Source organism: Paraliobacillus sp. PM-2 (assembly GCF_001368815.1).
In the GTDB taxonomy this organism is placed as follows: Bacteria; Bacillota; Bacilli; order Bacillales; family Amphibacillaceae; genus Paraliobacillus.
In genome coordinates, this window is sequence record NZ_CTEI01000001.1 from 1,268,646 (window position 1) to 1,326,316 (window position 57,671).

Below are 57,671 nucleotides of genomic sequence, written 5' to 3' on the forward strand. Positions count from 1 at the left end.
TTAATCGGATAAAGGACGTGAGTATTTGCGACAATTAAATAGACAACTATTTCTTATTTTCATTCAGCTTGTCTTGGTATTTGCGCTCTCAGCAATAATTAACAACAGTATTGTATTATTACATATAATAAACACGCTTTTCTATCTTGTCATATTGTATATCTCTCTCTGGTTAATATTGATAACTGTTAAAGGTGGTTTTTTTGATGGCCTTACATACGGTTTCCAGAAAGTAGGAGGGAGTATCTTTAGAAGAATCAACAAGATTGAATGGGAAGACAAACCATTGCCTTCTGAGCGTATCAATATTACTCTAGTGCCATTCTTTCGGTTTCAAGCAGTTACACTTGCTTGTGTCATGCTGCTTCTATTGATTTTTTATTACGTATAGAGGTTGCATGTCAATAATGATTTTATTATAATTTAAATAAATATTTTGACGTTGATTAGGCTTAGGATTTATTCCCTCTGGTTTATAAGAGAATCTGTATTGCTGAGAGCAGATACCAAGGAATAATGAAATTGGGGCTTAGGAGTCGTAGTTAAAAAAACTACCGTATAACAGGCGTTAACTGTAATTGAGTGATCTCATATTCCTGAGATAAGAAGGGTGGCACCACGATATTATCGTCCCTTTCTTTTGGAATATGTTTTTTTATTTTTAGCTCATATCTAGTTAGTTGGAACAAATTATACAATAAAGAGGATGATGATGACACATGAAAACAATTTTTTCAGGTATTCAGCCAAGTGGCTCTTTAACACTTGGGAACTATTTAGGAGCATTAAAGCATTTTGTTGACCTTCAAAACGATCATGATTGTTATTTTTGTATCGTAGATGAGCATGCAATTACAGTGCCACAAGAACGATTGAAATTGCGTAACCATATTCGTTCACTTGCTGCGCTTTATCTGGCTGTTGGTATCGATCCAGACAAATCTACCTTATTTATTCAATCGGAAGTACCTGCACACACGCAATTAGGGTGGATGATGCAAACGATAAGTTATATTGGTGAACTCGAACGAATGACACAGTTTAAAGATAAATCAACAGGTAAAGAAGCTGTATCTTCTGCACTTTTAACTTATCCACCTCTTATGGCATCAGATATCTTGCTTTATAATACTGATATTGTTCCGGTAGGTGAAGATCAAAAACAGCATTTAGAGTTAACAAAAACATTAGCACAACGTTTTAATAATAAATATAATGACATTTTTACTATCCCTGAAATTAGTGTGCCAAAAGTTGGTGCACGAATAATGTCATTACAAGAACCTACAAAAAAAATGAGTAAGTCTGATGAAAACCAAAAGGCTTCTATTTTTATATTAGACGAACCAAAGCAAATTGAGAAGAAAATAAAGAGTGCTGTGACTGATTCCGAAGGTATTGTTACATATGATAAAGAAAATAAACCGGGAATTAGTAACTTATTAACGATTCATGCAAGTTGTACTGGAGAAAGTATTGAAACGTTAGAACAAAAATACAAAAATGCCGGTTATGGTACATTTAAGAAAGAAACGGCCCAAGTCTTACTTGAATTATTAGAACCTGTTCAAAAACGCTACCACGAACTCATTCAATCACCTGAATTGGATGATATTTTAGATCACGGTGCGGACAAAGCAGCTTTTAAAGCGAATAAAACATTAGCTAAAGCAAAAAAAGCAATGGGATTAGGTCGAGTAAAAAAGAAAAAATAACCATGTGAAAAGTCATTCCCTAACTATTTGGGAATGACTTTTTTATAATATTCGTTTATACGTGTGCTTATAGCCATTGTCTCTTTCTAATTCCCACATTTGTTCAAAAAACGGTTGACCTTTAACCATTTTTTTACATATATTTTCGTGTTGTGCAGACCAACCTTTCAGAAGTGAGTAATATAGTTGATTCCATGCCTCTGAGAAGGTTAATTTTCTAATGGACCGATATTGATTCGGCGCCCATTCTGTTAACCAATACTTTACCTCTTGTGGATTTTCTGTTTGTTTTAGTTGGTCGAGCATCATCATTAATAATTGTTTCAAGTGTCTTTCTCTTCTTGTTAATCCCACCATCACCTCTGGAGGTAATGATAGAATATGATAGGCTTTCTCTATTGATTCGTTTTCTAAAACAAATTGATAGTCTTTATATTCTTTAACTAAATCGAACACTAGTCTTTCTTGTCTAGGTATTAAACGACTCTTTCTAATTGGTATCTGATATCCCATCGTATCAAAAGCTAATGCAGCTTTGCCATCTGTTACAATAGTTGCATATTCGACTGGGATTCTATCTTGATTTTTCCGAAGGTACGTCCGGTTTTTTATTTGTTCGAGTAATTTTTTCGGTAGATCTGTTAAATCATTTTCAATTTGATTAAAAAGTTCTGGATTAACATAATTAACTGGAACTTGATCTAAAATTTCAATACCATCATATTTACGCCATTCATGAAACGCACAAACATTGTAGCCATTTTCTTCCCCTTCAAACCAATTTACCCATACATCATGTAAATACTGCATATATGTACTACCTCACTTCCATTCATCAAACTAAATTGCACCTATATTATTTGACTAAGAGGGTTACGTTTTATTTAGCATTCAGTATGGCCAACTCACGATTTTTTATTCATTTTACTATATGCGACAACTTTGGTATTGTGACAGAAATAATTAAAATTCCTATTAATAAAAGGTAACATTCATTTCTTGATAAGATAAAATAAAAATACTCCATCCAAGTCAAACCTGCTGGAATTAAATTCAAGTATAGGATTATGGTGACGCTTCCTGCTACAGTTAGTCCAAATCCAACTAAAAACATGCATATATAAATCATCACCATTCCCCTTTTTCAAGCTTGTCCTATATTAAATTGTATGAAGAATATGAAAAAGAATACCTTAAGCAAGATAAATAATTTAAAAAACGCATTAAAAATCTCATATAAAAAGAGCTGCCTTTTGATTAGACAACTCTTTCTATCATTATTCATATTTTTTAAAGATTAAGGTTGCATTATGTCCACCGAATCCTAGGGAATTACTTAACGCATAAGAAACATTCATTTTCTTAGCTTCATTTGGAACATAATTCAAATCACAATCTGGATCTTCTGTTTCATAATTTATTGTAGGTGGAACAATGCTATCAGTTATTGATTTAATACATGCAATGGCCTCCACCGCACCAGCAGCACCTAATAAATGACCAGTCATTGACTTCGTAGATGACATAGAAAGATCGTATGCATGATCACCAAACACCGTTTTCACCGACTTTGTCTCAAAAGAGTCATTAAGAGGTGTACTTGTTCCATGCGCATTAATATAGTCAATTTCAGTCACTTCAATTTCAGCATCTTCAAGCGCTTGACGCATAGCTCTTGCAGCACCTTCTCCTTCTGGTGCAGGTGCTGTGATATGGTAAGCATCTGCTGCAGAACCATAGCCTACGATTTCCGCATAAATGGTTGCTCCTCTTGCTTGTGCTGATTCTAATGATTCTAATACTAAAATGCCAGCTCCTTCTCCCATAACAAAGCCATCACGGTTTTTGTCAAATGGACGGCTTGCTGTTTTAGGATCATCATTAAAGGATAAAGCTTTAGCAGTTGAGAACCCAGCGACTGCCATATTGGTTAATGGCGCTTCAGCACCACCTGTAATCATACAATCTGCATCTCCACGTTCAATTACTTTAAAAGCATCACCAATTGAATTTGTTCCGGTCGCACACGCAGTAACCGTACAAGAATTAATCCCTTTTGCTCCTAGTTGAATGGAAATTTGACCGGCAGCCATATCAGGTATTAGCATTGGTACAAAAAATGGACTTACACGGCGATAGCCTTTTTCGTTAAACTTCTTAAATTGCTCTTCATAAGTTGCCAAACCTCCAATACCAGAACCAACCCACACACCTACTCGTGATGCATTTTCGTCATTAATTTCTAGTTTTGCATCTGCTACTGCTATTTTCGCGGCAGCAACTGCATATTGTGTAAATGGATCCATTCTCTTTGCATCTTTTTTATCAATATACTGGGCAGGATCCCAATCTTTTACTTCCGCAGCAACTTTTGCTGGAAAATCATCTTTATTTACTTTTGTAATATAGTCAATACCAGAGTTACCTTCAATTAAGTTTGTCCATAATTGATCAATTGTATTTCCTAATGGGCTAATAGTACCCAAGCCTGTTACTACTACTCTTTTTTTGGTCATATATATCCTCCTCTACATATGAATTTACCATGTTTTTTTGCTTAATCAATAGGAATTTTAAATTTATTTTACTTACCCCATTTTATTCCAACGGCACCCCAAGTCAGTCCGCCACCAAAACCTACTAATACAATAAAATCATCATCTTTTACTTGACCACCTTCTACTGCTTCTGCTAATGCAATTGGAATAGATGCTGATGATGTATTTCCATATTTCTTTACGGACGTTGCCATCTTTTCTACTGGGATATCAAGTTTATTTCTTGCCGCTTCCATAATTCGTATATTTGCTTGATGCGGAATTAAGTAGTCAACATCTTCCTTACTAAGCCCAGCCTTTTTCACTACATTTAGTGATGATTCGGGCATTTGCCTTACAGCAAATTTAAAAACTTCTCTACCATTCATTTGAATAAACTTATCTTCTTGCTGTAGGTACTTACCTCCAGTACCGTCAGCTCCTAATTCAAATGCTTTAATACCACGATCATTGCTTACATTACCTATGACTGCGGCTCCAGCTCCATCACCAAACAAGACACATGTGTTTCGATCTGCCCAGTCTGTAATCTTTGATAGCTTTTCAGCCCCTACAACTAATATATTTTTATACACACCTGAATCAATAAATTGCTTAGCTGTTATTACTCCATACATAAAACCAGCACAAGCTGCACTAATGTCCATTGCAGCTGCTTTATTTGCTCCTAATCGTTCTTGTAACATACATGATACGGTAGGGAAAGATTTATCAGGTGTGACAGTTGCTACTAAAATAAGATCAATATCTTCTGGAATAATTTCTGCATTTTCTATTGCTTGTATAGATGCCTGATAAGCCATATCAGCTGTGTCTATACCATCATCTGCAATACGACGTTCTTCTATTCCGGTTCTTGTACGAATCCACTCATCATTTGTATCTACTATTTTTTCTAAATCTTTATTTGTTACTATTTTTTCTGGAACATATTTTCCTACTCCAGTTATACCTGCACTCATATTATTCAACCCTCTCAATAGGAATTCAACATGATATTTTATATCATATATTAAGACTTGGTACTAATATAATCGAATTTTAGAATTTAATCAAGTCTTGGTATTTTTCTATACAAAGTAATAGTAAAAATTCACGCTACAAACGAAAAAACTAAAGCATTTTGCTTCAGTTTATCTTTCGTTTGGCAACAATCCAGTTTCTTTATATTGCTCTACCTCATATTTAATCGTTTGTTTAAACGTCTGTGGTACGTCAGAACTAAATGTACCAAGAGATATTACTTCATCTTGAAAATCATAAGTGAATATCCCTCCGTTCAATTCTCCATTATTAAATTGTTCAGCGGCTTTAACATATAGCTTGTCCACATGTTGAACAGTACTTGTTAGTACGGTTTTGTCTCCTAAATGTGATTGATCTGTTACAAATCCAATTGCATATTTTTGATCTTGTTGTATTCGCTTAATAATTTCTTGACTGAAGGAATCACCAGCAGGATAAAATACGTCAACACCCTTATTATTCATTGCAGAAAATATTTTAAAAGCACGGTCGACATTATCCCATGAATTAACAAAATTCATGGAGATGGTTGCATCTGGATTTTGATAATTTACTCCTTCATAAAACCCTTCTATTTCAGGTTGCCATTCATAGGCGCCAATAATCCCTATTTGATTCGTTTTAGTCATTTCACCTGCAACCATGCCAGCAAAAAAGCCCATTGCATTTGCATTAAAATGTAAGCTTGTTAGATTTTCACCTTCATAAGCTCCATTAAAATAAACAAAATGAATATCAGGATAAGCATCCTTAATGGTATCAAAATATTTGCCATAAATACTACTATGACCAAAGATCAGATTAACACCTTGATTAATAAATTCGTCTACGGCTTCATTTACTTCAGCTTGTGTCTTAACTTCTTCTTTAAAATAAACATCTACATTGTACTTATCTTTAATTTGTAATAATCCTTGATATCCTTTAGAACCCCAAGTTTGATCGTTAATTGAATGTTCAACAAGCATACCTACTTTATTAATATCTCCATTAGCAGTACAGCCAGTCAATAAAATAACAGAAAAAAATAAGCTAGTAAAATAAATAATAATGATGTTTTTCAATGAATGCACACCCTTATTGATATGATTTCTATTCTTTATTTTACCTTTTCCTTATTAATCAGTAAACGTATAACTGAGTTACAATAACATTACACCTTAATATAATTCACGATTTTGACGAAAATGATCATCTAATTGCTCCAATTCTTCTTCTCTTTCTCTGTTTTTTACTATATATATTATTGATCTATCTTTGCTAGCTCTTTTTTTATTGGCACGTTGTATTTGGATGACAGCTGGTTTTAATCCTGATTTGATGATTTGCATGAGAACATGAACAAAATCATCAACAAATATGGCTTCGCTTCTAAATAATTGAGAATAAAACGGAATTATTTCTTTATTCCAAAATAAACCATTATCATTGCGTGACATCCAATTACCATATAACATTGGGACTTGAATATAAGTAATAGCTTCTGATTTTGTAGAAATTGGAGGAGTAGTATGAATAGAATAACATTCCATATTATCTAATAAATAATCATATAATCGTATTGTATGATCAATCAAAATTAAATTGGTTTGTGTGTACGACATTTTTTTCGTCGGAATTTCTTTGATGTCTTCATAAAAGCTGAAATTCGCATTTCTACCTACTGACATTAGCAAATGATCTTTTTTGTTTGAATCCAACGTATCTATCCCTATAACTTCTTCCCCTCTTGCTAACAAGTAATCAATCATATGATAACCAATCCAGTGAAATGCTCCAGCAATTACATACATTTTAGTTTTCCTCTCCTTACAAAAATGAATTATATTTATCTTAATTTACAGTTTACTTTGTAAACTTTTCGTGTTTTTCTAATTAAACTAGCTAATTTTGCACAATATACAAATAATCCTTTTTCGAAAAAGATTCACTTTATTTTCACGCTAATATTTGGTAAGATAAAAAAAGAAAGTTTTAAATAGAGGTGAAAAACCATGCGTTATCTTGGTATATTAATATGGTCGTTTGCAATTAGCGCGACCATTGGTTATGTATTACTAAGCATGGCTGGAGAAGCATTCAAATTAACACCAGTTCTTGCGTCAACGGTAATATTTACTGTTATTGTCACGATAGTTGGGGACGGTATTATTACGAAACATGATACCAATGAGACAGTCGAATAGTTAGGTAAATACCCCCTTGCCACACCTATTGGTAAGGGGGTATTTTTAAAGTTAATACCAAGGAAGTATACTTAATGCAGTTAATGCAGCTAATGGAAGGACTAGTCGTCTAAAGCGACCTTGACCTGGATACGGACCATAAGGTGGTCTTGGTCCATATGGATACCCTCCATATGGGTAACCCCCATATCCGTATGATGGGATGTATTGTCGAGTATATTCCATTTCTGGCATCGTGTTTGGTATTGCAAGATACACGTTCAACTCATCGACATCTGTTATAATACCATCAATGGTTGATCCGTCTGACGTTTCTAATAATACATAATGATGCATGTGATTTTTACATAAATCATACATTTGGGATGAATGGTGTTGTGGTTGTTTCATCTAAACCCTCCCTTTCTTCATACATAATTTATGCAGATTCAATAACTGATGTGACAAACACACAGATCAAACAATAAAATCACTATGTATAGATAAAAAATATTTATTTGGGGGAGTTACCATGGAGTTTTCAGATTCATTAGCATTATTATTGAAATATATTTTTTTTGGATTTATTCAAGGCTTTACAGAGCCTATTCCCATTTCTTCAAGTGGACATTTAGTTATCGTTCAAAATTTATTTCACTTAAAATTAGAAAACTTATCTTTTGAAATATTAGTTAATTTTGGATCGTTAGTTGCTGTATTGATTATTTATCGCAAAGACATCATTCGCTTAATTCAAAATGGTTTAAATTTCATTGTTAAAAGAGACACAAGCGCAAAAAGTGATTTTAATTTTATTCTATATTTAGTTATTGCCACCATTCCTGCTGGTGTAATTGGTATTCTTTTTGAAGATCAGATTGGTACTTTTTTTAGTGTAACTAAAACGATTGGAATTACATTGATTATTACCGGATTTGCACTTTGGATAATTAGAAATATTCGTGGACGTAAAAATGACGGCGCATTAACGATAAAAGATGCTATTATCATTGGATTAGCACAATCCGTAGCATTAATTCCTGGTATTAGCCGCTCTGGTGCAACGATTGTAGCTGCTATGTTATTAGGGATGAAGCAAGAGACAGCTTTACGATTTTCATTTTTACTTTATATTCCTATTAGTTTAGGAACAATGCTTTTATCATTTGATGATTTATTTACATCTGCATTAAAGACGATGTGGATTCCATATATGTTAGCGTTTATTACAGCAATATTTGCTACTTATTTTTCACTTCGTTGGTTTATGAATATTATGGCTAAAGGAAATTTAAAATATTTTGCGTGGTATTGCTTTATCGTTGGTTTCATTGCTTTTTTATTACTGTAAAAACCTTTTAAAATGAACTTATTAAACCCACTTTGTTAGGAGCTGATATCAATGAGTGAAAACATACAGCTTAAAGGAATGTCCAAAGAGCTTTCATCTGTTTTATCAGCAGTTGATCATCGTATACCTATAAAAAAGAACACTTTCTTATTTCAACAAGGAGAGGAAGTGTCTGAACTATACATTATCTATTCTGGAAAAGTACAAATTGGAAAAATTTCACCTGATGGTCGTGAGCTTACATTGCGCATTTGTGCTAAAAACAATATCGTTGGCGAATTAGCCATTGAAGAAGAGCATGCTAAATATATTCTCAATGCGAAAGTCATGGAAGATGGCGAAGTTGGCGTAATAAAGAAACAAACATTAGAAGAAAAACTTTTAACTGATTCCAAGCTAACGATGGAATTTTTACGGATAATGAACTTAAACTATCGGCGAGATCAAACAAAATTTAGAGACCTTGTCCTTCACGGAAAAAAAGGAGCTTTGTATTCTACTTTAATTCGATTAACAAATAGTTATGGCATAAAAAAAACAGACGGTATTTTAATTAATATTAATCTAACTAATCAAGAATTAGCAAATTTCTGTGGTACTTCACGTGAAAGTGTAAATCGTTTGTTAAATGAATTACGGAGAAATGAAATTATAAAAATAGAAAAGGGCAAAATCACCATATTTAATCTAGATTATTTAAAAGAAGAAATCAATTGCGAAAATTGCCCAATCATCTTATGTACAATTGATTAAAGAAAAGACTATTTAACTGACTGAACAGGCTTATGATGAGGGGAAAGTGATTTTATGTCTGATGATGTTATACATATGCTCAAACTATTTCCATTGTTTAGGGATTTATCAAATGAAGAACTACAATTAATCAAATCACTATTACGATTTAAAAAATATAAAAAAGGCACGCATATATTTATGCAAGAGGAACCATTGTCTTGTATTTATTTCATCAAACAAGGTCGTGTAAAAATTTATAAAAATGACATTAACGGCAGAGTGCAAATAGTAAATATATTAACACAAGGTGAAATGTTTCCCCATCAGGGATTCTTTCGTCATAGCCATTATCCAGCAAATGCTGAAGCAATGGATGAGCTAGAATTATTTTCACTACCAATTACATCATTTGAATCGCTGCTTAGTGAGAAACCCACATTGAGTGTCAAACTAATCTATATACTCGGCAACTTAATTGTTGATTTACAAAATCGTTTAGAAGAACAAATACTTCACAATAGTTTTGAGCAGATTGTTATGTTGTTATTACGATTGGGTGAAAAACACGGCATACCTTCACATGATGATTGGATTATTATTAACCAACCTTTTTCTAATCAAGAATTAGCTAATATGATCGGGTCAAGTCGTGAAACAGTAAGCCGAACGCTATCTCAATTAAAAAAGCAACAGGCGATCAAAAAAGAAGAGACAGGTCTTTTATCCATCCAATCAGATAAATTAGATCAATTGTTATTCGTTGAGTAACTCCTACTCAACTACAATTAACTATCTAATAAAGTAAAAGTCCAAATCAAATGATTTGGACTTTCTAATACTCTAATCTGGAATACCTAATGCTATCTTTGCATATCTCGACATGCGATCTTTACTCCAAGGTGGGTTCCAAACGATATTGACCTGTGTACTTTTCACTTCTGGAATATCTTCCAAGCAACGTTTTACATCTTCCTCAATATGTGCAGCTAATGGACATCCCATCGCTGTCAATGTCATTGTTACAATGGCAGTGCCATCTGCTTCTAAATCTACACCATAGACGAGACCTAGATTGACTATATCTATCCCAAGCTCTGGATCAATGACGTTTTCCAAAGCACCCATTAAATTTTCTTGTAATGCCTCTTCCATCACTTTATACCTCCTTATCACTTACTTATTTTATATTATAAACATAAAAGCTTAGAAATTTAAATGATCTACATCACGTTTTTTTATAATTGCAATTCAAACCAGTCCACTGTCTCAATTGTTGCAAAGCGACTCACTTTATGTCCTCTACCAACTTCTCGTAAGAATCGAATGTTTTCAGGGTTTTTATATAATGATATAACAGACTCATGGAAACTATACGAGTGATCAAACGGAACAACCGGATCCTCCTCACCGTGCCAGAAGAACAATGGCCTTCCAGCTAACACTTCAGGTTGCAAAGATAAATCAAGTTTACTTGATTCTTCTAAAATACTGTTTAATTCTTTTTCAGAAATAGAATCGGTTAGCCCTCGTCTTTTTAACTCCTCAATCAATCGCTTCATGTAGGTTGTTAACTTAGGTGTCCCCATTAGAATTCCCGCTGTTTTAATCCACGGATATTGTGTTATTGCAGCAGCTGTTGTCATCCCTCCCATGCTAGTACCTGCAAGTCCAAACCTTCCATCTTTAATTAAATCTTTTTCATCTAATTTTTGTTTTATTTGCTCAATTTCTATTACATTCTGTTTTATTATTTCAAAAAATTCCATTTGTCTTTTCTCTGTTGTAATATCCCCCTCCCGTTCTCCATGTAGGTGACAATCAGGTAAAATAACACGATAGCCTTTCCCTGCTAATAAATAAGCCAATGGTAAGTTATGTTCCTTTGCACTGGTAAAACCATGAATAAACGTTAAGACAGGAAGTGGTTTATTGATGTGTTCTCCCTCTTCTACTATTAGAACAGGTATGTCATTCCAATACTCCTTATTAATATGTATCATTTGCACAAGTATCCTTTCTAATCTAACAATAATTATGGTATAGTATCATCATATATTTTCCAAGCGATAGATGCAAAAAATTCATAACAAAAACAATAATTTCTTTACAGTGCGACTTTTCTTCTTTACACTATACTTACTAATAAGAGGTGATTTCACATGACAAATAATAGACATCTGATTGCATTAGATCTAGACGGAACATTGCTAACTGATAATAAAGTCATCAGTGAACGAACAAAGCGCATTGTTCTACAAGCAAAAAAGGAAGGACATATTGTTGTAATTGCAACAGGAAGGCCACATCGTGCAAGTATTGACTATTATCATGAATTAGAATTAAATACACCAATGGTTAATTTTAACGGTGCACTTATTCACCATCCAACCGATACAAAATGGCAGGCACTTCATAGTCCACTGCCAGTACGAACTGCGAAAGAAATTATACAAACATGCTATAATCTTGAAGTAAAAAATATAATGGCTGAGGTATCTGACGATGTATATATTGATCGGTATGATGAGGAATTAATGGAAATCTTACATACAAACAAGGAAGATAATCCAATAACAATTGGGTCATTAAAAAATGAATTAAAAGTAGATCCCACTTCCTTATTAATACACCCACGTGAATCTCATATTACTTCTCTAAGAGAACAATTAGATACTGATCATGCAACTGTGATAGAACATCGTAAATGGGGAGCACCGTGGAATGTAATTGAAATTGTTCGAAAAGGCATGAACAAAGCGGTTGGATTAAAACGCATTTCCCATTATTATCACATCCCTCAAGAGAATATCATTGCCTTTGGTGATGAGGATAATGATTTGGAAATGATTGAATATGCTGGTATTGGTGTCGCAATGGGTAATGCGATTGATGAATTAAAACAAATTGCAAATTATGTTACTGACAATAACGAACAAGACGGAATTGGATTATTCTTGGAGAAATACTTGAATTTATCAAGTGAAACAGTATAAATGATTGCATAAAATAAACGGATTATGCTCAAATTAAACTTGTATTCCATTCAATTGGATTACAAGTTTTTTGTTGATGAAGACACATATTCATGTTTTTTGATTACTGTAGGAGGGATAAGCATGACAAAGAAGAGTAAATCTAAACGTTTTACCGCACAAGGTGCCGATGCAGTGAGGAAACATGACGAACGTTTTCCGTACAGAGAACGGTTGGCAGATATGGACAAAGACAAAAACAATTTTTAGGAGAGATAATCGATGGAAAATCGTTTAATCCAGCAAGCAAAACAAGCAATTCAACGTATAACAAATGGTAACACACTATCTAACGAGGATAAGCAAGCAGCTACTAATGCAATCCAATCAGCTTATACAAAAGCTACTCCTGAAGAACAAAAAGAACTTCAAAAGTTGGAGCAACAATTAAGGGATCATCAAGAACTAAGGTAAAATAATCAGTAATTATAGAGGAAAATAGGACATCCCATTGTTCTCCCTTTATCAATAATAAAAAGCGGTATGCATACGTACCGCTTTTTATTTATTAAATAACCGTTGTACTAACCGCTTCATACGAGCCTCTAACTGATCTAAACTAAATGGTTTTGTTATATAATCATCCGCCCCTTTTTCTAGTGCTTTCACCATGTCACTGTTTTTCTGTCGCCCTGTTAGCATAATGATACCAAGTTCTCGTTCATTTACGATTTCTCTAATTTGTTCTAACACATCAAATCCATCCAGGTTTGGCAAGATGCCATCTAGGAGCAGAATTTTTTTATCTCTTCCTTTATACCAATCAGATGCAATAAAGCTCTCACCATCAGAAAAACTCTTCACCTCTATAGTGTATGGTTGCATTTCCAATTCTTCCATTTTATCTTCTAACAATCGTTGAATAAAACGATCATCATCAACAATGGCAATTTTAAGGATTTCCTCTTGTTCGTTTTTTCTATTTTGATTTAGTAATGCATTATATTTTACAATTTGTTTACGTCCATTCTCTTTACCATAGTATAATGCGTGATCTGCTTGTTCAATTAATGTTTCTACATGATCAATATGAATATTCATTTCTGAAACACCAGCTGTAAAGTTTAAAGGTATATGCACTTCGTCAAGTTGATAAGGTGTTTCTTTTAACTTTTCCAACAGCTGCTGTAAATAATTCGCAGTATCAGATTGGTCTAATTCATTGATAATAAGGATAAATTCTTCACCGCCATAGCGGATAAAGTAATCTTCTTTTCGCTTATTATCTAAAATAAAGGAAGAAAAGTGCCTTAACACTTCATCTCCTACCCCATGCCCATATTGGTCATTAATTTGTTTGAAATAATCTAAATCTAAAATAGCAACACAAAACATTTTATCCCATTTCTTATACTTTTTTATTAATTCTTTCCATATATTAGATAAAAAAGTGCGGTTATATGCCTGTGTTAATTCATCAATTAACACGCTATTTCGAAAAAATTGTTGTTGGCGTATACGATTTTGCATTAAGCTTTCTAATAAGTTGTACTGTATTGGTTTTTCTATATAATCTGTAACATCCTCATCATAGGCTTTCATTTTTAAATCAGTATCCTGTTTATTTCCTATTACTATAATAATAATCCCTGATTCTCTAGCTCGTTTCTTTAACCGATGAATGGCTTGAAATGTCATTTCCTGATCATTACTTAAATCCAGTATAAGGATATTAGGATGAAAATCATAAAATAATTGTACTGCTCTTTTTGTATTTGTTGCAAGTAAAACCTCATAATTTTGATTTTCTAATGCCTCTTTCGTTTGACTCAGTGAGCTCACATCATTATCAATAAGTAGTATCCGTTTTCTGTTCGCCAATTTTTGTTCTTGTTCATGAATTAAATTCACAAGAGGTTCAAGGAGTTCACCCCATTCTTTTTTAGTCCAAAACGTTTGATTTATTTTTATTAACTGTCCTATTAAGTACGTGGCCATTTGTGATAAATCTTCTAGCTCCACATAACAAGCTGTATTTTTCATGTTATCTAACATCTCATATAGATCTTGACTTGAAATAATCTCTTGTTGTTTCCATCTATTTAATATCCTTTTTTGACGTTCAATAAAAATTTGCTTATATGTATTCATATAGCTTTCACCTCAGATTCTCATTCGCGATGATACTTACCTTTACTAAGTCGATAGGTTACAAGTACCTTATAAGGTTAATGCATGTCTGATTGTTTATCAATGCTTTTTCACTTTTATATTTAAGACATTTTTGCTAAACTAATAAAAGAACTATTAACATAGGTCTAGGAGGAAATAACATGAGTGTCTTAGTGGAAGCTACACCAAATCCAAATGCAATGAAATTTAGTACCGATTCCATGATTTTTAAAGGGATTAATAGTATATCAGTTATGCCTGGTCAAACAAGTGACTATGCTATCATGAACGACCTAATGAAATTAGAGGAAGTTGATAACGTTTTTGGTTATCAGCACTTTATTACTGTGAATAAAAAAATAAATGCTGAGTGGGACAGCATTATCCCTCAAGTTGAATCCATTATTAATCAATACGGCTACTAAATATTACAATTAAAGAAAAATGTACAAGGCATGCATGCCTTGTACATTTTTTATTCCTATATTAATCATTTTTTCGAAAGAAACCGAAAATACCAGTCGTTTGTACAACATTAGTAAATGCCTTGGGATCAACTTCATATATGATTCGTTCTAGATCATACAGTTCATATCTTGTAATTACTAAGACAAGCATCGCTTTATCTTCTCTTGTGTATGCACCTCGTGCTGGTAGTATTGTAATACCTCGAATCATGGTATCATGTATTGCTCTTTGTAATTCATCCGCTTTTTTGGTGACAATCATTGCAGTTACTTTCTCGTGGCGAGTATGTAATGCATCAATCACACGTGTTGAAACATATAACGCAAGCAATGTGTATAAAGCATTTTCTGGTTCATTTAAATAACCTGCTAATACAATAATTATACCATTAATAATCATAAGGTAACTACCTATAGGTCGGTCTTTCATACGTGATAAAACCATTGCAACAATATCAGAACCGCCTGTGGAAGCACCCCATTTCAATGTAATACCAATTCCTACACCAGCAAGTACTCCACCAAAAACTGCATTTAACATAATATCCTCAGAAAAGCTAATAATCGGTAGTATTTCCAAGAAAGTTGTAGTAACAGCTACAGATAAAAAACTATAAATGGTAAAATGTTTTCCAACTTTAAACCAACCTAGAATAGCAACAGGAATGTTCAATAGCAAGAGCCAAATCCCTGTACTTATGAAATCAACACCTACATATTCCGAAAATATGGTTGATAATAGCTGAGCCATTCCAGTAAACCCACTAGCATAAACATCTGCACTAATCAAGAAAAAGTTTAATGCAATCGCGTTTAATAAAGCTCCAACTATAACGATCACGATTCGCTTCGCTTCAAATAAAAACATCTAGTAACCTCCAATCAGCATTACGATGATAACATATGCCCCTTTTTTTATACATACCCCATCTGTTTACTGGTTAACCTAGCAACAAAATGACGTTATTTTTGCTTTGACGAATACCCTTGCTAACTATAAACTAGAAGTAGTACTTATGCAATGGCTTTGATCTAATTTTTATAATATTACTATGGGGGTGAAAAAATTGGCTGTTCAAATTATAGCAGATTCTGCATGTGATTTATCACAAGAAGATTTTACAACGTATCAAATTGAATCCGTACCTTTAACCGTACAGCTAAAACAGCAGAATTATGAAGATGGAAAAACCATTTCAGCTAAAACTGTCTATGATGAGATGCGTGTTGGGGAGTCGCCAAAAACATCACAAGTTACTCCGCAAGCTTTCCAAATTCTTTTTGAAAAGTATGCGAAAGAAAACACACCTTGTCTTTATCTTGCCTTTTCTTCTGAGTTATCTGGCACCTATCAATCAGCTAAAATTGCTGAAGAAGAAGTTAAAGCGAACTACCCTAATTGGGAAATGACGATTATTGATACAAAATGTGCTTCACTCGGATACGGACTTGTCGTTATTCGTGCTGCTGAGTTAGCTAAACAAGGTGTCTTGCTTAATGAAATTGAGCAAGTAAGTAGATACCACGCTACACACATGGAGCATATCTTTACTGTTGATGATTTAGAATATTTGTATCGTGGTGGTAGGGTTAGCAAATCGGCAGCATTTGTTGGAACATTACTAAAAATTAAACCACTACTTCATGTTCAAGATGGGAAGCTTATCCCACTAGAAAAGATTAGAGGTTCTAAAAAAGTACTAAAACGTATGATAGAAATCATGGAAGAACGTGGGGAAGATCTAACCAACCAACGAATAGGTATTAGCCATGGCGATGCCTATGATACAGCAGCACAGTTAGCTGAAATGATTAGAGAAAGATTTGATGTAAAGGATATTAAGATCAACATGGTGGGGTCAAGTATTGGCGCACATTCCGGTCCCGGTACAATTGCTTTATTTTTCTTAAATGATACCTATCAATAAATTTTATTTGCATTTCCAAGCATAAATTGATTTATTTTTAATTAAATCTATCTAATAATCCAAAGAAAAATGATATCCTTTAAATCTAACTAAAGCCTGTTATAACTTTATAGCAAGCTTTTATTTTTTTATAAAATTTTTTTCGTTTTGCTTACATAATAATTTTTTCATGGGTAAAGGTACTTCTATATACAGATTCAAAAAAGGAGTTTATCTATGAAAACGAATAAAACAACAAAAAAAATTCATCCTAAACAGCAACAAAATCGACAACCTGGACTAGAAATAGATATGGATCCAAAACCAATTTTTGATAACGGGAATTATCAGGGAAGCGGTAAATTAAATAATAAAGTTGCAGTGATTACTGGTGGCGATAGTGGAATAGGAAGAGCTGTTAGTTTGTATTTTGCAAAAGAAGGCGCAAATATCGCAATCATTTATTATGACGAGCATCAAGATGCCGAAGAAACAAAGAAAAAAATAGAAAAAGAGGGAGCTTCCTGTTTACTAATTAGTGGTGATATTGCTGATTCGACATTTTGTAAAAATGCTGTTGAACAAGTCATAAAAAAGTTTAAATCAATTGATGTTCTCGTTAACAATGCTGCTGTACAGTATCCACAAAAAGATATTACACTTATATCAGATGAACAGCTTGAACGAACATTTCGTGTGAATATATTCTCTTATTTCTATATGATCAAAATGTGTCTTCCCTATATGAAAGAAGGAAGTACGATTATTAATTCGTCTTCCATTACTGCCTATAAGGGAAATGCGAATTTAATTGATTACTCTAGTACAAAAGGAGCAATTACCACATTAACACGGTCACTATCACAATCACTTTTATCCAAACAAATTAGAGTGAATTCGGTTGTACCTGGTCCTGTATGGACACCTCTTATTCCCTCATCTTTTGATGAAACGACAGTAAGTGAATTCGGTTCAGATAATCCAATGCATCGGCCTGCTCAACCCTATGAACTAGCACCAGCTTATGTTTTTTTAGCAAGTAATGATTCTAGCTATGTTACTGGTCAAACTTTGCACGTTAACGGAGGTGTAATTGTTAATAGTTAGCCTCCTTGGGCAAACAAAAACACCTTCTACACCATAAAAAGCATATTACTCAAAAAATGAGCAATATGCTTTTTAATTTAGGTTTTGTTTTACCTTAAAAAGAAAAAACAATCATTATAATGGTAGCAATCCCCATGGAAGGCGACCAAAGCCTAATGCTAGCACGATGGCTAATGCAACTGCTAATTGTACAAAAAAACCTTTTATTGGCTTACCTTTTACAAAGCGAATGAGCAATAGTTCCAGACAAACAATAACCCATAATCCAGCAGCAACTTTAATCACTGTTTCCGCAGCAAATTCACTAAAGGTTCCTGATTGAACATAACCAACTAATAAATCACCTCCAGAATAAAGAATCAATAAGTACATTAATCTTGTAATCATATGTGTTATTTTAGCTTTCTTATGTTTATTTGCCTTATAAAAGTAATAAGATATTGTAAATAGAATAAGTGCCACTACCCATGATGTAATGTGTAAATGTATCATTTTATTCCTCCTTAAAAGTAAGTTCTCATTTATTAACTTATAATACTATAATGTATTTTAACGTTTATTCAGTAATTTTGCCATTTATATTACTTGCTTTCATATACCTTTTGCTAAAATATATACCCGTTTATTTTGATATAGCCAAAATACAATTATATTAAACATAAAAATTATACTTCAAATGTGTTAACCTACATATTTGGATATTAGCTAACATATGATAATTAGTCCAAGTCATTCTATTCTTTGGTCCTCCTCCCTTTATCTTTCGACACATCAATAAATTACACATTAAAACGAAAGGATTAATCCTTTGATTTTCTTTCAATCTAGCACAAATGGGATATTTACTCATAAACTAAAACAAAGGAGGAAGCAATATGCCTGCGATTGTTGGAGCCGTAAAAGTTAATTCCATTGGTGGTTCTAGCATTTTCCACATAGGAGATGTATATATGATGCAACCTTATTCTGATTTAAAAACATTTGCTGGTGGTGGCTCTTTTAATACAGGTAATGGGCTCTCCATTCAGATTAACGAAGCGAATACACAAATAAATGATCAGGATAAATTTGATCAAATAGTCACGAGTCTTTAGGAGTGATTGCTATGCAATGGACTGTTCATCAAACAATTACTATCCAAATGTTAAAAATAGGGAGTATTTCGAATTCTTCTGTCCTACAAATTGGTAGTGCTGGTTCGATACAATCTACAGCAGACTTATATAATACAGGCGAATACGAAGAGCTTGCTGCTCCTGCTGAAATTCAAGAAACGAAACCAGAAGCACCCTTGGTTCCACTATCAGCCTTCAGTTAAATAAATCGTTGATCATTTAAATTTCTTGCGTGCCAGGAGGGATATGAAGATGGATAATGATGCTTGGTATCATTATATAGAACAACTACATGCATATATAAAAAAACAAGATCAAACCATTCGCGATTTGTCGACTAGAATGAACGACCTAGAATCTCAGCAAAAAAACATCCCTTCAAACACCATCATTGAGAAGTTAGAGTATCATTTTGATCAGTTAAAGATTGAACGTATGGATGGAACACTCCATATCGGTTTTACTCCTGAAGATCTTGCAAATGTTGAAGATTTTTCTGTCCCATTACAGCAGAGAAGCAAGCAGAAGAAGCAAGTTGATCCTTTACTTGTTAAATTAGAAGATTATGTGAATGGTGTAGCGCCTAATTTACTTAATCAGATGGCACTAGAAGAGAATCGTCCTATAGATGAAACAAAAAAGGAGCTAATCATTCAAGATATATGTAATCAATTAAGTGAACGGGTATCTTTTTATAAAAAAGAAGCTGAAAAACAACAAATACAACAAAATGTACGTGAACCATTCATTTTTAATAAAGTCAAAGAAGAAATCGATTATGGATTAAGAGAATATTTTAAAAAGCGGGAGTGAAATGAATGAATCTTGAAGTGCATAATTGGGGGTTACATGTAGGAGGCATTGATATAACAGCAATATCTTCTTCCTCTGTTTTCCTTGTAGGAGATAATGATTGTATGCAATTACAGTCCTATTATGATACACCGCCAGAATCGTATATTGTAGGTTCTCTTGTTCCTTTACGTCGTGAGATTGGAGAAGGCATAGATGACACCACGAACATCGAAGGTTAAATTAACACGTATCAATAATATTGTAAACTCATCTATTTTCGAAATTGGTGATGCCTCCATCTTAAAGCCAAGAACGAATATTATCGCCATTCAAAAAGAAGGTGGTGTAGAATCTGATAAGGGTTATTCATTCAGTAATTATCCCCTTTTCAGCAAAACCCTTCCTTCTATACCAAAAACAACAATACAAAAGTCTACCATTAATCATGATCATGCGATCCATGTAGATGCAATTGATATTACTGGGGTTACCGCCTCTTCTACTGTGCAATTGGGAAGTCTAGATACAATCGAAGCTGAATCGAGACTTAAACATATTCGAATTTTACTATCGGATGAACAGTTGAACGAACAATAACATACGATAACTAAGAAGAAGAAGAATTAAAGAAGGTGGATGATATGCCAGCAATAGTCGGGCCAATCAAAATTGTTTCGGTTGGTGGTGGAGTAATTAATTTTGGAGATAGTTTTTATTTATCACCAAAGAGTGCCTCAAAAACAGCGGCAGGAGCAGGTGCTTTTAATACCGGAGATTTCATCAATACAAATAGTGGGTTAAATGCAACAAACACACTTGATCCTGATGCTGTTGATCAAGTAATGAGTGCAAATGCCTAAAGTGGGGTCCACCCCACTTTACATAAAAAAAGATGATTAGATTTTATGTCTAATCATCTTTCTAATTACTAATCTGTTATCTCTATCAGTTTGCTATTAGAAAAGAAATATAAATACTTTTTAACTACCGGTTGTTTCCAAATTTCAGCTAGCGCTTTTGCATATAGATTTAATTGAATGCGATACCGCTCTATTAAGATGCTTTCTTCTGTGTGTTCTTGTATCTGATCCGTTTTATAATCTATTAACATCCAGCCATCTAATGTTGGTACAATCAAATCAATTACCCCTTGGATGAAAACACGCTCTTCTTCATCTGTAGTCCAGTTTGAATAGACCTCTTCTGCTTTTAAAGTTAAACTAAAGGGAACTTCACGGTGTATTTCTTCGCTTTGTAAAATATCAGCTGCAATATCTGTCTTAAAGAATGCTGCAATTGCTTTTACATCAATAGCATCTGCTTGGTTTTGGGTTAACACTTCTCTAGTTACCATCTCTTGAACAGCTTCTTTAATCTCTTCCTCTTTCCATTTTTTAACGAATGGTAGTTGTTGCATAACGGTGTGCATAGCCGTTCCGACTTCTGCCGCTCTTAGTTTTTGTTCTTTTTGCATAAAAGAAGGTCGCCGCGTAATAGGAGCTTTATAATCTTTTATCAACTGCGTATCACTGTAAATGTCCTTTACCTCTCGTTGCCTTTTTATTTCAGTAACTGTCTGTTTTGCTCGATAGCTTGCCGCTTGATTATATGGATAAGAAAATGTGAGTCGTCTTTCTACTTTCTCATCTAATGATTCATCAGTTTTTGATATAGGTTGCCATTCTCTTATTTTCTGTTCTACATTCATTTGTCCATTCTCTACTTCCGTTGTTGGTACACGGTACGTATTCGCATGTTCTACTTGAATATCCCATTTAGACACATCCTCCACTATTAGCGGGGATACTTGAGTCGGTTCGTCATTTCGTAGTGCTGTCGCTTGCTTATGTCGAATAAGACTAGAAGCGACCCAATCCAAATAAGTATTTGTTTCTAAGCGGTAATGTGCAGGCAATACCCATTCCGGATGATTGGTAACTTCTTGCCATTTAGCTAATTTTTTCTCCAAAGATGCAACAGATCCAATCATGACTAACTTCTCTTTCGCTCGAGTGAGTGCAACATATAGCACACGCATCTCCTCTGCCCAGCTTTCTTGTTTCATTTGTTGTTTCAATGCATGATAAATAAGGGTAGGATACATAATTCTTTTTTCTGGATCAATGTATTTACTAGCAAAACCAAGATCTTTGTGTAATAAATATTTTCTTTTTAAATCTTGTTGATTAAATTGCTTATCCATCGCTCCTAAAATAACTACTGGAAATTCAAGTCCCTTACTTTTGTGAATGGTCATGATCCGAACAACATCTTCTGATTCACCTAAAGCCCGTGCTGCCCCAAGATCATCACCGTTCTCCTCCATGCGATCAATTAAACGTAAAAAGCGAAATAACCCTCGAAACGAAGTAGCTTCATAAGCACGAGCTCGATCATATAAAGCACGAAGGTTTGCTTGCCTTTGCCTTCCACCAGGCATTCCACCAACAAAATCATAATAGCCTGTATCACGATAAATTTGCCAAATCAGTTCTGCAAGTGCTTCTTGCCTTGCCTGCTTTCGCCATACTTCTAATTGTGTTAAAAACGTCGTAAGCTGCTTTTGTTTGATTGGATCGGAAACTGTATTTTGATAAACACGTAATGCCTCAAAATAACTTACCCTTTTTTTAGCTAAACGTATTTCAGCTAAATCATTTTCGTCTAAACCTACGATGGGTGAACGTAATACACTTGCAAGTGGTATATCTTGTTGTGGATTATCAATTATCCTTAATAAACTAATCATCACTTTAATCTCTATTGCTTCTAAATATCCACTTGCAATTTCCGCATAAACTGGAATGCCCTGCTTTTTCAGTTCTTCCATAATAGTTGGAGCCCATGTCATTGAGCGCATTAAAATAACAATATCACGGTATTGTAAAGATCGCTTCTGACCGGTAGATTTATCCATTACCTTCATTGATTCTTGATCCTTATTTCCAATCCAACGTTGAATACGATTTGCATAAGCTCTAGCCTCAATTTGTGCTTTTTCTAAATCTTCTAGTGTCTCATCATCTTCTGTAGCTTGGTCTACTTCTTTTGTATCTCGATTAATGACAACAACTTCAGTATTTGGATTTGCTAATGGTAACTGATCATATAATAAATTCCCATAAATTAATTCTGCATCTTGGTCGTAAGTAATTTCACCAACTTCTTCATCCAATAGTTGGCGAAAAATATAATTTGCAGCTGCTAATACTTCTTGTCTACTACGAAAATTCCGTGCAAGATCAATTCGTTTTTGATGGTTTGAAGTATCAGCAAATTCTTTATACTTCTCAATAAACAAGGATGGTTCCGCATGCCGGAAACGATAAATACTTTGCTTTACATCTCCTACCATAAACAAGTTACCTGGGTCTTTTTTTGATACTAATGATAGAATGGTCTCTTGTACTAAATTGGTATCTTGATATTCATCAACTAAAACTTCTGTAAATTTATGCTGTAGTGCTTCAGCAACATCAGAAGGAATGATATTGTCTGATGTCGCTTCTTCGGCTAATAATAGTTGTAAACAATAATGCTCCAAATCAGAGAAATCAACAAGTGCTTTTTCTTTCTTAAGTGCAGTGTAACTTGTTTTAAAGGCTTTTACTAACGCAACCAATTCTTTTATTAATGGATATAATGCCTGCATATCTGCCAAATAAGCAGCTAATTTCCTTGAGAACCAATTGCTTGATAGCTCATTCCAACGCTTTTTATATTTGTTGCGTATGGCTTTTACTTGTTCTTTCTTTTCTTCGCTACATTCTACTTTTTTTCTTGATAAGGCTTTAAATTTCCCTTCGATAAAATGAGTGCGCGTATCTTCCCAACTTATATCTAGCTTTGCCTTTGCCTCTTGAATCATGAGTAAATCTGCATCAATTGCATCTGCATATTGATATGGGCCATCATTTTCTCTCGTTTTCTCTAATGCCTGTTTTGCCTCATTCTGCATGGCATTAAGCTGCCTGTATACATCTTTTTTTAAAATAGCTAACCATGAGATATCTGTTTCTTTTGTTTCTGGTGTGACAGCATACATTTCTACAATTTGATCCAGCCACTCCTCTGGCCATGGATTTTGCATAGCAAAATCATAAAGTTTTAAAATTAATTCTTCTACTTCTTCATCACTACGATCACTAGAAAAGCTATCTACGACAGTGAAAAAGGCTTGTTGCTCATTCGCCTCTCTCCCATACCAATCTTCAAATAAGTCATCAAGCACTTCTTGTCGCAGCAAATCTGCTTCCATACTATCAGCAATCCGAAAACTAGGATCAATATCTAATAAATAAGCATTTCGACGAATTAAATCCATACAAAAAGCATGTAAAGTAGAAATCGATGCTTGTTGCAATAAAGCCAATTGTTTTCTTAAATGAGCAGACTCAGGCGAAACTTCTAAAGCAGATTCTAGCGCCTCGGCCACTCGATTACGCATCTCTTGTGCTGCTGCATTGGTGAAAGTAACAACTAACAGTGTATCAATAGCTACTGGATTTTGTTTATCAATTAATTTCTGAATAATTCGTTCTACTAACACCGCTGTCTTACCAGACCCCGCCGCAGCCGCTACTAAAGTATCTGTACCACTTGTATATATTGCCTGTTCTTGCTCTTTTGTCCACTGCGGCATCATTAATCCTCCTTATGTTTTATTTTTTCTACTATTTCTTCATCTTTTAATTCCTTTAAACGACGGTAATTATTTTCTGGCAATGTCACATCAAATTGACATACCGAGCGAAAGGAACAATAGGTACATGCCACTTGTTGTTTTTGCTGATATGGATTTAATGCCACTCCACCATTACTAATATCAAAACCGGCCTCAACCATTAGTTCCCGTACATAACCTTGTAACGATTTAAAGGTTTCTGAAGTTGCTGTGTTTGAACCACTTCTAAAGTTCCCATCTTTTTTCAAACCTGCCGGAATCATTTCACTCATTCCTGTATCCAAGCTCGTATCCATCATTTTTACAATAGATTCATCTTCTAATAATAAACCTTGCATTTTAAATTTCTTAAATAATTTCTCATCAATCTTTTGTTCGTTTAGTGCATTATTCTCTGATAACATTGGATTATGGACATGGAAGTAAAGTACGCCAGCGGGCTTAGCCTGAAGCCCTAGCCATTGCTCTGCATTGGTTAAGATCACATCTAAATATGCTAGCATTTGTAATGATAATCCGTAGTAAACTTCTACTAGGTTTAGTCCTTTTGCACTTGACTTATAATCAACAATACGTAAATACATAGCATCTGCTTGATTCGCTTGATCTACTCGGTCAATTCTCCCTCTTAATAACAATTCATAACCATTAGGAAGTTGTAAATGCACTGGATCCAATTGACTGTTAGATAACCCAAATCCCAATTCTAACCCAACAGGTAGGAAATTGCTTTTTCTTGATTGTTCACTTAATACATATGTCGCTCTTGCTATAATTCGTTCTAACTTCGTTTTCATATAATAATACCGATTTGAACTATGCAAAATTTGATGTTGTAAAATCGGTGCTAACTTTTCTACAGCACGCTTGGCATAATTTGATGCTTCTTCATGATATACATCACGAAAACTTTTTTCATCGGATTGAATCCACTCAGTGATCTGCTTTAAGGCCTCATGAAATAATTGTCCAATATCAGGTGCATCAAGTTTGTAAGTCTGCCGCTCTGTTAACCCTAAACTATACTGAGCAAAATGCTGATACGAGCATCGATAATACATTTCCAATCTTGATATGCTCGCCTTTATTTGTTTTGGATATAATCTCTCCACTGTTTCTTTCGCTAAATTTGTTGGTCTATTTTGATAAAATAAACTTTGTAAAATAGTATGCGTCTTCCCATTTTTCTCATGATGGTTAACAAACCAATTAAAGACACTCCACCATATCGGATCAATGGGATAGTTTCTTTGATACTTGGCTAACTGCGCTGTTAAAGCTGACCTTGTTTTATTTGGTGTTGTTACAAAGCGATCTGCCTCTTCCATTTCTTCTGGATCTTGCAATAAAATAACTTCTTCTCTTGTACTTGGAAATAAATCGTATATTCGTTTGATTAATGGTGAAGCTATTTTTGCTTTCCCTTCCGTATCACTAAGTGGATAGCTTATCCATAATTTATCAGTAGCAAGTGTAAATGCTAAATAAACATAAAACCAATCATCAATTAACTGTTGTTTTTCACCATCAGCCAACGTTAATCCTTGTGTTCCTAACAACACTCGATCATCCTCTGATAGCACACTATCTATCTTCGGCTTCATTGGCCATGTGCCTTCATTAACTCCTAGTAACAAAGAGGCTTTTATCCCAGACATCCTAGAGCGATCAATTGTACCAATCACTACATGATCCATACTTGGCGGAACATGTGCAAAAGTTAATGTATCAAACCCTGTTTCTAGACTCTGCTGAAATAGCTGTAATGAGATGGTTTCCGGTCCAGTTATTTCAACCATTTCATCTAAAAGTTGTAAAACTGCATCCCAAACTTGCTCTTGTTCCCTTGCTATTTCCAATTCTCCTTCTTGATCGAATTGATCACGGAGTTGTTCTAATCGTTTAGGCACTTCTAACTGCTCCAGCCACTCATATAATGCTATAGCTTTCTCCTCAATCGTTTCTGCCACTCTTAACTGTTTATCTAGCGGGCTCAGTGCCTGTACTACTTGATTTCGATAGTCATTAATTAACTTCTGTTTTTCCTTTTCATAGTCCGTTTGCCCCGCTTGATCAAAGCCCTTAAATCGTTGAAAAACCCATGGATTGCTATCCATCCATTGATTTCTTCCTCGAATACCATATTCAAGTACATAATTCTCTAATGTATCAATGGCATCCATATCAAGTGGATTTGTTTTACTATTTGACGGTATTAGTCCCGTCTTTAGGACACGAAAAATCGCATCATATCGCCAGTTACCAACAACAACATCGATAGCCGAACGAATGCATTCAATCAAAGGATGATGCATCATCGTGCGTTTCTCATCGATAAATGTAGGAATACGATAATCTTTAAATATCGTTTCAATTAAATCATGATATACATCTGTCTCTCTAACAAGTACAGCTATATCTTTATAACGATAGCCTTTCTCTCTTATTAATCGCAAGATCTCTTGTGCTGCCCCTTCGACCTCTGCTCGTGGATGAACCGCTTGTGCTAATTGTATTGTTGCTTCGCTTTGAAAACTTGGTGCTGGCCTAGTATCAAAAAATTTTTCTAAATGAGTAAATGCTGGTTGTAATTTATTAGTATCTTCAACCAACACTTCTGTACTTAATTCCAATCCCAACTCATTTACTAGATCAATCATTGTTTGATACGTTTCTTTCGTTTGTGAAAAAACATCAAAAGAACGTATCGATTCCTGGGGTATTTGGTCTAAGGTAAGCGTGATCGTAGTATGCTTTGCCTGTTGCATTAAAGCACTAATTACTTCTTGCTCTTGTGGTGTAAAACGATGAAAGCCATCAATATAAATATCTGCTCCTTGTAAAAAAGCGATCTCAGGAATTTTCTCCACTAATAAGGTAAGCTGATCTTCCTGATCAATATATTTACCTTTTAGTACATGTACTAGTCTTTCGTAAATATAATATAAATCTTCTAATTTCTTTTTTAATCCTATTTCATCAGGTGTTAAATGTTTAAATCTCTCCATCTCTTCCAATTGTATTGCAAGAAGTTCTGGTGTTATTCGATAACGCTTAAATTCGGTAATTATTGCTTCTATTTGTTCTATAAATCCGTGCTTTTCCATTGATTTTTGAAACATCTGCCAATCACTTGTGCGTTCCTCTACAATTTTACGAAGCATCATCTGTGTGCCTGTTGAACTAATAAATTGTCTTGTTGCACCTCCAGCTTCCTGTAAGACTCGCCAAGCTAATCTCGAAAAACTTAGTACTTGGGCACGAATACTTCCGTGTACATCATCTTGTAATAATGCATATTCTTGTTGGAAAGTCATTTGGTCCGGCACTAAATAAATAATCGCATTTCCTCTAGGGTTTTGTTTTAATTTATCTTTTATTTCTGTTAAGCATTGATTGCTTTTAGATACAGTTGCATTACCTATTAAAAAACGGACACTCATTTCTTATTCTCTCCTCATATACTTCAATCGATTGTCTGTTCGCTTCTTCTATTTTAACATGGTTAATGTAGAACAACATTGTTTGTATAGTAAAAAATAGTAGAATAGAAAAAATTCCACTCTACTATTTCTATTAATTTTCTTCTTCCATTTGTCTTATTTTATCTCTTTTACGCAACCACTTTTCAATTAATTTCCCAACTATCCAAAATAATGAAATACTAATGCCCACTATAATTGTTTTGACTGGATTTTGTGCAAAAGAAGCGATACTGCTACCTACATATGCAATAGAAAAAATCATTACTGTTTTCCCTAATAATACTGCTAGTGCAAACTGATAGATATTTATTTTAGATAATCCTGCAACGGTATTAATAATCGCTGATGGTGAAAAAGGAAAACACATGAGAATAAATAAAGGGCCAAAACCATGACGCTCTAACCAACTTGTTACTCGTTGCACTTGTTTGTTCCGACGAATCCAAAGGAAAAAACGTTTATTTCCAAGTTTTCGAATGAGTAAAAATACAGACATTGCACCAATACTTGCTCCTGCCCAAGATAATAAAAATCCTTCCCACAATCCATAAGCAGCAGCATTTGTAAATACAAATACAACTAAAGGTAGAAACGGGAGGAATGCTTCAATAAACGGAAGTAATAGTCCAGGTAATGGACCAAAGCTCTCATACGTTTTTAATAATTGTTTTAGTACAATATCATATTGATCAGCTGCTATTAATTGTTGGATTTCATTCAATGTTATTGCGTTGCTGCCTATTACATACATATATCATTTGCTCCTCTATCGACCAACTACTTTTCTATACATTATTTGACTAAATGGATCCGATCATTCAAAGGCAGTTCACGTTGCTTTGCGGGTATTTTCGCTTTTCTTAATCCAGCTCAAACACCCAGCAACTAGTGTAACTTCCTTCACCTCTGTACGATAAGTCAACATCGACTCTTTTCTATCGTCGTGTTTCCTTTATCTCCTACGGTTTAATCCAGTTCATACGTTGCTTTGCGGGTATTTTCGCTTTTCTTAATAGTATTACACTTTCTATTTTAATGTAAACCATTGTGCTTGCCTATCTTTTCCTTATTTCTTTGTAATTTTAATTTTTTTACAAATTATTATACATACCTTATTTTCAAATAAGGTATAATAAAGTATAATAGAACAAACGTTCGTTTTTGAGTGACTTCTTTTTATTAATAGGAGGATTTACATGCGTTATTTAACAGACTCTGAATATGCACTTGGATCTCGATTTCTTTTTCTATCAATGGCTATTACCGTTATTCAAAAAGATTTGATTTCTTTTGAAAAAGAATCCAACATAAAAATTAAAGAACCTTATACAGAGTTGTTAAAGATAATGGAGAATCGAGCATTGTCAGAACGACAACAGCTTAAAAAATATATGGCAAAGCAAAAGGTACAAGTAGTAAGCTTAGACAAGACAGAAACCTTTTCTTCTTATATATATATTTGTCAAGGCAGAGAGGAGAAGCGAAGTTATTTTAATCCTACCATTCGGAAAAAAGTAGAGAAGATTATCCGTGAGTTAATGACACATGCTTTGTCTTATTTTGAGCAACCATCAAAGTAAACAGAGCCCGCAAGGACTCTGTTTACTTTTATTATTACAAATTATGTCCTTCCATTACGTGCAGATATGATGGTAATGATCATCATCATCTTTTCTGTAATATCTTATAGATTTTTTTTTGAAATGGATTCTTTCTTCTAAGAGGTAACGAAATTGAGCAGTTCGTTGAAGTTGATTTACCATAGAACCATAAGAGACATCTAAAGTGATGGAACTTCCATTTTTAAATATAAATTCGGTTCTATTTTCAGGTGCCTCGTGAACACAATTTACATAGGAGTGAGAAATCCAAGAGCAAAATGGGTGTTGCGGGGAAACTGTTGGGAAAAAGTACATTCCACATAATGGATTGATTGAAATAGGTACTTTATGTTTGGCATTTAAAATCTTACGAGCACTTTCTTGCCTTCCTTGTAAAGTACTTCCAAAATACTGACAGGCAAAATCAATTAAACTAATAGGAGATTGTTTTACATAATTGATAGCTCCATTGCTCTCAATCACTTGGGATATATAGTTACCATCCACTTTTTCGGCAATAATAGCTACAGTTATGGGGTTTATTTCATATTCCTTTTTTATTTTGTTTTCTTTCATAAAATCAGCTCCTTATTTCATTATTGTTTTTTAAAATTATCAAATACCCAAAACATGTATATAATATACTATAAGTTTGTAAAAAATGGTACTATTATGGAGATTTGTACCTAAAATTGTCACATTTATATTTTGTTACCGTTTTTTTGTTATACTATGGATAGAATGAAATATAGTAAAAAAGGGGGGAACCATGTAATGTGGAATCCTTTTAAAAAAACAAATAAAAAGGAAACGGCGAATAAAAAACAGGAATATTCAACGATTGATATTTCTTTAGAAGACTTAAAGCATGCCATCCACGAATATGGTATGCAACTTCCAGACGAAATTCCATTGAGTGTGCTAGTTAAAGATGATTTGACCATTGACTACAAACTACTTGCTCCCATTTTAAAAGGTATACCAAATAAAACATATTATATGTCTCGAGAAACATATGAAATCTTTGAAGAAAAAGATAAACAACTTGCGATTGACTATGATAATGTTCAACGTGCAGTTGATAGTTATATGCAACAAACAAAAGAGCTCCCCATTATACATGGGGATCCCTTTAAGCGAGTAAGTTATCATAAATTAGAAAAATTAAATTTATTAAATTATCGCCCTCATCGAGAATTTTATATTACAAATGAAGAACATCTAATTACCAATCAACGCCCTTAAAGTATTATTGAAACATAACATTAACGCCTTACTTACTCAGTTTAGCCTTTTAAGTAATCGAGTAAGTAAGGCGCGAAGGAACCATGTATTCAAACTGCCATATTATCTTCAAATCAGCCGCTTATTCATTCATAGCACGCTTTATTCTTTCGATACGATCAAGCATTGGCGGATGACTATATCGCATCCATTTTACAAAATCTAAAGGTTCGATATCACTTTTTGATTGGACTGCAATACGCTTATATCCATCTAAAGCAGGTTCTAAATCTTCTGTATGTTCAATCGCATACTGATCAGCTTGTTTTTCCATCTGACGAGAAACAAACAAAGACATTGGTTCTCCAATAGTTACAAAAATCAGGACAATAAACAATAAAATTGGTATGGCTTGAATATCACTTAACTTATAATAAGGGTACTTCTTTTTCATAATCCAGTGATAGCAACGAGCAATAAAAAAAAGTAATAGCAAAGTAAACAGAATATATCCAGTTAATCCGATATACACGTGATGCATCGTATAATGACCAATTTCATGTGCTAGAATAAATAATATTTCATTCTGGTTAAGTTCATTCAAAGTAGTATCCCACAACACAATTCTTGCATTTCCAAAAATCCCAGTAACATAAGCATTAAACGTTGAAACTTTTTCACTCATATCCACTGCTAAAATGGTCGGATCTATTAATCCAGCATCCTCTGTTAATTGCTCAATAGCTGTTCGCAATGCTCCTTCTTGTAAAGGAGAAAAATCTTGATATAGAGGGTCAATTAAAACTGGTTGCACATAAACAACGATAATAGCAATAGGAAGAATAAACAACCACAAAACAAAATACCATTTGTTCGTCCACCTTTTAATCACTAAACGAAAAACAAGGAGCAAAATCGTGAGAATAAAGCCTAGAAAAGCAAAATCTAAGGTTTGATCTTGGAACCAACTCAGAAGGGATTCATGACTAGTTCCTGCACGATGAGTAACAATAAACCAGACAATATCAAAAAGAATTTGTGATAATTCATAACAAAATAAAAGTAAATAACTCACAATAATGGTCTCTGACCAAAAATTGTGTAAATGAAATTTTATTTTCCACGCTTTAATCCAATTATTTTTTATACATAAAAAAAGAAGCAAGAAAGGAATTGGAAGTTTACTAAAATAAATGGCATGTGCAATTGCCGCATAATTAGAATCATCAAATGAAACGAGAGGATATGCAAAGATAAAATAGCTAAACACTAAACCTACATATAATAAATAAAAGAATATCACTTTTTTGTTCATTGTCTTCGCTCCTATGGAAAACAAATTAATTTAGACGAAATAGAGAGTTGCCTAAAAAGACAACTCCTAGTAGTTATACCATCTGTATAAAGTGAGCTTAATAAATTAAACCTATAAATTGTTCCTTTGTGATCTTCCCTAAATAATGTGGCACATCTACATTCACTAACGCTTCCTCTAACGCTTGGCGTTGATATTTTGCACCAACTAAGCTCTCCTCTATGACATTAACGTCTCCAATGCCAAAAAAGTCACCATAAATTTTACAATTGTTAATGGTACCTTTTGTAACATCTAATCGTACATCAACTAAACCAGAATCAAATTTATGTGATTTCTGAATATCAAATGCAGGTGATTTCCCGTAATTCCAATCCCACTGTTGATAACGTTCTTCGGATAATTGATGGATCTTTCCCCAATCTTCTTCTGTCAGCTCATATCGAGGGACATCATTAATATCTTCTACATTAAAAATATATTTTAGAATATGTTCTTTAAACGCATCCATTGATAATTTTCGTTCCATAAATTCAGAAATATTAGCCACACGACTACGAATAGATTTAATACCTTTCGATTTAATTTTTTCAGCATTTACGTTTAATGCTGAAACAACATGTTCAATTTCAGAATCGTACATCAATGTTCCATGGCTGAACATACGACCACGCGTCGTGAACTGCGCATTTCCAGAAATTTTTCTACCGTCTGCCACCAAATCGTTACGCCCTTTTAATTCAGCAGGTACACCTAATTTTTGAAGTGCTTCTACAACAGGTTGCGTAAATTTAGCAAAATTATGAAAGCTATCTCCATCATCTCTCGTAATAAAACTAAAATTTAAATTCCCTTCATCATGGTAAACCGCACCACCACCAGAAAGACGACGGACGACTTTAATGCCTTGATCTTCAACATATTTTGTATTGATTTCTTCAATCGTATTTTGATTTTTCCCAATAATAATGGAAGGCTGATTAATATAAAACAGTAAATATGTATCTTCTTCCCCAAAATTTTTAAGCACATATTCTTCAATGGCTAAATTAATTTGCGGATCTGTAATTCCTTGATTATCAATAAACTTCATTAATCCGATAAACCTCCTTTAGATTATATTAGTACAAGTGTAAAACAAACAATGGAGAAAGGCAATTTCTAAACAATAAAGTTTGTTAATAATATGTTAAGAGGAAGAAGGTTGCCATTGAAATCCAGACTCAGCTAAGTTTATTTTGCCTTGGTACACACTTGCTGCTTCTTTTTTTAATTGTTTCCTGTCACCAAAATGAGGATGATGACTTAATAATAAATGGCTAACACATGCCTTTTTTGCTATTATCGCAGATTCTTCACTTGTCATATGTCCTGCTCCTGTTGCATTCTGTCCTTTATAAAAACTACAATCTGTAATAAACAAATCAGCATTTTTGGCAAACGGAATAAAAGTATCTTGATAACTTGAATCTGCGGTATAAACAACTGTAGATTCTCCATCCGTAATACGCATTGCATAACATGGTACCGGGTGTTTTGTTCTTAAAAAGGTAATAGTTAATGGCCCAATATCCACTCTTTCATTAGGAAAATAAGCCATCCCTTTTGTTGCTTGATGGTTAAGTTTAGCAAATGCCTTTTCATCTTCACAATGCCCATATATCGGTAGCACTTTTTTTGTATGATGAATCGCATTTTGAACAAGAAAATGGTATTGTAGCACACCAAGATCTGCAATATGGTCTTGATGATAGTGTGAAACAAATACAGCATCTAAGTCCATAACTGTTGTATACTTCGGCAATTGTGCCAATGCCCCACTACCACAGTCTAATAATAGCTGATATCCATCCTTTTCAAGTAGATAACAAGAGGTTGCACTATCAACCTCAGGATATGCTCCCCAAAAACCAACAACAGTAAGCTTCATCTATTCACCTCATTTTAGATGTCCCCTATAGATCACGAGTTATCTAACATTGTAAATAACGCAATATATCTTCCATTGCTTGCTCTCCTTGACTTATACAATCTGGAATACCAATTCCTTTGTAGGAGTTACCTGCAACAAATACGCCAGGTAACTGCTCTGCCATTGCTCGAGATAATTGATCAAGACGTTGTAAGTGGCCCACTTCATATTGTGGCATCGCCTTTTCCCATCGTGTCACAACATAAAACTCAGGTTGATCAGTGATACCCATGATTTTCTTTAAATCATTTATAGCAATAGAAGCAATTTCTTCATCACTTAACTGAACTACCTCTTCGTCTCCTGGCCTTCCAACATAACATCGTAATAATGCTTTGTTTTCAGGCGTGGTCTCAGGCCATTTTTTATGTGTCCATGTACAAGCAGTAATACGATAATCACTATTACGTGACACAACAAATCCTGTTCCATCTATATCTTGTGGAATAGCTCCTCGATCAAATGCCATCGCAATGTTAGCAACAGAGGTTGCTTTAATTTCTCCAAAATCATCCCAAAAATCAAATTGATTAAACATACACTTTGCTTGAGAAACAGATGTAGTCAATGCTAAGCTATGTGCAGCTTGAACCTCACCATTATCTAATAAAAGATGATAGTTGGTTTCTTCCTTTTCAATTTGCTTTACTTTAGTAGATGACATAACCTGTACAATAGATGGATCAAAATGCTTTTCAATTTGTTCGACAAGTGATTGTAATCCATGCTTTAAAGAATAAAATTTACTAGTCTTTTTCGTAGTTTGCTTCCATCTATCTCCTATTGTCTGACGCGCACCTTTTATTAAACTTCGGTGTGATTGCTCCATATTATAAAATTGTGGGAAAGTAGCCATAAGGCTTAGCTTATCAATATTACCAGCATAAATACCAGACAATAGCGGTTCAATTAAATTTTCTAATAGTTCGTCACCTAAATGATAGCGAAAAAATTCACCTACCGATTGATCGGCCTTAGGTTCTTTCTTTGGCAAGAAAAAGTCCCCTAGCATGCGTAACTTTCCTGCAAACGAGAACATGTTAGATTTCAAAAACGGGGATAATTGAGTAGGTATCCCCATAAACGCACCGTTGGGCATTTCATTCAATTGGTTACCAACTAAAACGAATGCTTTTCCAGTGTCATTTTTAACTAGTTGTTCTTCTAAGCCAACATGCTGCACGAGCCGTGCACCTGCTTCTTTTCGAATTAAAAAGGAATCTGGTCCTCGCTCAATGGTAAATCCTTTTTTCCTGTATGTTTCAATTTTTCCACCTAATTTGTCTGTAGCTTCTATTAAGGTCACTTTATATGGTAATTGTTTTTGCTTAATTGCTTCTTGTAAATAGTAGGTAGTGGTTAAACCCGTAATACCACCACCTACTATAACAATATGTTTAGCACCTCTCATACTTGATCCTCTTGTTTATGCTTTTTCCATACAACATCCGCCAAGGTTTTAATAAAACCTGATGCTACATTCGGCATTGGTGGACGATAGTATGCAGCACCTAATTCATCGCAAACTACTTTGCATTCATAATCATTATCGTAAAGCACTTCCAAGTGATCGGAAACAAAACCAACAGGAGCATAGACAAAGGTGCGGTAACCTTGTTCTTTATACAACTCTTTTGTTAAATCTTGTACATCAGGACCGAGCCATGGATCAGGTGTATTTCCTTCACTTTGCCATCCAATGGCGTAATTTGTAATACCAGTAGCTGCTGAAATTAATTTAGCTGTTTTCGCTAATTGCTCTGGATATGGATCACCTTTTTGAATAATTTTTTCTGGTAAACTGTGTGCAGAGACAACTAGCACCGCTTTATCTTTTTCAGATTCAGTCATTTTCTGGTATTCATTATCAATAACTTCTGCCCAATAATTAATAAAACCAGGCGCATCATACCAACTTTCTACAGAATGAAGGACCGGTTTACCATGTTTCTCTGACTCTTTTTGAGCACGTCCATTATAGGATTTAACACTAAATGTCGAATAGTGTGGCGCAAGAACAATAGATACTGCTTCTTCTATCTCATCTTCTGCCATCTGTTTCACCGCATCTTCAATAAATGGCTCAATATGTTTTAAACCTAAATAAGGAACAAATTCTACTTCATCTTGCATCGTGTTTAACGTTTGAGTTAATGCATGTTTTTGTTGATCAGTAATTTGGGCTAATGGAGATATACCACCTATTGCACGATACCTATCCGTTAAGTCTTGCAACATCTCTGGTGTTGGTTTTTTTCCGTGACGAATGTCTGTATAATAACGCTCAATATCTGCTTCCTCATACGGTGTACCATATGCCATTACAAGTAATCCTACTTTTTTCTTAGTCATGAAAAACACCTTCCTTAGCTAATTATTGTTTCAATGAATAGGTATGAACCAATTGTGTCAGTTTCTTTAATGTTTCTGGCTTGATTTCTGGTGTCACCCCATGTCCTAAATTAAACACATGATTTGGATGACGCTTTCCTTGATCTATTATTGCTTTTGTTCTTGCTTCAATGGTATCCCAATCGGATAGTAAGATAGCTGGATCAAGATTTCCTTGTAACGTTTTTGATACACCTGAACTTCTTGCTTCACTAATTGACATTCTCCAATCTAAACCGAGAACATCGATAGGTAGATCATTCCATTCTTGAATCAAGTGACTGGCACCTACACCAAATAAAATAAGTGGTACCCCTTCAGCTTGCAATGCTGAAAAAATTCGTTGCATGACTGGTTTAATGAACGTACGATAATCACTATCAGATAATGCTCCTACCCATGAATCAAATATCTGAATCGCTTGTGCTCCTGCACGAATCTGGGCTTTTGCATAAGTGATTGTCATTGTTGCAAGCTTATCCATTAAAGCAAACCATGTAGCATGATCTTTATACATCATAGCTTTCGTTTGATGATAATTTCTAGAAGGTCCTCCTTCAATCATATAACTAGCGAGTGTAAACGGAGCACCACTAAAACCTATTAATGGTACATCTAATTGCTCGGATGTTAACAAACGAATCGTTTCTAGCACATATGGTATATCACTTTCTGGATTAATCGTACCTAAGCGATCTACATCATAAAAGCTACGAATTGGTTGATCAATAACGGGACCAATACCTGACTTAATTTCTACATCGACACCAATAGCAGGTAAGGGAGACATAATATCTTTATATAAAATAGCTGCATCTACTCCGTATTGTTCAACTGGTAATCGCGTGACATATGCACACAATTCAGGTTCATGAGTAATTTCGAACAAACTATATTTTTCTTTCAATTTACGGTATTCTGGTTGTGATCTACCCGCTTGTCTCATAAACCAAACCGGTGTATATGCAGTCTCTTCTCCTTTAAAAGCTCTTAAAATTGTATCATTTAACTGTTTACCCACAAACGTCACCCTTTAATCATTTTTAATTATTCATCTGTTTTTTCTTATCGTAACGAACGAAGCACCATTCGTACAGATATTTTTAATCAATGTCAATAAATTGAAATAATTACAAAGAAAGAACCTTTTTAATTATAGCGATTAATCTTTAAGTGATAAAGTAATTTGATTTGATTCTTCTCCTTGTTGTTTTGATAATTGATTATAAGGTACAACATAATAACTAGATGATTCAAATAATGATACATCCTTTAAGGTATATTGCCCTTTTCCTTGTACTTGGCCAATTTGCTTGCTTCCGTTTTCTGTGATTTTATAAATATGATAAATGACACGGTCATCATCACTTGCTGTCCACGTTAATTGTCCTTGAACAAGAGACCAACCACCTAGCTTATAAGAAACACTTAAATCATCAATGATTGGTAAAGAAATTGGTTCCTCTACATCATCCACTCCTGTTGGCTTGACAAAGGAACTAGTTAACGATTGCTGTTGGTCAATTGCTTGAAGAATTTCTTTTGTCACAATAGTAGCCGCACTACTTCCTTTCGTTAAATAATGGGCTGCATCACTTTGATCATACCCCATCCACAAAGCAGTAGTATACTCTGGTGTAATGCCCGCAAACCAAGCATCTTTCGCTTTCCCTTCTATTTGTGGATGTTCGGTTGTACCCGTTTTTCCTGCCAACGCTTTTTGATAATCGCCAGAGGATGCTGTTCCATTTTCTACTACATTTTCTAGCATACGCAACATATTCCATGCAGCTTGTTTTGTAAATACATCAGCTGTAGCAGGAGTTGCTTTACCAATGACTTTACCATTCCGATCACGTATTGTAGCAATAGCATGTGCTTCAATCCACTCACCATTATGTCCAAAGGTACGATAAGCTTCTGCTATTTGGATTGGTGTTAGACCATTCTTTAGACCACCTAAGGCAATTGCTAAACCTTTATCTGGTAGAGAGAGATGCATTTTTTCTAAATATGTTTTGCTATAATCAATACCAATCTGATCAAGTAACCAAACCGCAGCGGCATTTTTGGATTGTTCAACTGCTTCATACATGGTAATATCACCAGCATATGTACCATCAGCGTTCGTTACTTGATAATCATCATAAGACTGTGCACGATCTTTTAATAGCGAATAGACTCCATAATCGTTCATTAAAGCAGGACCATAAACAGCTAAAGGCTTCATAACTGAACCTGGTTGTCGTGGTATGAAAGCTCGATTATGATCACCAATATTAAAATCCCTACCTCCAATTACCGCTTCGAATTGACCTGATGCTTGATCAAGCAAAACAAAAGAAGCTTCTACATTAGGTTCTGAACCATGGAAATAGTTATCTTTCTGTAATGCTTGATAAGCGATTCGTTGTGCACTATCATTCATATAAACCGTAATATGATAGCCACCCCGTTTTAATTCTTCTGTCGTTAGTTGATAGGTTGATGCTGCTTCTTTAATAACTACATCCAAATAATCATCTAACCATGGTTTGTCTTCATCATTTTGCTTTACAATATTTATTGTTTTTCCTTGCAAAGAAAGCATTTCCTCTGTTTCTAGCATACCCGCTTTCTCCATTTGCGATAAAACAATATCTCTACGAGCCTTTGACCGTTCCTTATCTATATATGGTGAATAATTATTAGGTGCCTTAACTAACCCTGCCAGTAAAGCTCCTTCAGTTACTGTTAATTCTTCAACAGATTTATCAAAATAATAAGAGGCCGCTGTTCCAACCCCATAGATTCCATGTGCAAAATAGACTTCATTCATATACATTTCTAATAATTTATCTTTACTAAAGTGACGCTCAAGATAAAGCGACGCCATAACTTCTTTTGTTTTTCTCATCCAGGTTTTGTCATTGTCCAAAAACAAGTTCTTTGCCAGCTGTTGTGTAATCGTACTTGCGCCTTCCACCTTTTCCATTGCTAAAATATCTCTATAAACTGCTCGTACAACAGATTTAAAATCAACACCAGCATGTTCATCAAAACGCACATCTTCAACAGCTACAAAAGCTTGTTGCACATGATTAGGGATTTGATCAATCGAAACTAATTCTCGATTCTCTTTATATAACTTCCCTACTAATTCACCATCCTCTGTTTCAACTATGGTAGTAGCTGGTAATATAAGATCTTCTTCATTAACTACTAACTCACCACCAAATATAATAAATACAAAACCAATAATCCCTAAAAGAAAAATCGCTCCTAATACGATACTTATCCATTTCACCCAAGGATATCGAACATATTCAAATAATTTCTTTATTAAATTCATCTTATTCCCCTCTTGAAAAGCATATCATTACATGAAGACTATTCATTCTATTCTAATATTACAACAATAATCGACATAGCCTACATTATCGAAATATTATACGACAGTTTCCTTCATTGATAAAGTAAAACTGTTACCTATTGTTACAAACATGTACAATTTAAATGATTATTGATAAAATGTAAAGAAAAGGGAACCCGGAGGTAAATAGTTATGAAGGCATACATGACAAATGGAACATTAGATTATCTTGAACATATTTACAAACAACATCCTGATGTGAATTTATCTCTAATGCATAATGCAAACACAGCTCTTGTATATTATGAAGTAATACACAAAATTTCGTTGTTTCGAGAAGCACGTGTATATGATGTCCTTGTTTCCTGTGGCGATTTAAAAGAACATGGTTTTGTATCTATGCGTCACATTCCATTAACAGATGATGGAAAACCTATATTTGAAAATGAATGGAAGAAAAAAAATGATTTGTTAACGAAACATACTGAACTCTATGCTTTTCGAGTGTTAAAGCCAACTTACGGAAATACGTATCTTGTATTTATGCAATGGGAGGACGAATATGCTTTTCAGGAATGGGAAATTACAAACTTAAGTAATGAGCATATCGCTACTGATTACCGTGCAGGAAAAGCATTTACAACAACATACAGCATGGTGGATTTGGAAGAGTTAGAAAGTAAAGCATAACCATTGAATGAAAGCAATGCTTTAAGACATTAAAAAAAACACCTTTAAATAAACTAATTTCTTCGTTCTATTCTATCATACTTTTATATGATAAGATAAAGTCAATCGCATAAATGTAAGACAGTCCAAATCTAAATTCAAGATAGAAAAGATGCGAACTGTCTTACCATAATATGTATTGCATTTTCTTAAATTTAAAATAATCCGTTACGATGAGCATAAACTGCTGCTTGTGTCCTATCCTTTACATCTAATTTGCTCAGAATGTTACTTACATGCGTTTTCACTGTTTTTATTCCTATAAATAGTCGCTCACCAATCTCCTGGTTTGTTAAACCTTCCCCAATGCACATTAAAACTTCTAGTTCTCGTTCAGTAAGCTGCTCATGAGGCTTAATCTGCTGTGAACGAAAGCTAGTCATCATCTTATTAGCAACTTTCGGCTCGATCACTGTATCTCCTTGATATGCCTTTTGTATCGCATCACTTATCTCATCAGCTGAGGAGGTTTTCAAAATATAACTAAACGCACCAGCTTTTAATGCAGGGAACACTTGTTGATCATCATAATAGCTTGTTAGAATAATTATTTTACAGTTTGGTAGTTTTGTCATAATTTCTTTTGTTGCTTCAATGCCATTTCCGTTTTCCATCATCAAATCCATTAATACCACATCTGGCTTTTCCTTTAATACAACTTCTATCCCCTTCTTACCACTTGAAGCTTCTCCTACAATTTCTAGATTGTCTTCTGTTTCTAAATAGGTAATAACACCTTTTCTAACAACATCATGGTCATCAACAACAACCACTCGAATCATCGAATCAACCCTTTCCTATTTGTAATGGAATTCGGATATCAATATGCGTACCTTCCCCTACTTTTGATCGAATCGCAAAGGTACCTCCTATCTCTTCACTACGTTCTTTCATCGTTTTCAGTCCGTAGGATGCAATTTTTTGTTGAGAAGATGGATCAAATCCTTTTCCATCATCAGCAATATGTATAAAAAGTTCATTTTTGTATTTTTTAATTTCAATTGTAACTTCTGTTGCTTCCGCGTGCCTTAATGTATTGGACAATGATTCTTGCACAATTCGAAACACATGCTCTTCTGTTATTTCAGATAAACGCTCAAAGCTATCTATCATAACTTGAAAATCAATCGAACATTTTTGCTCCAATTCATGTACAAGTTGTTTAATCCCAAGTGGGAGCGGATCGCCAGACAAATGTACAGGTCTTAAATGTAATAATAGTGCACGCATCTCAGTTTGTGCTTGTAAAGCAGTTGCTGCTATCTCTTTCATTTGGTTTTTTGCTTTTTCTGGTTTTTTTTCTACTAATCGAACCGTTGCCTGAGACATCATTGTTAGAGCAAATAATTGTTGACTTACTGCATCATGAAGATCTCTTGCCAAACGCTGCCTTTCTTCTATTGTTGCTGCTTTATGAGCTGACTTAGCATACTCTGCTTTTTCATCAGCTAATCGTTGCAATGATTTTACTTGACCTTGCATTTTTTCACCTAGTTCGTTTAATTCATCCCCAATTCTACCAATTTCATCTTCTCCATTATCATGAATGCGCGTAGCATAGTTCCCTCTAGACAACTGAGCAATTAAAACAGATAGATAATCTATTCTAGTTTTCATATTCCCACTGGCTTTAAAGCCAATATATACAGAGAACACAAACGAAACAACAAGATAAGTGATAATAAAGACAAAAATACTCATACGAGTTAACCAAGGAGGCGAAAATAACACATAAATAGTTAGTAAAAAAGCAAGTAATGTAATTAATGTTAAAAACAATGCATATAGGTGTGAACGTATATACGTATAACGAATAGAACTTAGTCTTTGTAACAACGAACCGCTTCCTCTCTATACTTTATCTATTCGAATAGATCCCGCTTTTAATTTCAAATCTAGTGTTAATTTTCTTGTTGCATGATCATAATAATCAGTTTGATAAGTTAAACTCCGTTGAATACCCTCGGCTTCTTGACCAAATACATTAATTTCTCCAGCCTTTACTTCTGCCATCACAGCAAATTCTACATTTTCAGGCATTAGAATTTGAATATCACCAGCCCAACCATGAATACGAATTGGAATATGCTTATCAGGAATAAATGCTTTTGTAAAATCAATATGATAATCCCCTACGGCATTCCGCAACTCCATCGGTTCAACTTTCCAGTTTGGTGCATTAAATTTATGATCACCTATCACAAATTTTTTGTTTTTTCCATACATTTTTTCACCGTTAGGATAATCGTCTGAATCAAATATTATTTTAAATTTATTTTTTTTCTTATCCGATGGGTTTAAAAAACTAAATCCAATATAAACAATCAACAATGGCCATAGTTTATAGATATCCCAAATTCTAAAAGCGATATAATCAAAGCGATCTGCAATTAACAAACCACCAAAGACAATGAAAAAGGAACCTGAAATCCATCCACCTTTACCTCTTAAAGCATCAAAAAACCACTTTAAACCTAATAATAAGAAGAATATAGGATAAATAAAATACCATGCTTCCGAAAAACCCCAGTCGACCAGACCTATATTAGACAAGATTAAACTTATTCCTAGTAAAATGATAAGAAGGGCTACGATATTTCGAAACAAATTATTTTTCATTTATTTTTTCATCCTCATTTATTTATTAAAAAGACAATAAAGACTTTCCTCGTCCTTTATATTGTAGCAAAAGTCTTCGTTCTTCACTACTTTGATTTAAGTGTATAAGAAAATCTGTTGATCGAATACAATCAACAGATTGGTTTTATCTCAGACCTAAGACTGAGGCTTTTGCTTCTACTAGTTAACAATAAGTTTAAACAGGAAACAAGCCGAGTATCAACTATCAACTTTTTTACATGTTAAGACCAGTTAGCTGTGCTTTTTATTATATCTTTTGGATAGGTAATTAAAAAGTTGAATCCACAGTATTAAAAATAGATAGCCATATCCAAAACCTGCAAGTACATCAGATAAATAATGCACATTAATAACATAACGACTTAATCCAATTAACAAGATAAGTGAAACAAATATTATTTGAATACCTAAACGTATACTTCCATTTTTTATTTCTTTATTTAGATAATATAAAATAAGACCATATGTAATCATTGCCCCCATTGCATGACCAGATGGAAAGCTATAACCCACACCTTCCGCTGCTTCAAAGATACTAGGTCGTTCACGTTGTATTAATAATTTAATCCAATAGTTAATACGGTATCCTAGAAACGCACCACCTATAATCCATAGTGCAGGAGTAATTTTTCTAAAAAACCAATAATAAACCAAACCAAATAGTAGAATAAAGGGAGTAATAAATGAACCAGATCCTAACTCTGTAATCCAACGAAATACCTGAAAAACAATTGTCCCGTTCCATTGGCTTACATATGAATCAGACCATTGATCAATTATTGGTTCGACACCAACGATTATCTTTAACGTTACAATTCCTAAAAACAACACTACCACACAAACGGACATTTCTACCTTTTTATTCCCAGACATAGTAATCACCTGTTAATCCTTTCTATTACTATTGTAAAATAAAACGATTATACTTCAAATTTATTCAACATATAAATATTAATTACATGTTTAGATGAACTAGAATCGGGAATTGTATAACTAAGTACAATATAAAGAAAGGATGTTTTTTAAATGACAGACAATGTAAGACAAATGAAAAATAATAGTGAACTAGAAAAATTAATTGATGGGTTGAATGAAGACCTAGCTAACGAATATGCAGCATCCATTATGTACACTTATAATGCATCTGTTTTAGAAGGATTATACCGTCCATTATTAAAACCATTTTTTGAAGATGAAATCTCTGATGAGATGGGACATGCATTGTACTTATCGAACAAAATTAAAATCCTAGGTGGTACACCAACCACAACCCCTGTAGAAGTAAATCAATATACAGAGCCAAAAGACATGCTAGAAGATACATTAAAAGCAGAAGAAGCTACAATTAAACGCTATCAAGAACGTAAAGAACAAGCAGAAAAATTGGGCTTAACAGAATTAGCAAACCAACTAGATGATATGATTGATGATGAAACTGGTCATAGAGAAGAAGCAATGCGTTTATTAAAGGATGCTTCTTTCTCTAAATAATAAAACGAAAAAACGTGACCTTCTCTATTAATAGGAGTTGGTCACGTTTTTTTATGATATGTTATACTGTTAAAAATGATTCATAGAAGGAGAAAGTGTGCATGTGGAAGGAAATAAATGTAATGTTAGATCAATCATTCGATGAAATGATTGCAACACGTAGATATTTACATCAATATCCGGAGTTATCTTTTCAAGAAACAAAAACCGCTCAATTTATTGCGGATACATATGAAAAACTAGGTATACCTTACCAAAAAGGTGTTGGTGGAAATGGCGTTGTTGCTACACTTAAAGGTAAAAAACCTGGTAAAACAATTGCCTTAAGAGCAGATTTTGATGCTTTACCAATACAAGATGAAAAAAATGTATCCTATAAATCAATGGTTGATGGCGTCATGCATGCTTGTGGACATGATGGACATACAGCCACGCTATTAACAACGGCTAGCGTACTAAAAAAATTCCAAACCGAATTAGCTGGAACAATTGTTTTTATTCACCAGCATGCAGAGGAAATAACACCTGGTGGTGCAAAACCAATGATAGACAGTGGTGTTTTGGATAATGTAGATCTAGTCTTTGGCATGCATTTATGGACGAACACCCCTTATGGTGTTGTGCAAACGGCAGAAAAGGAATTTATGGCAGGTGCAGATAAATTTTCTATAAACATTCAAGGAAAAGGTGGTCATGGTGCAATTCCTCACCAAACAAAAGATGCCATTGTGATTGGATCTCAACTAATCACTAATTTACAGCAAATTGTAAGCAGAAGAGTGAATCCATTAAGTACTTCTGTGTTATCCATTGGGACATTTCATGCAGGTAATACATTTAATATTATTGCAGATACAGCAAATATAACAGGTACTGTTCGTACATTCGATTCAACCATTCAAACACAAATAATGAACGAAATGGAGGATATTATTCAAGGTACTTGTCTTGGATATAATGCTACATATACCTTTGAGTATGATAAAGGCTATCCTCCTGTCATTAATCATCTTAAGGAAGCTAAGCATGTTATTGATGTAGCAAAAAATGTAGATGGCGTGAAAAAAGCTGAATTTGTAGAACCATCCATGACTGGCGAGGACTTTTCTTATTATTTATTAGAAAAACCAGGTGCATTCTTCTTCGTTGGTGCACAACAGCAAGGAAATTTCCAACCTCACCATCATCCAGCATTTGATATCGACGAGCGCGCCATGCTAATAGCAGCAAAAACCTTTATAGAAATTATCAAAAGTTATCATTGACCGGAGTTTATGTAAACTCCGGTTTTATTATTAATAATTAAAGCCTTACTGCAACTTCTTCTTTACATAGCCATGTAAAAATAACATTGTGAATAAAAGACCACCAGCTAGCATTACAAATGCACCAACTATGTTCTGATGAATGACAAATACCCCAGCAAATAATAGTGTTTGCAATATCAATAACTGCTGAAGTAGTTTTACAACAGCCTGCTGGCGAAGCACATGAGAAATTGGATAAATTTCAATCCATAAAATGGTGCGATGATGATGCCATATCGTCATTGTTTGAATACCAACTAAATAAATGAACAAGATACCAACGACAAATGCTATCCATTGTTGTGGGATATAATATATTGCAAGAAGTCCAATTAAAACCAAACGTACATACATTCCTAGATAATCCACACTACGCACTAGTGTAATACGGTATAAATAATCATAGGCCCTTCTTTTATCAATAGCGATTGACTTGGTTAATATACGAACAAGCCAATGTCTTTTCTTAACGACTGTCTTTAAATGGGGTACATCTGTGAACATATTAGCCAAACGATAAAAACTTCTCATTCGTGTACGATCTTTTTCTACTAGAATATCCCAAGCTATCGCTTTGTGACGGGAAGATAAATAGTAAGCATATAAAAAAACAAAAAATAACAAAACAGTTGTAACTCCTGCATACAAGAACGAACCATCTATGAAAAAGAAAAATAAAGCAAACTGTAAAACAAATCGACAAATTTTATCAAACCAGCGACTATTTATATCACGTATTTTTAACATCCACCAGTTAGCCATCAAGTTCCAAGCCTTTAATAATAACAACACCAATCCATATAGAAAATAGCCGTTGTATGTTCCGAAACTAGCTTGATACAATGGTGCAAAAACTGCTAAGGTCAGTACAACTAAATACAGTTGCATAACGTAGCTAAAAATTAATGCATTTGAAAAATAACGCGACATTTGCTGCTCAGCGGGTAATAAAAACATTAAATCAGCTTCTTTTAATAGTGTATGAACCGGGCTATATGTAACCACTAAACTAAAAAAGAAGGCAATGATCCATATGCTTGGAAAATTAGGTGGTAGTTCACTTAACAAATTTTGATAATAATAAGCTCCTGCAGAGATTAAAAACAGTATTGCAATAGCAGTATGTCCATTAAAAATATATTGTAAATAACGACTCGTTTCTTTAACAAAATCTCGAAAACGCTCCATAAAAAATTTATGTGCATTAAACATGATGATCGGCTTCCTTTGTTAATTGCACATATATATCATCTAAAGTTGCATTAGGCATTGAAAATTCTTGCTGTAAATTCTTTAATGTTCCACATGCTTTAATTTTGCCATCATGTAGTATAACAAACCGATCACAATACCGTTCAGCAGTAGAAAGTATATGTGTAGACATAAGGATACCTGCTCCACGTTTTTTCTGCTCTTCCATCCACTCTAAATATGATTGGATACCAAGCGGGTCAAGACCTACAAACGGTTCATCAACAATATATAATGGAGGCTCTACTAAGAAAGCACACATAATCATTACTTTTTGTTTCATTCCTTTTGAGAAATGGACGGGAAACCATTTAAGTTGTTTTTCAAGACGAAATGCTTTTAATAATGGTTGTAACCTTGCTTCAAACGTAGCTTCATCAATTTCATATGCCATAGCAGTTAAACGTAGATGCTCATACAGTGTTAATTCATCGTACAATAATGGCATTTCAGGAATATAAGCAAACTGTTTGCGATAAGTATCTGGTGATTCTTGGAACGTTTTCTGATTAATTTTCACATGACCTTCTTTAGGGTGCATTAATCCGATGATATGTTTAATTGTAGTACTTTTTCCTGCTCCATTTAATCCAATCAAACCAACAATTTCATTTGGAAATACATCGAATGAAATACCATGTAATACATTTTTATGTGTATATCCTCCATGTAACTTGTCAATATGTAATAATGCGTTCAACATTTATTCCTCCGCTCTTCATTGTACTTCTATTCAGATTTTACCATTTTCCTTTTTAGAAATCCAAAAAAATAATGAATATTTTTTCAAAACCTGTTCATACTATTACTGAAGGAGTTAGGATATAGCTTTTACCACACATTCATTGTGGGTTACCACACGAAATGAGGTGTTTGTGAAAGACAGTTTATGCTTGTACTAACCTTTTTATGAAAAGGAAAAAAAACCGACTGAAGACATGAGGTGTTGACAAACGGTTATATAATAGTCTAGTCATAAAACGTTAACGAATCATTCCCCTGGTTCTAAAACGAATTAAAAAAACTATCCTTCTCCTTTAGCAAGTGGGTGGTCTGGTGATAACTTGTCTTACAAGACATTGTTTCCATAGACACACCCACTTGTTTTTTACTTATTTTTTTTAAAATGCTAAAATATAAGTAAAAAGGAATTGGAGTGATATAGCAATGATACATGAAGATTGCATATTCTGTAAGATTATAAATGGTGATATTCCATCAGCTAAAGTATACGAAGATAATGACGTGTATGCATTTTTGGATATTAGTCAAGTAACGAAAGGGCATACATTGGTGATTCCTAAGACACATGTGAAAGACATTTATCAAACACCTGAAGAAGTAGCTAGCAATTTATTTGCACAAATTCCAAAAATATCCAAAGGAATTAAGGAAGCATTTCAACCTGAAGGAATTAATATATTAAGTAACACTGGTGAAGTTGCTGGTCAATCTGTTTTTCATTTACATATTCACCTTATTCCACGTTATGGAAAAGAAGATGGTTTTAAACCTACATGGGAAACTCACAGCGAGGATTATACACAAGAAGTTTTACAATCTATTGCAAAAAATATTCATGAAAAAATACACAATTAAAAGTTATCATTAAATCAAAGGTAAAGCGTTGCAAGCCTTGTTTTTTGACTATTCTTTTTATTTATTATCTGTTATAATAAAAGCACTTCGCATTCGGCAATCAGTGCACGAATGGAAGAAAAACAGTTAGTTAGTAGAGGAGAGACAGAGATGAAGACAAAAGTATTAGTTTTATTAGCGTTATTTATTGGTATTGGGGCAGTGCTCCATATTATTGCACCGCCTATTTTGTTCGGGATGAAGCCAGACATTATGTTGCCAATGATGTTTGTAGGCATACTGCTATTCCCTAAGTTTGAATATGTTATTCTATTAGCTTTTGCTACGGGAATTATTTCAGCTTTAACAACGACAGCACCTGGTGGTCAAATTTCAAACTTAGTAGATAAACCAATTACAGCACTTATCTTTTTTGGTTTACTGTTTGTCATACCTAAAGCACTAAATCATAAGATAACTGCATCTATTTTAGTTGCAATAGGTACAGCAGTAAGTGGTTCAATATTTTTGATAATGGCACTATACGTTGTAGGTCTACTTCCTGGGTCATTTACTGCCATGTTTGTCGGCGTAGTGTTGCCAGCAATGCTTTTCAACGTGGTATTTACTGTTATCCTATACCCAATTCTACAAACAATTATGAAACGATCACAGGTTTCAGCAGCATAAAGCTACTAAAAAGAGGCTGCAAATACAGCCTCTTTTTAGTAGCATTTGTTTCAAGATGATTCCGGTTTTTAGGTACTTAATGCTATCCTGTGCTGCTAATAAATAAAAAAAATGTACGAGAAATTTATTAATTATAGGTTTGATGCTGATAAAAGTCGAGAAAATAGTATAATATAAGGGAAAGGAGTGAAATGATGGCGAACGGAAAATCTTTATTACTTGGTCTTTTAGCTGGTGGAGTAGTGAGTGCAGCTGCTACCTTACTTAGCACACCACAATCTGGAAGAGAATTGCGTCATAATGTTAAATCACGTGGAGAAGAAATTGTTCAATCCTTAGACAAAATTAAAGACGAAGGTCGACTTCTTACCGAACAAATTGCAAACACCTCAAAAGAAGGCGTAACATTAATAAAAGAATTATCAGTTGATGTAAAAAGTTCCATTGAGAGTTGGAAAAACACAATAGAACCACACCAAAAAAACATTCAAAACTATTTAGTACAAATTGAAGAACGACTCAAAGAGTTAGAAGAACAAACAAGCACACGAACATAAAAAAATGCCTTTTAAAAGGCATTTTTTTAATCTTAAACTGTTCTCTAGCCTTCCCACTTTAACGTGTTAAACATAAACTGCGAAGAAAAAGCCATCTTTTGCAACCACACTCTATTAAATCTTTAGCATACATTCCTCAACTTAACTACTCTTTTTACGTTTTACATTCAATTTCAACAGACATAAAAAGCCTTAGATAGTTAATATCTAAGGCTTTTAAGGAACAAATATTTAATTATTATTCTGCTTCTGCTAAAGCTTTCTCAGCTAAAGTAAAGAACGAACCTACTTTAATCGTTACTCCTGAGATTACATCTGTTGCACCTTCATCATTGGTGTATTCAATTGCAGTAGGATCTTGTGTTTCTAATAAATATGCTTCCGCTTTTTCGGCTTGTTCGTGCCATGGCGCTATAGCACCACCGTTTTCTACCATACCATATTCACCATTAGCAGATACAGTATCTTTGTCATCTCCACCGTCTTTATGAACACCATTCCAATCAGCAGCAACTATATTACCATTAACTACTGTTAGATCTACAGTGTATTTCCAACCAGACTTTTCACTAAATTGATCTTCCTCAGCGTGGTATGCACCGTCTGTATATGGACCTTTTTCTACTGGACCTTTTTCTAGAGCAGTTTCAGCTAAATCAAAGAATTCGATTACATGAATAGATACACCAGAGATTGCATCAGTATGACCTTCATCATCTGTGTATTCAATTGCTGTAGGATCTTGATTTTCTATTAAGTATGCTTCCGCTTTTTCTGCTTGTTCATGCCATGGCGCTTGTGCACCAGCCTTTTCTACCATACCATATTCCCCGTTAGCAGATACAGTATCTTTGTCATCTCCACCACTTTTATGTGCACCATTCCAGTCGGCAGAAACAATTGCTCCATCTTCTACTTCAAGAGTAACCATGTATTTCCATCCGCTTTCTTCGGAAAAATTATCTTCTTGAGCAAAATAGATACCGTCTTCATAACTTCCTGTTTCTTCTGATGCATTATTTTCATCATTATCTGCTGGCGCATCAGCTTCCTCTGTTTCAGTATTACATCCCGCTAATAACAGCACTGAGAAAAGTGCCGTTAAAGCTACTAATAACCAATTTTTTCTTTTCATAAATATCCTCCCCATCTTCCTATAATACTAATTGTTCACTACTGAACAATTAGTATTATAGTCCTTTTCATACAAAAAAGTCTATATAAAAGTTCAATATTTCACATATTCGTCAAAAATAAGATGTTTTTAAAAAAATTGCAGCTAAAATATGCATCAACTCATGCTAATAAATAAAAAAATTGCCCAAACAAGGGGCAATTTTTTTATTTATTAGGTTTTAAATCTTCAATTGAATCAATTTCCATATAGGCAGGAACAACTAGTCCTAATTTAGCACCTTCTAAGTTAGGTCCTAAATCGGTTACTTTACCTTTATACTCTTCATAAAATGAACCATGAGTCTCTGGTAACCATGGTGCAACAGATGCATCAGCATCGTTTGTCGCTACTGCCTGAAACATTACGGCTGGATCTACAGGCGTATCTGTCACTTCATACCCAAGGCTTGTCAATACATTCGCAACTACAGATGTAGAAGCACGCTCCGTGTCCCAAGGTGTGGATACAAGTTCAATTTCTTGACCATCTACTTTATCGATCCCTTCAGTCCATTCGGCTACTTTATCTTCATTTTCTTCAATCCATTGGTCAGCAGCTTCTTTAAAACTCATATCTTTTTCTTGAGTCATTAACATAACAGATTCCATATCTTCTACTTCCCAGTAAAAACGATCAAGAACTGTATAAGCTTCTGGCATGTCCTCTTCTAATCCTAATCGAGTAATCGTATTAATATTTTCTGCCTTACCAAATGAACCTTCTGGATCTTCTAGAAATTTTAAATCATATTTTGCAAACTTCCAATGTGGTGTCCAACCAGTAACAACGATCGGTTCTTCTTTATCAATTGCTTCATCTAATGAAGTTAACATTGCCGCTGTAGAACTTTCTTCTAATGAATATCCTTCTAAGTTAGAATAATCTTCTAATGCTTTTTCAGTTAATGTAGTTATTCCTGCACCTGGTTCAATACCGGTAATGGTATAATCTATTGCCTTACCTACTTCTTCTGTTTGTCCTTCGTCATTTTTAGATCCACATGCTGCGATTATGCTAATAACTAATACTACTAATCCAAATAAAATAAAAGGTTTACATTTTTTTAACACTGTACATTCCTCCTTATGTTTTATGAATGCGTTTTTATTTTTTATTTTGCATATAATGGAAACTTAGATAAAAGAGTTTTTTATAAAAAAGCTACCTTTAGTACTTCTAAAGGTAGCTTTTTAGTTAATGGAATAAACATGTTAAAGTTATTCTAAACCAGCAGTCCATTCATCAACTTTATCTTGGTTGTTTTCGATCCAGTTAGCAGCTGCTTCTTCAGGATCAGTTCCGTTTTGAATTTCAAGCATAACGGATTCGATATCCGCTGGTGACCAAGCAAAATTATCTAACACTTGATAAGCTACAGGGCTATCCTCTTCTAAACCTTCACGTACCATTGTTCCAATAATTTCTTCTTCTCCAAATGAGCCTTCTGGATCTTCTAGATATTTAAGATCATACTTACTGAATTTCCAGTGTGGTGACCAACCAGTAACAACAATTGGTTCTTCATTTTCAATTGCTTCACCTAATGCAGTTGCCATTGCACCACTAGAAGAAGTTTCAACAGAGAAACTATCTAAACCGTAATCCTCTACAGACTGTTCAGCAGCTTGAACGACACCTGCACCTGGCTCGATACCAGTAATTGTGCTATCCAATTCACCTGCTACATCTTTAAGATCACCAATCGTTGTAACATCCATATATTGAGGTACTACTAAGCCGATTTTTGCTCCTTCAAGGTTTGCACCTAAATCCACTAATTGATCCTTATATTCCTCATATAATTTACCGTGTGTTCCTGGTAACCAAGCAGCTACCATACCATCTGCATCGCCAGTAGCAACAGATTGCCACATAACAGCATTATCTAATGGTGTAACAGATACATCGTATCCTTGTTCTTCAAGAACTTGAGCAATAACATTGGTAGAAGCAACCTCAGTATCCCACTCAACATATACAAGCTCAATCTCTTCATTCCCTAAATTTGATGTATCTTCTCCATTATTATCATCAGATGATGTATCATCTTCTCCACCACATGCAGCCAATACAAGTGATAGCATAAGTACAAACACTAAACCTAAGTGTTTCCATGTAAATTTAAACATACTAATTAAGTCTCCCCTTTTCTAAATATTTTTGTTTTATTTATGGTAAACTTTCCACTTTGGAAAGTTGCCAACTAATCTTAATCTGCTTTACCTTTATTTAAGTTTTGTGTAAAGCGATCAACAATAATAGCTAAAATAACAATACCAATACCAGCAACAAACCCTGAACCTACTTGAGCACGTTGTAGTGCAGATAATACATCTCTTCCAAGTCCAGGTGCACCGATCATTGATGCAATAACAACCATGGACAACGATAACATAACTGTTTGGTTAATTCCAGCCATGATCGTACTCTTTGCCATTGGTAATTCTACTTTAAATAGCTTTTGCGTTCCTGTACTACCAAATGCTTCAGAAGCCTCTACTAACTCTTCAGAAACTTGTCTAATACCTAAGTTCGTAAATCGAACAGTTGGTGGCGTAGCAAAAATTAATGATGCAAAGATACCTGGTACCATACCGATACTGAAAAATGCTACGGCAGGGATTAAATAAACAAATGCGGGCATGGTCTGCATAAAGTCTAAAATTGGTGTAATTATTGTCTCTGCAATTTTACTTTTTGACATTAAAATACCTACTGGCACACCAATAATAACAGACAACAAACTAGCAATAAGGACTAATGCAAAAGTACTCATTAATTGTTCCCATAATCCTTGGTTATAAATTAACCATAAACCAACAACTGAAAACGCTGCTAAGCCAAACTTTTTTCCTGTGATAAAAAATGCAAGAATAGCAACTATAAGAATGACAATAATTGGCGGAATTGCAGCTAATTGTTCAGCGAAGAACTCCATGAAGTCTCCGAATTGGTTCTTAATTGGATCAAAAATAAATGAAAATGTATCTGTTAACCAATCTGTAAAATCACTAATCCACTTAGATAATGGTATTTCTGGTAAAAAATCAAGCATCTGCTTCAACCTCACTTTCTCCGGCCAATGCTGCAATTACTGCACCACGAACGATAATTCCTTGTAGCTTACTATTTTCTACAACAGCTACTGGTACAGGCGTATCATGAATAATCTCAAATATTTCTTGCATTGGTTTATCTCTGTCAACAGTAGGTACATCTGTTTTTAAGATTTGATTTAAATCACGAATTTCATTTTTACGTGCCTCAGATGCATCATCCGCTGTTACATACCCTTTTAAGTTACGTTTACCATCAATAACGTAAATACTAGATAAACCTTCTTCGCGCATGCGTTCTAAAGCAACACGTGGACCGTGTTTTTCTATATTTACTGTTTCCGGACGTTTCATAATATGTTCTGCTGTTAATACCTTTGAACGATCTACGTCTTCTACGAATTTTTCCACATAATCGTTAGCCGGATTAACCAAGATTTCTTCCGGTGTTCCAATCTGCACAATTGAACCATCTTTCATTAGTGCAATACGGTCACCAATGCGAAGTGCCTCATCCAAATCGTGTGTTATAAACACAATTGTTTTTTGCATTTTTTCTTGTAAATCCAATAGTTCATCTTGCATATCCTTACGTATTAATGGGTCCAACGCAGAAAATGCTTCATCCATTAATAGTACTTCTGGATCGTTAGCTAAAGCACGAGCTAGTCCAACACGTTGTTGCATCCCACCAGATAGTTGTCCAGGAAATTGATTTATATAGCTTCCTAATCCAACTAGTTCTAATGCTTCTTTCGCTTTTTTACCACGATCTTCTTTTTCAACACCTTGTATTTCCAAGCCAAACTCCGCATTTTCCAAAATGGTACGGAATGGGAACAATGCAAAACGTTGGAATACCATACTTAATTTTTCTCTGCGCACACGACGAAGGTCATCTTTGTTCATTGTTGCTAAATTTTCTCCACCAACAAATACACTGCCTTCTGTCGGTTCAATCAAACGATTGATTAAGCGTACTAAAGTAGATTTACCACTACCGGATAGTCCCATAATAACAAAGACTTCTCCTTCTTCTACTTCAAAAGATGCACGGTTCACACCGACTGTGTCACCTGTTTGTTTCAATATCTCTTCTTTTTTCATACCTTCATCTAAGAGCCTTAATGATTCTTTTGTATTTTTACCAAATACTTTTGACAGGCCCTCTACTTTTATTATAGGCATGCTTTTCACCTCTCTAACTTTCTTTATCGACATAAACATTTAACAGTACCCATAATTATCACTTTTCAAACAAATTTTATATTCAAGTGGAATCTGATTACTGTTTTTCGCTCATAAATAGCTACTGTAATACTATACCCTTTTTACTAGTTATAATTCAAACGATAAATACCATTGATTTTGCGTATTTTTTCCGTACAGTTTAAACTGTACGGACTTTATATACTTTTTTCTTCTTTTTCCTCTAATTTGCTTTGTTTTTTATACAGATTCATGATTTTCTTTCTTCACAATTATAGTGTAACCTTTATTCAGTATCTTATTTATATAGGAGGATAAAATGGCAATAAACACGAAAGAAGCTATTTATCAAACCATTATTAATGAATTCTCAAAAACCATTGAATTTTTTGATATATCTCCTTCGGAAGCGCGCTTATTTTCCATGTTATATCTTGAAGGCTCACCCATGACATTGGATGAAATGAGTGAAACACTTGGTAAAAGTAAAACTTCGGTTAGCACTGGAATACGAACATTATTAGATTCAAATCTTGTAAGACGTGTATGGAAAAAGGGTGTACGAAAAGATCTATATGCAACAAACAACGATTTATATCGAAAATTCATGCAAGCATATATTAATAAGTGGATGGAACACACAATAAATCAAAATAATACACTTATTGATATTGAAAAAAACATTAGACATACAAATATTTCAGTAGAAGAAAAAGAATTATTAAATAAATTATCTACTATTATTGCTTTTCATACCTCCATTGAAGAGGCTTTTTCAAAGATAAATCCTAAACAAAATTAATTGTAAAGCACCTTACAAACATAGCGGTTTTTGTCCTATGTTTGTTTTTTTATATATTTTTAAAAAAGCTATTGATTTTTCCTATAAATCATACTATAGTCATTGAAGGATATTTCCCAACATTAGTATGAGTATTAGGGAGGGATCGATGATGAATTGCTGGAAATCAGTTAATGTGCAGCGTGAAGTTGGCATCAATCGAATCTACATTTTATCATTCTTAATTGGATTTTTATCATTTATTTTCTTGTTTATACCTTTTTCTATTATTCATCAAACCAGTAATATGAAAGATCATGGTATCTTCCCTCTTATTCTGAGTTTGATCTTATTACCTTTTGTTCATAAATTAGCACATTTTATACCATTATTATTAACGAATCGGACATTCAAATTAAAATGCCGTATTAATAAACGAAAATTTCCTATTATATCATTGTTATCAACAGTAAAAATGTCGAAAAGAACGTCCATCATTACACTATTAGCACCAACAATAATTATTACAATGCCATGTTTAATTGCAAGTTACTTGTTCCCAAATTATTTTGCTTATTTTGTTATTTTCGCATCTGTGAACATTGGATTATCTTCGACTGATTTCTTGTATATGAATCGTTTTTTACGAGCTCCAAGAAAATGTATTGTTGAAAATGATGGTTCAGGATATGATATCCTTATTGTTAAGTAGAAAGGTATCTTTATCAGATACCTTTCTTTTCTATTATATACACTGTTCAAAAAAAGATTTTTTTGATAAGGTAGTTAAAGAGGTTAAAGGAGGCATAGGTATGATATTATTTTTTGTTCCCTTTGCATTATTTACATTGTTCATATTTAACTCATTGACATACCGTTTGTGCGTACAAACTGAGATGTCTCAAGAAAAACAACCAAATGTATTTAGAACAATAAATGTATTAATCACTATTTTGTTACTTTCTTCTTACATTGAGATTATTTACACATAATAAATATCAAATGTTTGGAATATAAAATGGCCTACTACAAATAGTGTAGTAGGCCATTTTATATTTAACTATTTATACCCATGCAGCACCAACAATAATTAATA

The 57,671-nt window shown here is 34.1% G+C and carries 63 protein-coding genes and 1 other annotated feature (1 of these 64 only partly in view); of the genes, 29 read left to right on the plus strand and 34 right to left on the minus strand.

The window, feature by feature from the left end:
• Positions 1-73 precede the first annotated feature (73 nt).
• Both BN1058_RS14600 and trpS read left to right on the plus strand, forming a co-directional pair.
• On the plus strand, positions 74-391 hold the full coding sequence (locus BN1058_RS14600; RefSeq protein ID WP_369688251.1) for a DUF3899 domain-containing protein: 318 nt from the start codon (positions 74-76) through the stop codon (positions 389-391).
• Between the two features lie 42 nt (positions 392-433).
• Positions 434-638: a binding site (T-box leader), on the plus strand.
• A gap of 81 nt (positions 639-719) precedes the next feature.
• Entirely contained in the window at positions 720-1,715 is a 996-nt protein-coding gene (gene trpS / locus BN1058_RS06095) for a tryptophan--tRNA ligase (protein WP_090854351.1), read from the plus strand.
• Between the two features lie 42 nt (positions 1,716-1,757).
• On the opposite strand, the gene BN1058_RS06100 is transcribed toward trpS, so the two are convergent.
• The 5 genes from BN1058_RS06100 to BN1058_RS06125 all read right to left on the minus strand — a co-directional run bounded on the left by BN1058_RS06100 (position 1,758) and on the right by BN1058_RS06125 (position 7,092).
• Complete coding sequence (locus BN1058_RS06100; protein WP_090854354.1) at positions 1,758-2,525, minus strand: DUF3603 family protein; 768 nt, start codon at positions 2,523-2,525, stop codon at positions 1,758-1,760.
• 467 nt (positions 2,526-2,992) lie between these two features.
• Positions 2,993-4,231 carry a beta-ketoacyl-ACP synthase II gene (fabF, locus tag BN1058_RS06110; protein ID WP_090854360.1) on the minus strand — a complete coding sequence of 413 codons (1,239 nt, stop codon included), beginning with the start codon at positions 4,229-4,231 and terminating at the stop codon, positions 2,993-2,995.
• A 68-nt stretch (positions 4,232-4,299) separates the two neighbouring features.
• Positions 4,300-5,235 (minus strand): beta-ketoacyl-ACP synthase III, encoded by a 936-nt coding sequence (locus BN1058_RS06115; protein WP_090854363.1) that lies wholly within the window; start codon positions 5,233-5,235, stop codon positions 4,300-4,302.
• A 171-nt stretch (positions 5,236-5,406) separates the two neighbouring features.
• Positions 5,407-6,363: a BMP family ABC transporter substrate-binding protein gene (locus BN1058_RS06120; protein ID WP_255307008.1), complete on the minus strand. Its 957-nt coding sequence runs from the start codon at positions 6,361-6,363 to the stop codon at positions 5,407-5,409.
• A gap of 96 nt (positions 6,364-6,459) precedes the next feature.
• Positions 6,460-7,092: a hypothetical protein gene (locus tag BN1058_RS06125; protein ID WP_090854366.1), complete on the minus strand. Its 633-nt coding sequence runs from the start codon at positions 7,090-7,092 to the stop codon at positions 6,460-6,462.
• 201 nt (positions 7,093-7,293) lie between these two features.
• Between BN1058_RS06125 and BN1058_RS06130 the strand changes: the two genes are divergently transcribed.
• Positions 7,294-7,485 carry a DUF2929 family protein gene (locus BN1058_RS06130; protein WP_090854369.1) on the plus strand — a complete coding sequence of 64 codons (192 nt, stop codon included), beginning with the start codon at positions 7,294-7,296 and terminating at the stop codon, positions 7,483-7,485.
• Between the two features lie 51 nt (positions 7,486-7,536).
• On the opposite strand, the gene BN1058_RS06135 is transcribed toward BN1058_RS06130, so the two are convergent.
• On the minus strand, positions 7,537-7,875 hold the full coding sequence (locus BN1058_RS06135; protein ID WP_090854373.1) for a hypothetical protein: 339 nt from the start codon (positions 7,873-7,875) through the stop codon (positions 7,537-7,539).
• 121 nt (positions 7,876-7,996) lie between these two features.
• Between BN1058_RS06135 and BN1058_RS06140 the strand changes: the two genes are divergently transcribed.
• The 3 genes from BN1058_RS06140 to BN1058_RS06150 are packed head-to-tail and all read left to right on the plus strand — an operon-like array spanning position 7,997 to position 10,318.
• Positions 7,997-8,815: an undecaprenyl-diphosphate phosphatase gene (locus BN1058_RS06140; protein WP_090854376.1), complete on the plus strand. Its 819-nt coding sequence runs from the start codon at positions 7,997-7,999 to the stop codon at positions 8,813-8,815.
• A gap of 51 nt (positions 8,816-8,866) precedes the next feature.
• Positions 8,867-9,568 carry a Crp/Fnr family transcriptional regulator gene (locus tag BN1058_RS06145; RefSeq protein ID WP_090854379.1) on the plus strand — a complete coding sequence of 234 codons (702 nt, stop codon included), beginning with the start codon at positions 8,867-8,869 and terminating at the stop codon, positions 9,566-9,568.
• A gap of 54 nt (positions 9,569-9,622) precedes the next feature.
• Positions 9,623-10,318 carry a Crp/Fnr family transcriptional regulator gene (locus BN1058_RS06150; protein WP_090854382.1) on the plus strand — a complete coding sequence of 232 codons (696 nt, stop codon included), beginning with the start codon at positions 9,623-9,625 and terminating at the stop codon, positions 10,316-10,318.
• 72 nt (positions 10,319-10,390) lie between these two features.
• Here the strand turns inward: BN1058_RS06150 and BN1058_RS06155 are convergent, their stop codons facing one another.
• Positions 10,391-10,702 carry a metal-sulfur cluster assembly factor gene (locus tag BN1058_RS06155; RefSeq protein WP_090854385.1) on the minus strand — a complete coding sequence of 104 codons (312 nt, stop codon included), beginning with the start codon at positions 10,700-10,702 and terminating at the stop codon, positions 10,391-10,393.
• A gap of 83 nt (positions 10,703-10,785) precedes the next feature.
• Entirely contained in the window at positions 10,786-11,550 is a 765-nt protein-coding gene (locus tag BN1058_RS06160) for an alpha/beta fold hydrolase (protein WP_090854387.1), read from the minus strand.
• 159 nt (positions 11,551-11,709) lie between these two features.
• Between BN1058_RS06160 and BN1058_RS06165 the strand changes: the two genes are divergently transcribed.
• The 3 genes from BN1058_RS06165 (at position 11,710) to BN1058_RS06175 (ending at position 12,996) form a co-directional block, all read left to right on the plus strand.
• Positions 11,710-12,543 (plus strand): Cof-type HAD-IIB family hydrolase, encoded by an 834-nt coding sequence (locus BN1058_RS06165; protein WP_090854390.1) that lies wholly within the window; start codon positions 11,710-11,712, stop codon positions 12,541-12,543.
• Between the two features lie 123 nt (positions 12,544-12,666).
• Positions 12,667-12,792, plus strand: coding sequence for a competence protein (locus BN1058_RS06170; protein ID WP_090854393.1), 126 nt, complete (start codon positions 12,667-12,669; stop codon positions 12,790-12,792).
• 12 nt (positions 12,793-12,804) lie between these two features.
• On the plus strand, positions 12,805-12,996 hold the full coding sequence (locus BN1058_RS06175; RefSeq protein ID WP_090854396.1) for a DUF3813 domain-containing protein: 192 nt from the start codon (positions 12,805-12,807) through the stop codon (positions 12,994-12,996).
• An 87-nt stretch (positions 12,997-13,083) separates the two neighbouring features.
• On the opposite strand, the gene BN1058_RS06180 is transcribed toward BN1058_RS06175, so the two are convergent.
• The gene (locus BN1058_RS06180; protein WP_090854399.1) at positions 13,084-14,673 is read right to left on the minus strand and encodes a diguanylate cyclase; all 1,590 of its coding nucleotides are present in this window, start codon (positions 14,671-14,673) and stop codon (positions 13,084-13,086) included.
• Positions 14,674-14,855: 182 nt separating this feature from the next.
• On the opposite strand from BN1058_RS06180, the gene BN1058_RS06185 reads away from it, so the two are divergent.
• On the plus strand, positions 14,856-15,119 hold the full coding sequence (locus BN1058_RS06185; RefSeq protein WP_090854402.1) for a NifU N-terminal domain-containing protein: 264 nt from the start codon (positions 14,856-14,858) through the stop codon (positions 15,117-15,119).
• A gap of 61 nt (positions 15,120-15,180) precedes the next feature.
• Here the strand turns inward: BN1058_RS06185 and BN1058_RS06190 are convergent, their stop codons facing one another.
• On the minus strand, positions 15,181-16,029 hold the full coding sequence (locus BN1058_RS06190; RefSeq protein ID WP_090854406.1) for a YitT family protein: 849 nt from the start codon (positions 16,027-16,029) through the stop codon (positions 15,181-15,183).
• Between the two features lie 199 nt (positions 16,030-16,228).
• Between BN1058_RS06190 and BN1058_RS06195 the strand changes: the two genes are divergently transcribed.
• Both BN1058_RS06195 and BN1058_RS06200 read left to right on the plus strand, forming a co-directional pair.
• Entirely contained in the window at positions 16,229-17,089 is an 861-nt protein-coding gene (locus BN1058_RS06195; protein WP_090854409.1) for a DegV family protein, read from the plus strand.
• 216 nt (positions 17,090-17,305) lie between these two features.
• Positions 17,306-18,175, plus strand: coding sequence for an SDR family oxidoreductase (locus BN1058_RS06200; RefSeq protein WP_090854412.1), 870 nt, complete (start codon positions 17,306-17,308; stop codon positions 18,173-18,175).
• A gap of 114 nt (positions 18,176-18,289) precedes the next feature.
• On the opposite strand, the gene BN1058_RS06205 is transcribed toward BN1058_RS06200, so the two are convergent.
• A complete protein-coding gene (locus tag BN1058_RS06205; RefSeq protein WP_090854415.1) occupies positions 18,290-18,667 on the minus strand; it encodes a YisL family protein in 378 nt (125 codons plus the stop codon).
• A 383-nt stretch (positions 18,668-19,050) separates the two neighbouring features.
• Between BN1058_RS06205 and BN1058_RS06210 the strand changes: the two genes are divergently transcribed.
• From BN1058_RS06210 to BN1058_RS06235, 6 genes are read left to right on the plus strand one after another with little or no spacing between them, the layout of a single operon-like run.
• The gene (locus BN1058_RS06210) at positions 19,051-19,269 is read left to right on the plus strand and encodes a spore germination protein (protein ID WP_090854417.1); all 219 of its coding nucleotides are present in this window, start codon (positions 19,051-19,053) and stop codon (positions 19,267-19,269) included.
• 11 nt (positions 19,270-19,280) lie between these two features.
• Entirely contained in the window at positions 19,281-19,493 is a 213-nt protein-coding gene (locus BN1058_RS06215; RefSeq protein ID WP_090854419.1) for a spore germination protein GerPB, read from the plus strand.
• A gap of 49 nt (positions 19,494-19,542) precedes the next feature.
• A complete protein-coding gene (gene gerPC, locus BN1058_RS06220; RefSeq protein WP_090854422.1) occupies positions 19,543-20,103 on the plus strand; it encodes a spore germination protein GerPC in 561 nt (186 codons plus the stop codon).
• Between the two features lie 5 nt (positions 20,104-20,108).
• A complete protein-coding gene (locus tag BN1058_RS06225; RefSeq protein WP_090854425.1) occupies positions 20,109-20,324 on the plus strand; it encodes a spore gernimation protein GerPD in 216 nt (71 codons plus the stop codon).
• Entirely contained in the window at positions 20,299-20,682 is a 384-nt protein-coding gene (locus BN1058_RS06230) for a spore germination protein GerPE (protein ID WP_090854428.1), read from the plus strand. The genes BN1058_RS06225 and BN1058_RS06230 overlap by 26 nt, the downstream gene beginning before the upstream one ends.
• Positions 20,683-20,726: 44 nt before the next feature.
• Positions 20,727-20,945, plus strand: coding sequence for a spore germination protein (locus BN1058_RS06235; RefSeq protein ID WP_090854431.1), 219 nt, complete (start codon positions 20,727-20,729; stop codon positions 20,943-20,945).
• 68 nt (positions 20,946-21,013) lie between these two features.
• Here the strand turns inward: BN1058_RS06235 and addA are convergent, their stop codons facing one another.
• The 3 genes from addA to BN1058_RS06250 form a co-directional block, all read right to left on the minus strand.
• Positions 21,014-24,727, minus strand: coding sequence for a helicase-exonuclease AddAB subunit AddA (gene addA / locus BN1058_RS06240; RefSeq protein ID WP_090854435.1), 3,714 nt, complete (start codon positions 24,725-24,727; stop codon positions 21,014-21,016).
• Between the two features lie 2 nt (positions 24,728-24,729).
• On the minus strand, positions 24,730-28,212 hold the full coding sequence (addB, locus tag BN1058_RS06245; protein ID WP_090854437.1) for a helicase-exonuclease AddAB subunit AddB: 3,483 nt from the start codon (positions 28,210-28,212) through the stop codon (positions 24,730-24,732).
• A gap of 133 nt (positions 28,213-28,345) precedes the next feature.
• A complete protein-coding gene (locus tag BN1058_RS06250) occupies positions 28,346-29,005 on the minus strand; it encodes a TVP38/TMEM64 family protein (RefSeq protein WP_090854440.1) in 660 nt (219 codons plus the stop codon).
• A gap of 445 nt (positions 29,006-29,450) precedes the next feature.
• Here BN1058_RS06250 and BN1058_RS06255 point away from each other — a divergent pair, with 445 nt between their 5' ends.
• The gene (locus BN1058_RS06255) at positions 29,451-29,834 is read left to right on the plus strand and encodes a YhjD family protein (protein WP_090854443.1); all 384 of its coding nucleotides are present in this window, start codon (positions 29,451-29,453) and stop codon (positions 29,832-29,834) included.
• A 54-nt stretch (positions 29,835-29,888) separates the two neighbouring features.
• Here BN1058_RS06255 and BN1058_RS06260 read toward each other — a convergent pair whose 3' ends face one another.
• Positions 29,889-30,431, minus strand: coding sequence for a competence protein ComK (locus tag BN1058_RS06260; protein ID WP_255307009.1), 543 nt, complete (start codon positions 30,429-30,431; stop codon positions 29,889-29,891).
• A 198-nt stretch (positions 30,432-30,629) separates the two neighbouring features.
• On the opposite strand from BN1058_RS06260, the gene BN1058_RS06265 reads away from it, so the two are divergent.
• Positions 30,630-31,100, plus strand: coding sequence for a DUF3939 domain-containing protein (locus tag BN1058_RS06265; protein WP_090854446.1), 471 nt, complete (start codon positions 30,630-30,632; stop codon positions 31,098-31,100).
• A 121-nt stretch (positions 31,101-31,221) separates the two neighbouring features.
• Here the strand turns inward: BN1058_RS06265 and BN1058_RS06270 are convergent, their stop codons facing one another.
• The 7 genes from BN1058_RS06270 to BN1058_RS06300 form a co-directional block, all read right to left on the minus strand.
• Entirely contained in the window at positions 31,222-32,394 is a 1,173-nt protein-coding gene (locus BN1058_RS06270; protein WP_090854449.1) for a M48 family metalloprotease, read from the minus strand.
• 97 nt (positions 32,395-32,491) lie between these two features.
• Complete coding sequence (locus BN1058_RS06275) at positions 32,492-33,487, minus strand: lipoate--protein ligase (protein WP_090854452.1); 996 nt, start codon at positions 33,485-33,487, stop codon at positions 32,492-32,494.
• A gap of 96 nt (positions 33,488-33,583) precedes the next feature.
• Positions 33,584-34,324 carry an MBL fold metallo-hydrolase gene (locus tag BN1058_RS06280; RefSeq protein ID WP_090854455.1) on the minus strand — a complete coding sequence of 247 codons (741 nt, stop codon included), beginning with the start codon at positions 34,322-34,324 and terminating at the stop codon, positions 33,584-33,586.
• Between the two features lie 43 nt (positions 34,325-34,367).
• A complete protein-coding gene (gene hemY, locus BN1058_RS06285; RefSeq protein WP_090854458.1) occupies positions 34,368-35,777 on the minus strand; it encodes a protoporphyrinogen oxidase in 1,410 nt (469 codons plus the stop codon).
• Positions 35,774-36,718, minus strand: a complete 945-nt coding sequence (hemH, locus tag BN1058_RS06290; RefSeq protein ID WP_090854461.1) for a ferrochelatase — start codon at positions 36,716-36,718, stop codon at positions 35,774-35,776. Before hemH ends, hemY begins: the two co-directional genes overlap by 4 nt.
• 22 nt (positions 36,719-36,740) lie before the next feature.
• Positions 36,741-37,778 carry a uroporphyrinogen decarboxylase gene (gene hemE / locus BN1058_RS06295; RefSeq protein ID WP_090854464.1) on the minus strand — a complete coding sequence of 346 codons (1,038 nt, stop codon included), beginning with the start codon at positions 37,776-37,778 and terminating at the stop codon, positions 36,741-36,743.
• A gap of 141 nt (positions 37,779-37,919) precedes the next feature.
• Positions 37,920-40,088: a transglycosylase domain-containing protein gene (locus tag BN1058_RS06300; protein WP_090854467.1), complete on the minus strand. Its 2,169-nt coding sequence runs from the start codon at positions 40,086-40,088 to the stop codon at positions 37,920-37,922.
• Positions 40,089-40,301: 213 nt separating this feature from the next.
• On the opposite strand from BN1058_RS06300, the gene BN1058_RS06305 reads away from it, so the two are divergent.
• A complete protein-coding gene (locus BN1058_RS06305; RefSeq protein ID WP_090854470.1) occupies positions 40,302-40,799 on the plus strand; it encodes a hypothetical protein in 498 nt (165 codons plus the stop codon).
• 194 nt (positions 40,800-40,993) lie between these two features.
• On the opposite strand, the gene BN1058_RS06310 is transcribed toward BN1058_RS06305, so the two are convergent.
• The 4 genes from BN1058_RS06310 to BN1058_RS06325 all read right to left on the minus strand — a co-directional run bounded on the left by BN1058_RS06310 (position 40,994) and on the right by BN1058_RS06325 (position 44,351).
• Positions 40,994-41,620: a response regulator gene (locus BN1058_RS06310; RefSeq protein ID WP_090854473.1), complete on the minus strand. Its 627-nt coding sequence runs from the start codon at positions 41,618-41,620 to the stop codon at positions 40,994-40,996.
• A gap of 4 nt (positions 41,621-41,624) precedes the next feature.
• On the minus strand, positions 41,625-42,674 hold the full coding sequence (locus BN1058_RS06315; protein WP_090854476.1) for a sensor histidine kinase: 1,050 nt from the start codon (positions 42,672-42,674) through the stop codon (positions 41,625-41,627).
• A 15-nt stretch (positions 42,675-42,689) separates the two neighbouring features.
• A complete protein-coding gene (gene liaF / locus BN1058_RS06320; protein ID WP_090854481.1) occupies positions 42,690-43,457 on the minus strand; it encodes a cell wall-active antibiotics response protein LiaF in 768 nt (255 codons plus the stop codon).
• A gap of 252 nt (positions 43,458-43,709) precedes the next feature.
• On the minus strand, positions 43,710-44,351 hold the full coding sequence (locus BN1058_RS06325; protein WP_090854484.1) for a phosphatase PAP2 family protein: 642 nt from the start codon (positions 44,349-44,351) through the stop codon (positions 43,710-43,712).
• A 153-nt stretch (positions 44,352-44,504) separates the two neighbouring features.
• Here BN1058_RS06325 and BN1058_RS06330 point away from each other — a divergent pair, with 153 nt between their 5' ends.
• Together BN1058_RS06330 and BN1058_RS06335 are read left to right on the plus strand one after the other, a co-directional pair.
• Positions 44,505-44,969, plus strand: a complete 465-nt coding sequence (locus BN1058_RS06330) for a ferritin-like domain-containing protein (RefSeq protein WP_255307012.1) — start codon at positions 44,505-44,507, stop codon at positions 44,967-44,969.
• 101 nt (positions 44,970-45,070) lie between these two features.
• Positions 45,071-46,234 carry a M20 family metallopeptidase gene (locus tag BN1058_RS06335; RefSeq protein ID WP_090854486.1) on the plus strand — a complete coding sequence of 388 codons (1,164 nt, stop codon included), beginning with the start codon at positions 45,071-45,073 and terminating at the stop codon, positions 46,232-46,234.
• Positions 46,235-46,279: 45 nt separating this feature from the next.
• Here the strand turns inward: BN1058_RS06335 and BN1058_RS06340 are convergent, their stop codons facing one another.
• Positions 46,280-47,488, minus strand: a complete 1,209-nt coding sequence (locus BN1058_RS06340; RefSeq protein WP_090854489.1) for an ABC transporter permease — start codon at positions 47,486-47,488, stop codon at positions 46,280-46,282.
• Positions 47,481-48,227 (minus strand): ABC transporter ATP-binding protein, encoded by a 747-nt coding sequence (locus BN1058_RS06345; protein ID WP_090856047.1) that lies wholly within the window; start codon positions 48,225-48,227, stop codon positions 47,481-47,483. Before BN1058_RS06345 ends, BN1058_RS06340 begins: the two co-directional genes overlap by 8 nt.
• Positions 48,228-48,694: 467 nt before the next feature.
• Between BN1058_RS06345 and BN1058_RS06350 the strand changes: the two genes are divergently transcribed.
• From BN1058_RS06350 to BN1058_RS06360, 3 genes are all read left to right on the plus strand, one after another.
• Positions 48,695-49,126, plus strand: a complete 432-nt coding sequence (locus BN1058_RS06350) for an HIT family protein (RefSeq protein WP_090854492.1) — start codon at positions 48,695-48,697, stop codon at positions 49,124-49,126.
• 150 nt (positions 49,127-49,276) lie between these two features.
• The gene (locus BN1058_RS06355) at positions 49,277-49,795 is read left to right on the plus strand and encodes a tryptophan transporter (RefSeq protein ID WP_090854495.1); all 519 of its coding nucleotides are present in this window, start codon (positions 49,277-49,279) and stop codon (positions 49,793-49,795) included.
• Between the two features lie 194 nt (positions 49,796-49,989).
• Entirely contained in the window at positions 49,990-50,352 is a 363-nt protein-coding gene (locus tag BN1058_RS06360) for a YtxH domain-containing protein (RefSeq protein ID WP_090854497.1), read from the plus strand.
• Positions 50,353-50,590: 238 nt separating this feature from the next.
• On the opposite strand, the gene BN1058_RS06365 is transcribed toward BN1058_RS06360, so the two are convergent.
• From BN1058_RS06365 to BN1058_RS06385, 5 genes are all read right to left on the minus strand, one after another.
• Positions 50,591-51,487: an FMN-binding protein gene (locus BN1058_RS06365; RefSeq protein WP_090854500.1), complete on the minus strand. Its 897-nt coding sequence runs from the start codon at positions 51,485-51,487 to the stop codon at positions 50,591-50,593.
• Positions 51,488-51,693: 206 nt separating this feature from the next.
• A complete protein-coding gene (locus tag BN1058_RS06370) occupies positions 51,694-52,599 on the minus strand; it encodes a glycine betaine ABC transporter substrate-binding protein (protein WP_090854503.1) in 906 nt (301 codons plus the stop codon).
• A 147-nt stretch (positions 52,600-52,746) separates the two neighbouring features.
• Positions 52,747-53,658: a glycine betaine ABC transporter substrate-binding protein gene (locus tag BN1058_RS06375; RefSeq protein WP_090854506.1), complete on the minus strand. Its 912-nt coding sequence runs from the start codon at positions 53,656-53,658 to the stop codon at positions 52,747-52,749.
• An 80-nt stretch (positions 53,659-53,738) separates the two neighbouring features.
• On the minus strand, positions 53,739-54,584 hold the full coding sequence (locus BN1058_RS06380; RefSeq protein WP_090854509.1) for an ABC transporter permease: 846 nt from the start codon (positions 54,582-54,584) through the stop codon (positions 53,739-53,741).
• A complete protein-coding gene (locus BN1058_RS06385; RefSeq protein ID WP_090854512.1) occupies positions 54,577-55,773 on the minus strand; it encodes a quaternary amine ABC transporter ATP-binding protein in 1,197 nt (398 codons plus the stop codon). Before BN1058_RS06385 ends, BN1058_RS06380 begins: the two co-directional genes overlap by 8 nt.
• 340 nt (positions 55,774-56,113) lie before the next feature.
• On the opposite strand from BN1058_RS06385, the gene BN1058_RS06390 reads away from it, so the two are divergent.
• From BN1058_RS06390 to BN1058_RS14490, 3 genes are all read left to right on the plus strand, one after another.
• Positions 56,114-56,596, plus strand: coding sequence for a GbsR/MarR family transcriptional regulator (locus tag BN1058_RS06390; protein WP_090854515.1), 483 nt, complete (start codon positions 56,114-56,116; stop codon positions 56,594-56,596).
• 148 nt (positions 56,597-56,744) lie between these two features.
• The gene (locus tag BN1058_RS06395) at positions 56,745-57,287 is read left to right on the plus strand and encodes a DUF3267 domain-containing protein (protein WP_090854518.1); all 543 of its coding nucleotides are present in this window, start codon (positions 56,745-56,747) and stop codon (positions 57,285-57,287) included.
• Between the two features lie 100 nt (positions 57,288-57,387).
• The gene (locus BN1058_RS14490) at positions 57,388-57,567 is read left to right on the plus strand and encodes a hypothetical protein (protein WP_090854521.1); all 180 of its coding nucleotides are present in this window, start codon (positions 57,388-57,390) and stop codon (positions 57,565-57,567) included.
• Positions 57,568-57,639: 72 nt separating this feature from the next.
• Here the strand turns inward: BN1058_RS14490 and BN1058_RS06405 are convergent, their stop codons facing one another.
• Positions 57,640-57,671 carry the end of a YjcZ family sporulation protein gene (locus BN1058_RS06405; RefSeq protein ID WP_141652133.1) on the minus strand. 52 nt of this gene lie beyond the right edge of the window, so 32 of the gene's 84 nt are visible here — the last part of the coding sequence; its start codon lies beyond the right edge, outside the window — the gene reads right to left on this strand; its stop codon occupies positions 57,640-57,642.

Bases quoted from the DNA above. Each gene is read 5' to 3' on its own strand.
- trpS (WP_090854351.1), top strand. From the start codon at position 720: ATGAAAACAATTTTTTCAGGTATTCAGCCAAGTGGCTCTTTAACACTT.
- BN1058_RS06100 (WP_090854354.1), bottom strand. From the start codon at position 2,525: ATGCAGTATTTACATGATGTATGGGTAAATTGGTTTGAAGGGGAAGAA.
- fabF (WP_090854360.1), bottom strand. From the start codon at position 4,231: ATGACCAAAAAAAGAGTAGTAGTAACAGGCTTGGGTACTATTAGCCCA.
- BN1058_RS06115 (WP_090854363.1), bottom strand. From the start codon at position 5,235: ATGAGTGCAGGTATAACTGGAGTAGGAAAATATGTTCCAGAAAAAATA.
- BN1058_RS06125 (WP_090854366.1), bottom strand. From the start codon at position 7,092: ATGTATGTAATTGCTGGAGCATTTCACTGGATTGGTTATCATATGATT.
- BN1058_RS06130 (WP_090854369.1), top strand. From the start codon at position 7,294: ATGCGTTATCTTGGTATATTAATATGGTCGTTTGCAATTAGCGCGACC.
- BN1058_RS06135 (WP_090854373.1), bottom strand. From the start codon at position 7,875: ATGAAACAACCACAACACCATTCATCCCAAATGTATGATTTATGTAAA.
- BN1058_RS06140 (WP_090854376.1), top strand. From the start codon at position 7,997: ATGGAGTTTTCAGATTCATTAGCATTATTATTGAAATATATTTTTTTT.
- BN1058_RS06145 (WP_090854379.1), top strand. From the start codon at position 8,867: ATGAGTGAAAACATACAGCTTAAAGGAATGTCCAAAGAGCTTTCATCT.
- BN1058_RS06150 (WP_090854382.1), top strand. From the start codon at position 9,623: ATGTCTGATGATGTTATACATATGCTCAAACTATTTCCATTGTTTAGG.
- BN1058_RS06155 (WP_090854385.1), bottom strand. From the start codon at position 10,702: ATGGAAGAGGCATTACAAGAAAATTTAATGGGTGCTTTGGAAAACGTC.
- BN1058_RS06160 (WP_090854387.1), bottom strand. From the start codon at position 11,550: ATGATACATATTAATAAGGAGTATTGGAATGACATACCTGTTCTAATA.
- BN1058_RS06165 (WP_090854390.1), top strand. From the start codon at position 11,710: ATGACAAATAATAGACATCTGATTGCATTAGATCTAGACGGAACATTG.
- BN1058_RS06170 (WP_090854393.1), top strand. From the start codon at position 12,667: ATGACAAAGAAGAGTAAATCTAAACGTTTTACCGCACAAGGTGCCGAT.
- BN1058_RS06175 (WP_090854396.1), top strand. From the start codon at position 12,805: ATGGAAAATCGTTTAATCCAGCAAGCAAAACAAGCAATTCAACGTATA.
- BN1058_RS06180 (WP_090854399.1), bottom strand. From the start codon at position 14,673: ATGAATACATATAAGCAAATTTTTATTGAACGTCAAAAAAGGATATTA.
- BN1058_RS06185 (WP_090854402.1), top strand. From the start codon at position 14,856: ATGAGTGTCTTAGTGGAAGCTACACCAAATCCAAATGCAATGAAATTT.
- BN1058_RS06190 (WP_090854406.1), bottom strand. From the start codon at position 16,029: ATGTTTTTATTTGAAGCGAAGCGAATCGTGATCGTTATAGTTGGAGCT.
- BN1058_RS06200 (WP_090854412.1), top strand. From the start codon at position 17,306: ATGAAAACGAATAAAACAACAAAAAAAATTCATCCTAAACAGCAACAA.
- BN1058_RS06205 (WP_090854415.1), bottom strand. From the start codon at position 18,667: ATGATACATTTACACATTACATCATGGGTAGTGGCACTTATTCTATTT.
- BN1058_RS06210 (WP_090854417.1), top strand. From the start codon at position 19,051: ATGCCTGCGATTGTTGGAGCCGTAAAAGTTAATTCCATTGGTGGTTCT.
- BN1058_RS06215 (WP_090854419.1), top strand. From the start codon at position 19,281: ATGCAATGGACTGTTCATCAAACAATTACTATCCAAATGTTAAAAATA.
- gerPC (WP_090854422.1), top strand. From the start codon at position 19,543: ATGGATAATGATGCTTGGTATCATTATATAGAACAACTACATGCATAT.
- BN1058_RS06225 (WP_090854425.1), top strand. From the start codon at position 20,109: ATGAATCTTGAAGTGCATAATTGGGGGTTACATGTAGGAGGCATTGAT.
- BN1058_RS06230 (WP_090854428.1), top strand. From the start codon at position 20,299: ATGACACCACGAACATCGAAGGTTAAATTAACACGTATCAATAATATT.
- BN1058_RS06235 (WP_090854431.1), top strand. From the start codon at position 20,727: ATGCCAGCAATAGTCGGGCCAATCAAAATTGTTTCGGTTGGTGGTGGA.
- addA (WP_090854435.1), bottom strand. From the start codon at position 24,727: ATGCCGCAGTGGACAAAAGAGCAAGAACAGGCAATATATACAAGTGGT.
- addB (WP_090854437.1), bottom strand. From the start codon at position 28,212: ATGAGTGTCCGTTTTTTAATAGGTAATGCAACTGTATCTAAAAGCAAT.
- BN1058_RS06250 (WP_090854440.1), bottom strand. From the start codon at position 29,005: ATGTATGTAATAGGCAGCAACGCAATAACATTGAATGAAATCCAACAA.
- BN1058_RS06255 (WP_090854443.1), top strand. From the start codon at position 29,451: ATGCGTTATTTAACAGACTCTGAATATGCACTTGGATCTCGATTTCTT.
- BN1058_RS06260 (WP_255307009.1), bottom strand. From the start codon at position 30,431: ATGAAAGAAAACAAAATAAAAAAGGAATATGAAATAAACCCCATAACT.
- BN1058_RS06265 (WP_090854446.1), top strand. From the start codon at position 30,630: ATGTGGAATCCTTTTAAAAAAACAAATAAAAAGGAAACGGCGAATAAA.
- BN1058_RS06270 (WP_090854449.1), bottom strand. From the start codon at position 32,394: ATGAACAAAAAAGTGATATTCTTTTATTTATTATATGTAGGTTTAGTG.
- BN1058_RS06275 (WP_090854452.1), bottom strand. From the start codon at position 33,487: ATGAAGTTTATTGATAATCAAGGAATTACAGATCCGCAAATTAATTTA.
- BN1058_RS06280 (WP_090854455.1), bottom strand. From the start codon at position 34,324: ATGAAGCTTACTGTTGTTGGTTTTTGGGGAGCATATCCTGAGGTTGAT.
- hemY (WP_090854458.1), bottom strand. From the start codon at position 35,777: ATGAGAGGTGCTAAACATATTGTTATAGTAGGTGGTGGTATTACGGGT.
- hemH (WP_090854461.1), bottom strand. From the start codon at position 36,718: ATGACTAAGAAAAAAGTAGGATTACTTGTAATGGCATATGGTACACCG.
- BN1058_RS06300 (WP_090854467.1), bottom strand. From the start codon at position 40,088: ATGAATTTAATAAAGAAATTATTTGAATATGTTCGATATCCTTGGGTG.
- BN1058_RS06305 (WP_090854470.1), top strand. From the start codon at position 40,302: ATGAAGGCATACATGACAAATGGAACATTAGATTATCTTGAACATATT.
- BN1058_RS06310 (WP_090854473.1), bottom strand. From the start codon at position 41,620: ATGATTCGAGTGGTTGTTGTTGATGACCATGATGTTGTTAGAAAAGGT.
- liaF (WP_090854481.1), bottom strand. From the start codon at position 43,457: ATGAAAAATAATTTGTTTCGAAATATCGTAGCCCTTCTTATCATTTTA.
- BN1058_RS06325 (WP_090854484.1), bottom strand. From the start codon at position 44,351: ATGTCTGGGAATAAAAAGGTAGAAATGTCCGTTTGTGTGGTAGTGTTG.
- BN1058_RS06330 (WP_255307012.1), top strand. From the start codon at position 44,505: ATGACAGACAATGTAAGACAAATGAAAAATAATAGTGAACTAGAAAAA.
- BN1058_RS06335 (WP_090854486.1), top strand. From the start codon at position 45,071: ATGTGGAAGGAAATAAATGTAATGTTAGATCAATCATTCGATGAAATG.
- BN1058_RS06340 (WP_090854489.1), bottom strand. From the start codon at position 47,488: ATGTTTAATGCACATAAATTTTTTATGGAGCGTTTTCGAGATTTTGTT.
- BN1058_RS06350 (WP_090854492.1), top strand. From the start codon at position 48,695: ATGATACATGAAGATTGCATATTCTGTAAGATTATAAATGGTGATATT.
- BN1058_RS06355 (WP_090854495.1), top strand. From the start codon at position 49,277: ATGAAGACAAAAGTATTAGTTTTATTAGCGTTATTTATTGGTATTGGG.
- BN1058_RS06360 (WP_090854497.1), top strand. From the start codon at position 49,990: ATGGCGAACGGAAAATCTTTATTACTTGGTCTTTTAGCTGGTGGAGTA.
- BN1058_RS06365 (WP_090854500.1), bottom strand. From the start codon at position 51,487: ATGAAAAGAAAAAATTGGTTATTAGTAGCTTTAACGGCACTTTTCTCA.
- BN1058_RS06375 (WP_090854506.1), bottom strand. From the start codon at position 53,658: ATGTTTAAATTTACATGGAAACACTTAGGTTTAGTGTTTGTACTTATG.
- BN1058_RS06380 (WP_090854509.1), bottom strand. From the start codon at position 54,584: ATGCTTGATTTTTTACCAGAAATACCATTATCTAAGTGGATTAGTGAT.
- BN1058_RS06385 (WP_090854512.1), bottom strand. From the start codon at position 55,773: ATGCCTATAATAAAAGTAGAGGGCCTGTCAAAAGTATTTGGTAAAAAT.
- BN1058_RS06390 (WP_090854515.1), top strand. From the start codon at position 56,114: ATGGCAATAAACACGAAAGAAGCTATTTATCAAACCATTATTAATGAA.
- BN1058_RS06395 (WP_090854518.1), top strand. From the start codon at position 56,745: ATGATGAATTGCTGGAAATCAGTTAATGTGCAGCGTGAAGTTGGCATC.
- BN1058_RS14490 (WP_090854521.1), top strand. From the start codon at position 57,388: ATGATATTATTTTTTGTTCCCTTTGCATTATTTACATTGTTCATATTT.